The following is a 56654-nucleotide window of genomic DNA, read 5'->3' as shown; positions in this document are numbered from 1 at the left end:
TAAATGTGTTGGTTTGTGGTGAGTGTAGGATGTTGTTAAGGGTAGGGAGTAGAGTGGCGCGCAGTGGGGGAGGGGAGCTTGCGGGTAGCCGTCGCCTGGTGAACCGGCCGTTGTCTGGTCGCCGTGGCACGTGGTCGGGCCTGGCGGGGAGGTGTCGGTGTTTCTCGGCAGCCACACGCCCAGGCTGGATGACAAAGGGCGGCTGACCCTGCCGGCGAAGTTCCGGGAAGAGCTGGAGGGGGGGCTTGTGATCACGAAGGGGCAGGAGCGTTGTCTCTACGTGTTCCCCCTGGTGGAGTTCACACGGATCAGTGAGTCCCTCCGTACCGCTCCGGTCACGGCAAAGGCGCTTCGTGACTACAGCCGCGTCTTCTTCTCCTCGGCGTCGGATGACGTTCCCGACCGGCAGGGGCGGATCACCATACCGCCGCCACTGCGCACCTACGCGGGTCTGGCTCGCGAATGTGTGGTGAACGGAGCCAACACCCGGGTCGAGATCTGGGATTCCGGGCGCTGGGAGACCTATCTGGCGGACCAGGAGGAGACCTTCGCCGAGCTGTCGGAGGAGGTTCTGCCCGGGGTCGTCTGAGTTTTCGCAGGCACCATGTGATCATCTGGTCGTCTGTCGAGGTCTCCCCCCGCTCCCACCGGACGCCACTTCCCCGGCGTCCGGCGGACTGAGCGGGGCGGGACCTGGGCGTACGACCTGACCGGCCGTTCTGCGTCCCGATGGTCGCTCAGCGCGCCATCGGCGGCGCCCCCCGTCACCGCACCGGTAGGCAGGTTCGGGGGAAGTTCCAGATTCGACAAACGGCCGAGGGGTTGGCAGTGGACGTCACGCACACGCCGGTGCTCATCGAGCGGGTCGTCGACCTGCTTGCGCCGGCGCTGCGACGTCCGGGCGCGGTGGTGGTGGACGCGACCCTCGGGCTGGGTGGCCATTCCCTTGCACTGCTGGAGGCTTTTCCGCACGTCCACCTGATCGGTCTCGACCGTGACACCCGAGCCCTGGAACACAGCCGACTGCGCCTGGCCGGGCTCGGCGCGCGGGTCGACCTCGAGCACGCCGTCTACGACCGGCTCCCGGACGTACTGGAGCGGCTCGGGGTGCCCGCGGTCGACGGGATTCTCTTCGACCTGGGTGTCTCCTCCATGCAGCTCGACCTGGACGAGCGCGGCTTCGCCTACTCCCGTGACGCGCCCCTGGACATGCGGATGGACCAGGAGCGCGGTCCCACCGCGGCCGACATCCTCAACGCCTACGACGTCAACGCGCTGACCCGCGTGCTGCGGGACTACGGGGAGGAACGCTTCGCCCGCCGGATCGCGCAGGCGGTGGTGACCCAGCGGCAGGCCGCACCCTTCACCACCTCCGCACGGCTGGTGGACCTGATCCGCGATGCCATCCCCGCGGCTGCCCGCCGGACCGGCGGCAACCCGGCGAAGCGCACCTTCCAGGCGCTGCGGATCGAGGTGAACGCGGAGCTGGAGGTGCTCGGGCGGGCGGTGCCCGCCGCCTTCGACGCGCTCGCCGTGGCGGGCCGGATCGTCGTCCTGTCCTACCACTCGCTGGAGGACCGCCTGGTGAAGCGGGCACTGGCTCCGCGGGCGGCCCCGTCCGTGCCGCCGGACATGCCGATAGTGCCGGAGGACGCCCAGCCGACCCTGCGCTGGTTGACCCGCGGCGCCGAGGCGGCGTCCGAGCAGGAGATCGAACAGAACGCGCGCGCCGGATCCGTCCGGCTGCGCGCCGCGGAACGCACCGCGGCCGAGCCGGGCCGCACCCAGCATCCGACCGGAGGTGTCCGATGACCGCTCCCGCGCAGCCGCTGCCTCGCGGTCACGGCCGCCCGGCTCATCGGGTGGCCGGCTCCGGTGGCCACGGGATGGACCACAGTGTCGCGCCGTTCCATGGCGCCGAGTACGCGCCCGACAGCACCGCGTATGACCATGCGGCGTACGAGGCGGCGTATGACAGCACCGCGTACCCCGACGGTGCATACCCCGAAGCCGGGTATGCCGACGCCGCGTACCCCGGTGCCGGGTACCCCGATGCCCCATACCCCGATGCCCCGTACCCCAATGCCGCCTATGACGGCGCCGGCTACGAGAGCGCTGCTTACGTCGACACCGGGTATGAGGGCGCCGGGTACGAGAGCGCCGGGTACGACGATGCCGCGCAGGGCGGCACGGCCCATCGCGGCGCAGGGTACGAGGGTGCCCTTCATGCCGGTTCCGCATACGAGGGCGCCGGGTATGCCGGCGTCGGGTTTGCCGGCGACCCGGACGGCGCCGCATATGGCGAGGTGGGATACGCCGAGAGCGGCGACGAAATGCCCGGCACCGCCAACACGGCCGGCGAGGCGACGCAATACCCGCCCGCCGGTTCCGAGGTCGCTGTTCACGACATCGACGCAAACGAGGATGCCCATTTCGGATACGCCGGTTCTGAAACGGCGGATTTCGGCGGTGCCGGCTTCGAGGTGACCGGGTATGTCGACGAGGTCACCGCCGGGTATGTCGGCACTGCTACGGCCGTGTATCAGGCCGGTGTTTCCCGTGCCACCGTGTCGGCCCGCGAGGCCAGTTCCGGCCAGGCGCGCGAAGACGCGTTTGGGGGAGCCCGCGAGCGGGTAACCGCGGGCGCCGGCGCGGGTTCTCGGGTGGCCGCCGGGGCGGCGCGTGACTCCTCGTCCGGGCGGTCGGGAACGGCGACCCGGACGGACACCGCGCGGTCGCGCGCGGCCCGTTCCACCACGGGCCGTTCCACCCAGCCCCGCTCCGACGCTGCGCGTTCCGCCGCCCCGCGGACCGGCGCGGGCCGGTCCGCGACCACGGCCCGGCAGACCACGGCCCGGCAGACCACGGCGCGGACGGGCACGGGCCGGTCGGGCACGAGTCGGGCGACGGTGCCGCGTCCGGGCAGCGGGCGGCTCTCCGCGGCGATGGCGGTCGGCACGACCACGATGCCGCTGCTGGACTCGCCGCTGCGCCGCCCCGCCCGGCCGCGCCTCGCGCCGCTGCGGGTGCCGCGGTCGACCGCGCCCCGCGGCCCGTTCGTGGCCCTGCTGCTGGTGCTGATGGGTGCCGGCCTGCTGGCGCTGCTCCTGCTGAACACCGCGCTGATGGAGAACGCCTTCCGTGCGAACCGGCTGGAGCGGGATGCCGTCACGCTCAGCAGCCAGGAGAAGGAACTGTCGCTTCAGCTGGACGAGCAGGCCGACCCCGGGCAGCTCGCGGCCCGTGCCAGCCAGCTCGGGATGGTCTCCGGCGGGATGCCCGAGCACCTGCCGCCGGGTGCGCCGCTGCCGCCGGGGGCGCGTGTTCTCACCCGGGAGGAAGGCGGCGACATGCTGCTGGTCGTCGTCCCCCCGCCGGCGGCGCCCGCCAGCGGAGCGGCGCCCGAGGGCACGTCGCCGGCCGGCGACGGGACGACCACCGAGGACGACCCGGCAGCCGAAGCCCAGACGCAGACGCAGGGCCAGCCTGCGCCGGGTGGGCAGACCGCCGGAGATGATGGCCAGACCGCAGTTGGTCAGACGTCCGACGGTCAGACGTCCGCCGGTGGCGAGGGCGCCACTGGCGGCGGAGCGACGGCGGGCGGTGGAACTCAGGACGGCGTCCGGACTGACGGAGAGGCGGTAGCCGGTCAGTGAGCTCGACGGGTCGGGGGCCGGCTGCCGGCCGTGGACGTTCCCGACTGCGCCTGGTCACCGGCCCGCCCGCGGGGTCTCCGGACCCGCGGTCCGGTGGTGACGACCTGCTTGACCCGTCCGTCCGGAGGTTCTCCGGCCGCGACCCGGAACGTGGGCCCGAGCGCGCGACGCCCGGCCGGCGGCCCGCACCGCGCGGCTCCGGCGCTCCGCCGGCCCGCCGGGAACCGCCGCGCCGCCGGCCGGAGCCCGACGGCCATGATCCGGCCACGGAGTACTGGTACCCCGAGGACCCCGAGGCCTACGAGGCTGTCGTCGAGGAGTACGTCGACGACCCTCAGAGCGACCTCCGCGCACCCGCCAGCCGCCGATCCGGAACCGGACCCACCGCGCGTGAGCGGCGGACCGGCGCGGGCCGGACCGGCGCAGGCGCGGCCAGGTCCGGCCGCACTGGCGCCGGTCAGCCCGGATCCAGCCGGACCAGAGCCGGCCGGACGGCAGAGGGGCGGGACGGCACGGACAGGACCGCGGCGGGCCGTGCGGCGCGTCCCACGGCGTCACGCGGAGGAACGTCACGCGGTGCCACCGCGAACCCCCGTACCGACACCTCCCGCGTGACTCCCCACGGCGCGACGGCGCGGGCTGGCACCACCCGTGCCAGTACTCCCCGCGCTGGCACGACCCGCGCTGGTACCGCACGTGCCGGGACGCAGCGCGGCGCGGCGGTGCCACGGAACCCGACTCGCTCGACCGCGAGCCGGACGGAACCGGTACGGGTTCAGCCGGCCCGCAGGGCCCGGTCGTCGCGCGGGGGGCCGCCGCGGGGGCGGGCCGGCGCGGCGCGGCGCGGTCTGGGCGGGGCGGCGGGGCGCACACCGCGGCCGTTCGTCCTCGCGAGCCCCCGCCGCCGGGTGCGGGTCGCCGTCGTCCTGATGGTGGCCGTGCTGGTCGTGATCGCCGCTCGGCTCGCGCAGCTGCAGGGCTTCGCCTCCTCCACCTACGCCGAGCAGGCCGAGCAGCAGCTGCGGCGCAAGTCCGTGCTGCCGGCGGACCGCGGCATGATCACCGACCGGCACGGCGGCCGACTCGCGCAGGACATCGAGCAGCGGGCGGTCTACGCCGACCCGCTGCTGATGACTCCCAGCCAGATCAGCGATGCCGCGCGCCGGCTGGCCCCGGTGGTCGGGAGGTCCGAGAACGAGCTGCGTTCGCTGATGACGTCGAACGCGAAGGAGCGCTTCGTCTACCTTGGCCGGGGCCTGGACCGGTCGGTGGGCGACGAGGTGACCGAGCTCGATCTGTACGGCATCGGGGTGCTGGAGGAGCGGGGCCGCTGGTACTCCCTGCGGACGCTCGGCGCGAACTTCGTCGGCTTCGCCAACTACGGGGACAACGACACGATCGTGGGCCGCGCCGGGCTGGAGCAGGCCTACGACAGCGTGCTGCGCGGCACGGACGGCCGGCGCCAGATCGAGGCAGACCCGTCCGGCCGGGAGATCCCCTCGGCGCAGAACATGGAGAAGGAGCCGCTTGACGGCTCGACGCTGCGGCTGACCATCGACAACGACATCCAGTGGCAGGCCCAGAGAGAGCTCGCGGAGGCGGTCCGCACCTACGAGGCCGACGGCGGGACCATCGTGGTGATGAAGCCGAGGACCGGCGAGCTGCTGGCGATGGCCGACGCCCCGCAGTTCGACCCGAACAACATCACCGAACGGGACCTGGACGCGATCGGGAACCGCTCCACCGGGCAGGCGTTCGAGCCCGGCAGCGTCAACAAGGTCATCACGATGGCCGCGGCGCTCGACCGGGGCCTGATCGACGCGATGACGCCGATCACGGTGCCGCCGTCCATCGAGCGCGGCCGGTACACCATCACCGACTCGGAGCCGCACGGGACGGAGCACCTCACCGCGGCCGGCGTGCTCGCGCGCTCCAGCAACATCGGCACGGTGCTCATCGCGGAGAAGGTCGGGAACCAGCGCCTGGAGGAGATGATGCGGGCGTTCGGGCTCGGTGCGGTCACCGAGCTCGACTTCCCGGGCGAGACGGCGGGCGCGCTGACCTCGGCCTCGCAGTGGTCCGAGAGCCAGGCGGCGACCATCGCCTACGGCCAGGGGATGTCCGCCACCGCCCTGCAGATGGCCTCGGTGTACGCCACGGTGGCCAATGGCGGCATGCGTGTCGCCCCCCGCCTGGTGGACGCCGTCATCACCCCGGACGGGGAGGTCCAGGAGACGGCACACGAGCCCGAGCGGCGGGTGGTGTCGCCGGAGACGGCGGCCACGCTGACCCGCATGCTCGAGGAGGTCGCGACCGAGGACGGCACCGCCCCGCTCGCCGAGGTCGCCGGGTACCGGGTGGCCGGCAAGACCGGCACCGCCACGCGGTACGACCCGGTCAGCGAGCGCTACGACGGGTACGTGTCGTCCTTCGTCGGGTTCGCGCCGGCGGACGACCCGCAGGTCGTGGTCGAGGTCGTCCTCGACAACCCGCGTACGGGCTACTACGGCGGGCAGGTCGCCGCGCCGGTCTTCGCCGAGGTGATGAAGTTCGCCCTCACCACCCTGGGTGTGCCGCCGCCGGGGACGCGGCCGGATTCACTGGTCCTCGACCTGGACCGCTGAGTGCCCCGCGGGCCGCGAGGCGCACCGCCCGGTTCGGGGCAGGCTGTCCGGAGACGGCCGGATCGTCCCGGGGGGCCGGCGGCGTCGGCGACGCCCGTGCGGATCCCCCGAGCCGCCTCCCACTAAGGTCGTCTCCGTGACCACCCCGGCACTACGTCCGGCAGCCCTCTCGCCGCGGTCGCTCAGCGAGCTGCCTGGTGTCCTGCGCCCCAGCCCAGTCGCTGTCGCGGCCGGCCTGCCCGGCCCGTCCAGCATCCCCAGCCCGTCGGGCCCGGCCGCCCTGGCGAGCCTGTCCGTCCTGTTCAGCGGCGTCACCCACGACTCCCGCGCGGTGCTGCCCGGTGACCTGTACGCGGCCCTGCCCGGCGCGCACGCGCACGGCGCGGACTTCGCCCAGGCCGCCGTCGCGGCCGGCGCCGTCGCCGTGCTGACCGACCCGGCGGGCGCGGCCCGGCTGGCGGGCCGCGGCCTCGGCGTGCCGGTGCTCACCACCGACGACCCGCGCCGTGACCTGGCGCCGGTCGCCGCCTGGATCTACGGCCGGCCCTCGGACACCCTCACGCTCCTCGGGGTCACCGGCACGAACGGCAAGACCACCACCGCCTTCCTGCTGGAGGCGGGCCTGCGCGCCGCCGGCCACACCACCGGCCTGCTCGGCACGGTGCAGACCCGCATCGCCGGGGCGGCGGTTCCGGCGGTGCGCACCACCCCCGAGTCGCCGGACCTGCAGGCCCTGCTCGCGACGATGGTCGAGCGCGGGGTGACCGCGGCGGCGATGGAGGTCTCCAGCCACGCCCTGGCCCAGCACCGGGTCGACGCGCTGCGCTTCGCCGGCGCGGCGTTCACGAACCTCAGCCAGGACCATCTCGACTTCCATCCGACGATGGAGGACTACTTCGCCGCGAAGGCGGCGCTGTTCGACCGGGACCGCAGCGCGGCCGCGGTGATCTGTGTCGACGACGAGTGGGGGCGCCGGCTGGCCGGCCTGCGCCCCGACGCGCAGACCTGTTCGGTCGCCGGCAACCAGGCCGACTGGTGGCCCGAGGACGTCGTCGCCGGGCCGGCCGGCACGGTGTTCCGCGCGCTCGGCCCGGACGGCGCGAAGGCGGACGTCTCGGTGGCCCTGCCCGGCCGGTTCAACGCGGCGAACGCGCTGACCGCGCTGGCGCTGCTGAGCGCCACCGGTGTCCCGCTGGAAGCCGCCGCCGAGGGGATCTCGGCGCTGACCGGTGTCCCCGGCCGGATGGAGCGGGTGGACGGCGGCCAGCCGTTCCTCGCCCTCGTCGACTACGCGCACACCCCCGACGCGGTCGCCACCCTGCTGGCCGCGGTGCGGCCGCTGGTGACCGGGCGGGTCATCGTCGTCCTCGGCTGCGGCGGAGACCGTGACCGCGCCAAGCGGCCGCTGATGGGCGCCGCCGCCGCCCGGCTCGCGGACCTGTCGGTCTTCACCAACGACAACCCGCGGTCCGAGGACCCGGCGCTGATCCTCGACCAGATCGTCACCGGCGCCCGCGGCGTGCCCGCCGGTGCCGGCGGCGGGCCCGGTCGGTTCGTCGTGGAGCCCGACCGGGCGGCGGCGATCGCGCTGGCCGTCGCCGAGGCCGGGCCGGCCGACGCCGTCGTGGTCGCCGGCAAGGGCCACGAGAGCGGGCAGGACGTCGCCGGCGTGGTGACCCCGTTCGACGACCGCGAGGTGCTGGCCGCGGCGCTTCGGTCGGCGGCCGACCGATGATCACACTGAGCCTGGCGGACGTCGCCGCGGCGACCGCCGGCCGGCTCGCCGGCGGCGCGGACCCGGCGGCCCCGGTCACCCGCGTGGTGATCGACTCCCGCCACGTCGTGCCGGGCGCCCTGTTCGTCGCCCTGCCCGGTGAGCGGGTCGACGGGCACGACTTCGCCGCCGCCGCGCGGGAAGCGGGCGCCGCGGCGGTGCTGGCCGGCCGGGAGACGGGCGTGCCCGCGGTCGTCGTCGCCGACCCGGCGGCGGCGCTGGCGGCGCTGGCGTCCCGGGTGCGTGACCTCGCGCCGGCCACCGTCGTCGGCGTGACCGGCTCGGCGGGCAAGACGACCACCAAGGACCTGCTGGCCGACCTGCTGGCCAACCTCGGCCCGACGGTCGCGGCCGAGGGCTCGTTCAACAACGAGATCGGCCTGCCGCTGACCATGCTGCGCACCGAGGCCGACACCCGCTTCGTGGTGCTGGAGATGGGCGCCCGCGGCCTCGGGCACATCGCCGCGCTGTGCGCGCTGGCCCGTCCGCATGTCGGGCTGGTGCTCAATGTCGGGTCGGCGCATGTCGGCGAGTACGCCGACGGCCGGCGCGGCATCGCGGTGGCGAAGGGGGAGCTGGCCGAGGCGGCCGGCACCCTGGTCGTGCTCAACGCGGACGATCCGCTCGTCGCACCGATGGCGGCCCGGGCCCGCGCCGCGGTGGTCACGTTCGGGACCAGTGCCGGGGCGGACGTCCGCGCCGGCCGGACCGAGGTGGACGGAACCGGGCGGGCCGCGTTCGACCTGCTCGCCGGTGGCGAGCGCCACCGCGTGCGGCTGGGCCTGGTCGGTGCGCACCAGGTCTCGAACGCGCTGGCCGCCGCGGCGGTGGCGATCGGCCTCGGCCTCGCGCCGGCGGACGCGGCGGCGGCCCTGGAACGGGCCCGCCCGCGCAGCCGGTGGCGGATGGAGGTGACGACCACGCCGGACGGTGTGGTCGTGCTGAACGACGCCTACAACGCGAACCCGGAGTCGATGCGGGCGGCGCTGACCGCCCTCCTCGACATTCGCGGCGGGGGCCGCGCGTGGGCGGTGCTGGGCCCGATGGGCGAGCTGGGTGCCGCGGCGGACGAGGCGCACCGCGCCCTCGGGAGCCTCGTCGCCGAGCTCGGTGTGCCGCGGCTGGTCGCGGTCGGGCCCGGGGCGCGGGGGGTGCACGATGCCGCTGACGGAACAGCCGGCTGGCAGGGGGAGTCGGCCTGGGTGCCCGGCGTGGAGGAGGCGGTGGCCCATCTGGCCGGGCGGGTCCGCAGCGGTGATGTCGTTCTGGTGAAGGCGAGCCGGTCGTTCGGGCTCGAAAGGGTGGCCGCGGGTCTCGCCGCGGGTGGTGCCGGCCGTGAGGGTCGGCGGGACGGCGTCCCGGGCGCCGCGATCGAGGGGACCTAGTACACGTGGAACACGGTGGGACACTCCGGCGAACCTGGCACGCGCGGGTGACGCTCGGGTGAGAGGCGTTCTCTTCGCCGCACTGGTCGCGCTGGTCATCTCCCTGCTGGGCACTCCGTCGGTGATCCGTTTCTTCCGGCGGCAGGGCTACGGGCAGGAGATCCGCGAGGACGGCCCGTCGAGCCACCTGACCAAGCGCGGGACGCCCACGATGGGCGGCACCGTCATCATCCTCGCCACGCTGGCCGGCTACTTCGTCTCGCACCTGGTGACCGGGATCGGGTTCACCGCCTCCGGGCTGCTGGTGCTGATGGTGATGACCGGCCTGGGCCTGGTGGGCTTCCTGGACGACTACATCAAGATCCGTAAACAGCGCAGCCTCGGGCTGACCGCGCGGACGAAGTTCGCCGGCCAGGCCGCCGTCGCGCTGGCCTTCGGCCTGCTGGCCGTGCGGTTCAAGAACGACGCAGGGCTGCTGCCCGGCTCGACGTTCATCTCGGTGGTGCGCGACACCGGGTTCTCGATCGGGCTGATCGGCTTCCCGCTGCTGGCCTGGATCATCATCGCCGCGACCTCGAACGCGGTGAACCTGACCGACGGTCTGGACGGGCTGGCGGCCGGGACCTCGGCGATGGTGTTCGGTGCCTACGTCGTGATCTCGTTCTGGCAGTTCGGCAACGTCTGCGAGGCCGGGGCCCTGACCGAGGGCTGCTACTACGTCCGCGACCCGCTCGACGTCGCGCTGGTCTCCGCGGCCGCGATGGGGGCCTGTTTCGGCTTCCTGTGGTGGAACGCCAGCCCGGCGAAGATCTTCATGGGTGACACCGGCTCCCTCGCGCTCGGCGGGGCCTTCGCCAGCATCGCCATCGTCAGCCGCACCGAGCTGCTGCTGTTCGTGCTCGGTGGCCTGTTCGTGATCGAGACCCTGTCGGTGATGATCCAGGTGGCGTTCTTCAAGGCGACCAGACGGCGGGTGTTCAACATGGCGCCCATCCACCATCACTTCGAACTCGCCGAATGGCCCGAGACGACGGTGATCATCAGGTTCTGGATCGTCTCCGGCCTGGCCGTCGCGTTCGGGCTGGGCCTGTTCTACGCCGAGTATCTCTCCCATGGGGGCGGTTGACGATGATCACGTCCGAGGCCCGGCACGACCCGGCCGAGCCGTCCGCGCTGTCCGGGACGGACGTCCTGGTGGTCGGGGCCGGGACGTCGGGCGCCGCGGCAGCGGACGCCCTGGCGGCCCGCGGCGCCCGGGTGCTCGTGGTCGACGCGGCCGACGGCCCCGTCCAGCGCGCCGCCGCCGAGTGGCTGCGGCGGAGCGGGATCGAGGTGCGCCTCGGCGGCCTCCCCGCCGAGGCCGGATCAGCCTCGCTGGTCGTGACCTCGCCGGGGGTGCCGCCCACCACGCCGCTGCTGCGGGCAGCCGGGGCCGCCGGCGTGCCGGTGTGGGGGGAGGTGGAACTCGCCTGGCACTGGCGCGGGCTGTCCCGGTGGCTCGCGATCACCGGCACCAACGGCAAGACCACCACCACCGAGATGCTCGGTGCGATGCTCCTGTCCGGTGGCCGGCGTGCCACCACCGCCGGCAACATCGGCACGCCGATCGTGACGGCGGTCGGGGCCCGCCCGCCCTACGACGTGCTCGCCGTCGAGCTGTCCAGCTTCCAGCTCCACTACACGTCGACGGTCGCGCCGCACGCCGCGGCGATCCTCAACGTCGCCCCCGACCATCTCGACTGGCACGGTGGCGCCGAGCCCTACGCGGAGGCCAAGGCCCGGATCTGGGCGGCCCCGCAGACCGTGGCGGTCGGCAACGCCGACGACCCCGCCAGCCTGGCGCTGCTGGCACGGGCACCCGGCCGGCAGGTGACCTTCGGCCTGGATCCCGACGGCGACCCCCGCCCCGACCTGACCGTCGTCGGCGGCTACCTCGTCGACCGGGCCTTCTCCGGCGGACGCCTCATCGCGGTCGCCGATCTCGGCGCGGCCGGCCACTCCCCGGGGCGGAACTCCGGACCGCGGGCCGCGGGAGGCTCGGGAGGCGCAGGCGGCTCACCAGGGCCCGGTCTGGGCGGGCGGGCCGGGACGTCCGGGTTCGCCGCCGGCCCGGCGCCGGCAGTCGGCGCCGACCTGGGGCCGCACAACATCTCCAACGCGCTGGCCGCCGCCGCGCTGGCCCGCGCCGACGGGGTGGATCCCGCGGCCATCGGCGCCGCGCTGGCGATGTTCCGGCCCGGCGCGCACCGCAACGTCACGGTCGGCCGCATCGCCGGCGTCCGCTACGTCGACGACAGCAAAGCCACCAACCCGCACGCGGCCGCGGCGTCGCTGTGCGCGTACCCGTCGGTGGTGTGGGTCGCCGGTGGCCTGAACAAGGGCCTGGAATTCGACGATCTGGTGGTCAGGGCCCGCAGTGGCCTGCGTGCGGTGGTGCTGATGGGCCGGTGCGCTGATGAGATCGCGGCCGCTCTCGCCCGACACGCCCCCGATGTCCCCGTAGAACGCGCCGGCAGCATGGACGATGCGGTGGAGGCCGCCACCAAGCTCGCGGCACCGGGCGACACGGTGCTGCTCGCACCGGCGGCTGCCTCGATGGACATGTTCCGTGACTACGCGGAGCGCGGTGACCTGTTCGCCGCGGCCGTGCGGGTGCGGGGAGGCTGACCGGCAGGCGGGACCGTCCCGGCGACGCGCCGGGGGATGGGGTGGGGATAGGGATGGGGGAGCGTGAGAGAGCGCTTGACGTCCTCCCCCTCGTGAGTGAACGAGGGGGATTCCAACTCCTACGCACCCACCAGGGGAGGTGCGTGGTGTTGAGGTTCGCGGTTCACGGGCAGGGCCAGTGCCGTGCCTCCCCGCGCGTTCACCGCACGTCCTGCGGCGATGTCGCAGGCTGCGTTGATGTCCGCGTTGGCCGTGTGCCCGCAGGCCACGCACCGGAATACCGCTTGGCTCTCACGGTTCCCGGATGCTGTGTGCCCGCAGACCGAGCAACGCTGACTCGTATAGGCGGCCGGGACCTTCTCCACCCGGCCCGGCGCCTTGTGTTCGAGGCGTTGGACGAGCAGACCCCAGCCGGCAGCGAGAATCGACCGGTTCAACCCGGCTTTCTGCGCCACATTGCGGCCCGGCTCGGCGACCGTGCCCCGCGCCGACCGCGTCATGCCCAGAATGTTCAGGTCCTCCGCCCGGATCAGGTCAAACTGGCGAGCGAGGTCAGTACTGGTCTTCTCGACCCAGTCCTTGCGCCGGTCGGCCTGTCGGGCCTTCACCCGGGCGACCTGACCACGCAGCCGAGCGCGCCGGGTGCTGCCCCGGCTGGCCCTGGACAGCCGCCGTGCCAGCCGGCGGAGCCGTTCGGTCTCCTTCGGCCGCAGCCCCGGGCACCTCAGCAACTGGCCGGTCGACAACGCGGCGGAGACCTTCACGCCACGGTCGACCCCGACGACCTCTCCCGTGCCGGGTCCGTCACCGGGTGCGGGGGCGCCGGCGAACGCGACATGCCAGCGACCCGCCCGGTCACGGGCGATCCGGTAGGACCTGAAGCCCGGAACGGTCCGCGACACACGGAACTTCACCCAGCCGACCTTCGGGACCCAGCACCGGGACCACTTCCGGTTCAGCTTCTCGACCCGGGCGTGTCTACCGACGACCTGGAAGCCCTCGGACTGGCCGCGTTTCCGGTAGACCGGGCGTCTGTGCGAACCACGGAAGAAGTTCCGCATGGTCTGGTCGAAATCCCGCAGCGCCTGCTGCTGAACCATCTGCGATCCGGCCCGAAGCCAGTCGAACTCCGCCCGCGCGACCGTCAACTGCCGGCACCGTTTCAGATGGTTCGGCGCCTTTCCCCGGTAAGGCGTCCACCACGACTGCTGTTCAACAGCCAAATTCCACACGAAACGGGCATGCCCGCAGTGCTCGGCGAGCCCGGCAACCTGTCCGGGTGCCGGATCGAGCCGGTAGCGGGACACGTTCTGACTCTACCGAAAGGGAATCCCCGTATGCGTTCCCGCGTGGGGCGCCGTTTCCTCCCCGGCCTGACGGCCGGGGTATCCACGGCGAGATCCCGATGACCGGCGCGCGGACCACCGGACCACACAGGGTCACCAGCGGAACCAAGGGCACGGGCAGCCCGGCCGCCACCGCGGTCACCTCCCTCCCACCGGCCGCGGGCACTACCACTGCCTCGCGCGTCGCCGGAGCGGGCGGCAAGGCGGCAGGTGCGGATGACGCCGCCGGACCTACCGCCGCCGGCGCGGCTGCCGCGGCCCGCCCGGCTGCCGCCACCGGCCCGGCCGGGGCGGCCGGTGCCGACCAGGCCTGGGCCAGCGATCCCCGGACCCCGATCCTCGACCGCCCGATGGCCTCGTACTACCTGCTGCTCTCCTCGGCCGGCCTGCTGCTGCTCCTCGGCCTGGTCATGGTGCTGTCGGCGTCCAGCGTGCGGTCGTTCCAGGACTTCGGCTCGTCCTACACGCTCTTTCTGCGCCAGGCGACCTGGGCGGCGATCGGCATCCCGCTGCTGATGATCGCAAGCCGGCTGCCGGTGCGGGTCTTCCGGGCGGCGGCGTACCCGTTGCTCGGCATCACGCTGGTGCTGCTGCTGGCGGTACTCGTCCCCGGCATCGGGCACGTCGAGAACGGCGCCCGGCAGTGGATCCCGATCGGCCCGTACACGCTGCAGCCGAGCGAGTTCGCCAAGATCTCGCTGCTGCTGTGGTGCTCCGACGTGCTGGTCCGCAAGCGCCGGCTGCTGGTGGACTGGAAGCACCTGGTCGTCCCGGTGGTGCCCGGCTTCCTGTTCGTAGACCTGCTGCTCATGCTCGAGCCCGACCTGGGCGGGGCCATCTGCGTGACGGTGGTGCCGCTGGCGGTGCTGTGGGTGATCGGCACCCCGCTGCGGATCTACGCCAGCCTGCTCGGCGGCATGGTCCTCTGCGCCACCATCCTCGCGGTCAGCGCGCCCTACCGGCTGGAACGGCTGATGTCGTTCCGGGATCCGTTCGCCGACCCGGACAAGAGCGGGTATCAGGCGGTCCAGGGCATCTACGCGCTGTCCTCGGGCGGCTGGTGGGGTGAGGGGCTGGGCGCGTCCAAGGAGAAGTGGCCGGACCTGCTGCCCGCCGTGCACACGGACTTCATCCTCGCGATCATCGGGGAGGAACTGGGCCTGCTGGGCAGCCTGGTGACGGTGGGCCTGTTCGGGGTGATGGGCTACGCCGGCCTGCGCATCGCGCACCGCACGGACGACCTGTTCATCCGGCTCGCCGCAGCGGGGGTGACCGCCTGGCTCATCGCGCAGGCCGTGGTGAACATGGGCGCCGTCGTCGGCCTGCTGCCGATCACCGGGGTCACGCTGCCGCTCGTGTCGTTCGGTGGCTCGGCGCTGCTGCCGACCATGGGCGCGCTCGGCATGCTGCTGGCCTTCGCGCGCTGCGAGCCGGACGCCGCCAGCTATCTGGCCGCCCGCGCCGAGGCCCGTCGCGCCGGCCGGACGGGCCGCTGGCTGCGCCGCCGCCGGGCCGAACCCGCCGCGCGCGGCGCGACCGCCGCGCCGGGCGAGGGGGCCGCGGCGACCGGTGCCGGAGGTGTCGCGCTCGACGCTAACTGACGCCTGCCTCGGCGCGCCGACGCTCTCGGGCGACCATGTTGCGTGTGGGCGGTCCCGATGTGGAATCGTCAGAGCCGATGTTGCGAAGTGTGCTGCTCGCCGGCGGCGGAACTGCCGGCCACGTGGAACCAGCCCTCGCGGTGGCTGACGCGCTGCGTGCGGACGAGCCCCGCATCCGGGTGACCCTGCTCGGCACCGAGACGGGCCTGGAGGCGAAGCTCGTCCCCGCCCGCGGGTACGAGCTGGCGACCGTGCCGAAGGTGCCGATGCCCAGGCGCCCGACCCCGGCCCTGCTGACGGTGCCGAACCGGCTGCTCGCCGCGGTGTCGGCGGCGCGCGCGGCGGCGCGGGACGTCCGCGCCGACGTCGTCGTCGGCTTCGGCGGCTATGTCTCGGTGCCCGCCTACCTGGCGGCCCGCCGGCTGCGGCTGCCGATCGTGGTGCACGAGGCGAACCCGCTGCCGGGGCTCGCGAACCGGCTCGGCGCGCGGCTCACGCCGTTCGTTGCCACCTCCTACCCGGCCACCCCGCTGCGGGGCGGCCGGCTGACCGGCATCCCGCTGCGTGCGGAGATCCTCACCCTGGACCGTTCGGCCCCGGCGGCCCGTGCGGCGCGGGCCCGGTACGGCCTGGACCCGTACCGGGCGACGCTGCTGGTGTTCGGCGGCTCGCAGGGCGCCCGCTCGCTCAACACCGTGCTCACCGGGGCGGCGCGGGAGCTGACCGGGGCCGGGATCCAGGTCCTGCACGCGGCGGGGCCGAAGAACTACGACGAGGTCGTCGCCGCGCTGCCACCGGGCCTGCCGGCGCCGTACCGGGTGGTGCCCTACCTGGACCACATCCCGTCCGCCTACGCCGCCGCCGACATGAGTCTGTGCCGCTCCGGCGCGATGACCTGCGCCGAGCTGGCGGCGGTCGGGCTGCCGGCCGTGTACGTCCCGCTGCCGCACGGCAACGGGGAGCAGCGCCGCAACGCGCTGCCGACGGTCGAGGCGGGCGGCGGCCTGCTGGTCGAGGACGCCGAGCTCAGCCCCGGGTGGCTGACCGCCAACCTGCTCCCGGTGCTCACCGCACCCGAACGGCTGGCGAAGATGTCCGCCGCCTGCGCGGGCACCGGGCACCCGGACGCCGCCCGCGCGATCGTCGCCATGATCAGGCAGGCGGAGGCGGGCCGCCGGCACGCCGGACCGCGGCACGCGGCAGGCTGAGGGCTCGCGGCGTGGTGGCGCGAGATCTCCCCGACGGCTGGCGGCGGGTACATCTCGTCGGCATCGGCGGGGTGGCCATGAGCGGCCTCGCCCGGCTGCTGGTCGCCCGGGGGGCGGTGGTGTCCGGCAGTGACGCGGTCGAGTCCCGCCAGCTGGCGACGTTGCGAGCGCTGGGGATCCCCATCACCGTCGGCCGCGATCCGGCCGCCGTCGACCCGGCCCGGTTCGACGGCGTGGAACTCGTCGTCGTCGCACCCGCGGTGCGCCTCGACGACCCCCAGCTCGCCGAGGCGCGGCGGCGCGACCTTCGGATCCTGACCCGGTCCGCGGCGCTGGCGGGGCTCATGCAGGGGCACCGCGGGGTGGCGGTCGCCGGCTCCCACGGCAAGACGACGGTGGCGATGATGCTGACCGCCGCGCTGCAGGCCGGCGGGGAGGACCTCACCTTCGCGGTCGGCGGGGATCCGGGCGAGGCCGGATCACACACCCACGCGGGCAGCTCCGACCTGATGGTGGTGGAGGCCGAGGAGGAGGGCGCGGCCTTCTGGCAGCTCCAGCCGCACGGCGCGGTGCTGACCGGGGTGGCCCCCGAACACCTCGACTACTACCGGACGGTGCCCGCCCTGCGGGCGTCCTTCGCGACCTTCCTGCACCGGATCGAGCCCGCCGGATTCCTGGTCGCCTGTGTGGACGACGAGGCCGGCTGGGCCCTCGCCACCGCGGCCGCCCGCGACGCCGCCGTGGCCCGCGACGCCGCCGTGGCCCGCGACGCCGCCGCGGTCAGCGCGCCTGGAGGCGGTGCGGCTGGGCCGACGTCCTGGCTGATCGGCTATGGCTTCGGCCCGTCGGCGGACGTCCGGCTCTCCGCCGTGGAGATCTCGCCCGCCCGGACCAGCGCCGAGGTCGTGGCGCACGGCGTCCCGCTCGGCCGGATGGTGCTGAAGGTCCCCGGCCGCCACCATCTCCTCGACGGCGCGGCGGCGCTCGCGGCCGGGCTCGCGCTCGGCGCCCGGCCGGAGGGCCTGCTGACCGGACTGGCCTCGTTCGCCGGGGTCCGGCGCCGGTTCGAGCCACTGGGATCGGCCCGCGGGGTGCGGGTCGTCGACGACTACGCCAACCACCCCGACCGGGTTTCCGCCGCGATCGCCACCGCGCGGGCGCTGGCCGGCGGCGGCCGGGTCGTGGTCGCCTTCCAGCCGCACCTCTACAGCCGCACGGCGCTGCTCGCGGAGGACTTCGGTGCCGCGCTGCGGCCCGCCGACGTGGTGGTGGTGATGGACGTCTACGGCGGTGCCCAGCGGCCCGAACCTGGCGCGGGCGGTGCCCGGGTCGCGGCGGCCGCCCGGGGCGGGACGGCCGAGGTCGTCTACGAACCGTCGTGGTCGACGGTTCCCGGCGTCCTGCTTGACCGGGCCGCCCCGGGCGACCTCGTCCTCACCCTCGGCGCGGGCGACGTGACGCAGATCGGCCCCGAGCTGCTGCGTCTGCTGGCGAGCGGCACCGGCTAGACCGGCCAGCCGGTCCAGCCGGTGCCGTCCGGCGCGTGGCGGTGGCGGATGATCCCGGCGCAGCCGCGGCCAACCCTGCTCAGGGGAGCCGGGTCAGGACGACGACGGGGATCTCCCGGGTCGCCTGGTCCCGGTGGGTGCGCAGCCCCGGCATGCCTTCGACCAGCGCCGCGTAGAGACGGTCGCGTTCCGGCCCGGTGGCGGTGGCGGCCTCGGCGTCGAACCGGTCGGCCTCGAGCTCGACCGTGACCTTCGGCTGCGCCAGCAGGTTGCGGTACCACTGCGGGTGCTCCGCGGCCGCCATGTTCGAGGCGTAGACGACGAGACGACGCCCGGCTACCGGTTCGTCGACCGCTTCTGGTTCGTCCACGGCTTCCGGTTCGTCCACGCTCGCCGGTTCGTTGAGGCTCGCCGGCTCGTCCACGACATAGCCCAGCGGAGTGGTGTGCCCGCGGCCGGTGCGCTCGCCGACAGTGGTCAGCAGGAGGAGCCGCGAACCGGCCAGGGTCTTCTCCAGCTTCCCACCGGTGGCCCGGTACTCGGTGATCACCGCCTGGTTGACCACCCGGAAGTCGAATCCGCGGCTCTGCGCGTCACGCGTCTCGGTCATCGTCGGGTCCTCACCTTCGCCGTCGGGCTGCCGGGAGGACTGGCACACGCCCGCTCACCTGTGAACGTCACGCGGCGCAGTCAACCATTGACGCGGGGAGGTGCTCGGCAGGGTCAGGCCGGCAGGCCGGTCGCGTCCTGGGACTCTGTCCCGCTGCCTACCGAATGGGCGGCTCCGGCGGGCTGCGCGAGCCGGTCGAGCAGGCCGGGACCCACCGTGGTGACCGTGCCCGCCCCGAGGGTGAGGAGCAGGACACCTCCGGGCGCGTCGCCCGCCGCGGCGTCCAGGTCCGCGAGCAGCCGGGCGGGCAGGTCCGGCCACGGCACGTAGCCGGTGTCCGCCGGCTCGCTGATCCTCGCCGTCAGGTCGGCCGCGTGCAGGCCGAGGTCGTCGGTCTCACGCGCCGCGTAGATGTCGGTCACGTAGACGCGGTCGGCGTCGCCGAAGGACGTCGCGAAGTCGTCCAGCAGCGCCGCCAGGCGGCTGAACGTGTGCGGCTGAGCCACCGCCCAGACAGGCCGCCCGGCCGCCCGGTCGCGGGCCGCCCGCAGGGTGGCGCGGATCTCCGTCGGGTGGTGGGCGTAGTCGTCGACGATCTCGACCGGGGTGCCGGCCGGCGTGACCGCCCGCCCGATGGTGTCGAACCGCCGCGCGGCACCCGTGTACGTTGCCAGGGCCTCCAGGGCCCGGCCGGGCGGCACGCCGAGCTCCACGGCGGTGGCGAGGGCGGCGAGGGCGTTGAGGGCGACGTGCGGGCCGGGCAGCGCCAGCGAGAGCTGCCCCACCGGGGCGCCGGCACGCAGCACGGTCGACACCGATCCCCCGCCCGGACGGGGGGTGTAGTCCACCGCCCGCCAGGTCCGCCCGGCCTCGAAGCCGTAGTCCACCACCCGGGCTTGGCCCGCCGCGCCGGCCGGACTGGTCGCGCCGCCCGGACCGGCACGCCGGTCGAGCCGGTCGAGCACGGCGACGACACCCGGGTGGTCGCCGCAGACGACGAGCCGGCCGCCCGGGCGGACCCGCGCCGCGAAGTCGGTGAACACGGCCTGGACGGAGGCCTCGTCAGGGAAGAGGTCGGGATGCTCCCACTCGACGTTGGTGATGATGGCGAGCTCGGGGTCCAGCCCGGCGAACGCGCCGCCGTACTCGTCGGCCTCCAGGACGAACACGTCACTCGTCCCGGTGACGGCGCTGCCGCCCAGTTGGGCCACCTCGGCCCCGATCACGGCGGTCGGGTCCAACCCGCCGGCCCGCAGTACCAGAGTGAGCATGGCGGCCGTCGTGGTCTTGCCGTGCGAGCCGGCGACCGCGACCAGCCGGTAGGCGGCGGTCAGCTCCGGCAGCCAGTCGGCGCGGCGCCGCACGGGGATGCCCAGCTCACGGGCGGCTACGACCTCGGGGTGGTCGTCACGCAGGGCGCTCGAGGCCACGACCACCTCGGCTCCGCTCAGCTCCGCGGCGAGCGCCGCCGGGCCGGCGGCCGGGCCGACGCGGACCGGTACGCCCAGCGCCCGCAGCGCGGCGATCCGTGGCGAGTCCTCCTGGTCGCTGCCGGAGGCCAGACCGCCGCCAGCCAGGTGAATCCGGGCGAGTGGCGACAGGCCCGAGCCGCCGATGCCGAGGAAGTGCACGCGCCTCCCGTGCCTGCCGGCACCGTGGGCGGCGGGGTCCGGGCTCGCACCAGGGGCCCTGCCCGGGCCGGAGCCCTGGCTGGGAACGGGGCCGGCGGACGGCTCCGCGGAGCGGACCACGGGGGGTTCGGTCGAGGGGCCGGCGGGGGCTGGCCGCGGGGTCGTCGCGGCGGGCGGGTCCGCGGAGTTCTGACCGGTCACGCCACGCAGTACACACCACCCGGCCGGGCCTGCGCGAAGGCGCCCGGGCGAGCTGGGACCGGTGTGACGAAGGGGACGTGAATCCCATTGGTGTGACGCGCCGACAGCGTCCTTGACCACTGCCGAAGCCGTGCCTACTGTCCGATCCACAGTCGGAAGTTGACATAACTGTAACCGTCTAGCTGACGGTGAAGGTTGAGGCTGCTCGGCTGCTTCCCCGCTCCATCGGCCTTCAGAGGCCGCGGGCTCGGAGCCGGGGAGCCCCCTGCCTGCCCACCCGACGCCGCTGGAGGACCGACACCGCATGGCAGCCCCCCAGAACTATCTCGCGGTCATCAAGGTCGTCGGGATAGGCGGAGGCGGCGTGAACGCCGTCAACCGGATGATCGAAGTCGGGCTCAAGGGTGTCGAGTTCATCGCCATCAACACTGACGCCCAGGCGCTGTTGATGAGCGATGCCGACGTCAAGCTCGACGTCGGCCGTGAACTCACCCGGGGCCTCGGCGCCGGCGCCGACCCCGAAGTGGGTCGGCAGGCCGCAGAGGACCACCGCGAGGAGATCGAGGAGGTCCTCAAGGGGGCCGACATGGTCTTCGTCACGGCTGGCGAGGGCGGTGGCACCGGTACCGGAGGCGCACCCGTGGTCGCCAACGTGGCGCGGTCGCTCGGCGCGCTGACGATCGGCGTCGTGACCCGTCCGTTCACCTTCGAAGGCCGCCGCCGCGCCACCCAGGCCGATACGGGTATCGACACTCTGCGCAACGAGGTCGACACCCTCATCGTTATCCCGAACGACCGCCTGCTCGCGATGACCGATCGCGACATCAGCGTCCTGGACGCCTTCCGCAGTGCCGACCAGGTGCTGCTCTCCGGTGTCCAGGGCATCACCGACCTGATCACCACTCCCGGTCTGATCAACCTCGACTTCGCCGACGTCAAGACCGTCATGTCCCACGCGGGCAGCGCCCTCATGGGTATCGGGCGGGCCCGCGGCGACGACCGGGCGACCGTCGCCGCCGAGCAGGCCATTGCCTCACCCCTGCTCGAGGCCAGCATGGACGGCGCACAGGGCGTCCTGCTGAACATCTCCGGCGGGTCCGACCTGGGCCTGTTCGAGATCAACGCCGCGGCGGAGCTGGTCGCCGACGCTGCGCATCCCGAGGCGAACATCATCTTCGGTGCGGTGATCGACGACGCGCTGGGTGACGAGGTCCGGGTCACGGTGATCGCCGCCGGCTTCGACACCGTCCAGGACCGGCGTACCCGAACTCTCGCCAACCAGCGGCGCCCACCAGGCCCCGGGGGCACAGCGCCGACGGGGCCGCCGCAGCCGGGTGCTCCGGGTGCTCCGGGGCCGGGTCAGGGGCCGGGTCAGGGTTCGGGCCAGCCTCCGCAGACCTCGGCGCCAGCGCCGAGCACCACTGTGCTGCCGCCCATTCCGGGCATGCCCGTGGCTGCGCGGCCGGCGCCGTCCCACTCGACCTACCAGCCGCCGTCCGGCGGGTCCGCCGGCCACTACGTCCCCGAACCGCTGCCGGACGGTCGCCCCGCGGTTCCGGCCGGGGGCGGCGGTCAGCCGGGTGGTGCTGGCGACCAGCGGTCCGCTGGCGGGCCGCCGCGCCGGGAGTACTCCGGTCCGGGTGCCGACGCGGGGTTCGCCCGGCCGCCGGCCGCGGCCGGCGCTCCCGCGGGCCAGCCGGGCGTCGCCGCGCCGGCCACGGCGTCGGGCATGCCGCCCCGGCCCGGCTTCGCTCACGGTGCTCCGCCGAGCGGTGGCGGTGCGGCGGGTGTGGGCGGTGCCGGCGGGCAGGAGCCCGGGCCGGCTGCTGTCGCCGCGGCCCAGCGGGCCGAGGCGGCCCGGCCGGGCCCGCGCCCGACCTACCCGCCACGCCGTCCGGTGCGTCCCGTGGCCGACGATGACGAGCTGGACGTCCCGGACTTCCTGAAGTAGCCGGCTGTGCCCGTTCTGGTGACCTCGCGTGGTGGTGGAACGAGCGGACCGCCCTACACAGGGCTGAACCTGGGTGACCACGTCGGTGACGAGCCGGCCGCCGTCGCCGAGAACCGGCGGCTGCTCGAGTCCCGCATCGGTCGGCCGGTCCAGTTCATGCGGCAGGTGCACGGCGCGCAGGTCAGCCTCGTCCGCGAGGCTGGCCCGCCGCCGGAGGCCGACGCGATGGTGACGGACGTGGCCGGGGTGGCCCTCGCCGTCCTGGTGGCCGACTGTGTGCCGGTGATGTTCGAGTCACCGACCGCTGTCGGTGTGGCCCACGCCGGGCGCCAGGGGATGGCCTCGGGTGTCCTCGCGGCCACGCTGGCGACCTTCGACGAGCTGGGCGTGGACCGTGGCGCCCTCAGGGTCACCCTCGGGCCCGCGATCTGCGCGCACTGCTACGAGGTGCCCGCGCTGATGCGTTCCGACGTCGAGCGGGTGGTCCCGGGCAGCGCGGCGACGACCCGCGCCGGTACTCCCTCGCTTGACCTGCGGGCTGGTCTGCGTGGCCAGCTTGCGGCGGCCGGCATCGGGGCGGTGACGGTCTCCGACCGGTGCAGCGCGGAGTCGGACGATCTTTTCTCGTACCGCCGGGACGGGCGGACCGGGCGTTTCGCCGGCCTCGCCTGGCTGGCCTGAGTGCCCGGGTTGGCCTGAGTGTCGGGCCTGGATGCGCGCCGGGTGGAGGGGCTGCGTTCCCGCCTGACAGTCGTCCGGGACAGGCTCGTGACTGCCGCGCGGGCCGCCGGACGCGATCCGGACGCGCTGACGCTGATCGCGGTCAGCAAGACCTGGCCGTTCGAGGATGTGGTCGCGCTGTGCTCTCTTGGAGTCCGGCACTTCGCCGAGAACCGGGAGCAGGAAGCCGGCCCCAAGGCCGCGGCGGTCCATGCGGCCCTCGCCGGGGCCGGTGTGCCCGCGCCCGGCGACCAGATCCGCCGTCCGGGCCTCCCCGACGGCACGCCAGGGGCATGGTTTCCGTCACGTGCCGACGGTCCTGCCACCCTCGGATCGCCCGGCGTGCTCGATGTGCCGGTCTGGCATTACGTCGGTCAGCTTCAACGCAACAAGGCCCGAGCCGTGACCGGCTGGGCGCACTATGTGCAGTCCGTGGACAGAGCGCGACTGGTCGAGACCCTTTCCCGGGCAGCCACAGAGCGTGGCTGTATAACTGCTGTTTGTATTCAGGTCAATCTCGACCAGGAGACGTCGCCCGGGGCGCGGCCCGGGCCTGGAGTGCGGAAATCCCTTCCGGGCGGGGAGAACGCGCCTGACGCGGGCGCCGGCGGTGCGGCGCGCGGCGGGGCGCTGCCGCCGGATGTGCCGGCGCTCGCCGAGCTCGTCGCCAGGGCGGAGGGGCTTGTTCTGGCCGGCGTGATGGCCGTGGCGCCGCGCGGGGAGCCGCCCCGGCCCGCCTTCGCGCGGCTGCGTGAAGTATCCGAGCGGTTGCGTTCCGACTTTCCAGCGGCGACGATGGTGAGTGCTGGAATGTCCGGTGATCTTGAAGATGCGGTCGCGGAAGGCGCGACACACCTTCGGATCGGCACCGCTTTGTTCGGTGAACGGCACGGTGTCCCTTAGAGTCGCGCCCATGGGGCTCGGTCGCAGGGCGATGGTCTACCTCGGGCTCGCCGAGGAGGACGAGGACTACCTCGATGACGACTATGACGATGACGGGCACGACGCCGCCCGAGGTGCCGTCAGGGACGATCGACGGACCACGCTGGACCCGGTCCCGATAGACCGGTCGGTCCGCCGGCTCGACGTACGTGAGGAGCCAGTCGCCATGCCGCGACGTCCGCCGGTGGAGCATCTGCGACCGTCCGCACCCACGCCGATGCGCCGGGTCGCGCCCGTCGAGGAGCCCCGGCCGTACCGGATCACGACGCTCCAGCCGCGCAGCTACAATGAGGCGCGTCAGATCGGTGAGGAGTTCCGTGACGGCACCCCCGTTATCATGAACCTCACCGAGATGGACGACGTCGACGCCAAGCGGCTGGTCGACTTCGCCGCAGGGCTGATCTTCGGCCTTCGGGGCGACATCGAGAAGGTGACCAACAAGGTCTTCCTGCTCTCGCCGCACAACGTCGAGGTCACCGAGACGGACAAGCGACGCATCCGTGAGGGTGGGTTCTACAACCAGTCATAGTCAGGGCGTGACCGTCCGGTAGGGTCGCCCAGAGGCTTCCCCTCGCTACCCCGGGAGAGAGCACCATCAGCGCACTAGGAACACTGATTTTTTGGGTGCTGACGGCCTACCTGTTGCTCCTGATCGCCCGGGCGGTCATCGATCTGGTCCGAACCCTCAACGGGTCCTTCCGGCCGAGCGGCCCCCTGGTTCTGTTCTTCGAGATCGTGTACACGGCGACTGACCCTCCGCTGCGCTTCATCCGGCGTTTCCTTCCGCCGTTGCGGGTAGGTAGCGTTGCTCTTGACCTCGGTTTCATGCTGCTCGTCGTAGTGATCTTCATACTGCAGGGCTATGCGCAGAGGCTGTGACGAGGTCATGTGCACAACACCGCGAGAGCGGGCACGGCAGACTGCCCGCAGACCGCCCTCTCTTCGGGGAGCGGCGATGCCGCACGAGGAGGCGACGTGGCGCTGACACCGCAGGACGTTCAGAACAAGGTCTTCAGCCCGACACGGTTCCGTACGGGCTACAACGAGGACGAGGTGGACACCTTCCTCGATGAGGTCGAAGCCGAGCTGACGCGTCTGCTGGATGAGAGCAGCGACCTGCGCAGGCAGCTCGACGAAGCCCGTCGCTCGGGTGGCGGTGGTCCCGGCGTCCCGGCGCATCTTCTCGAGGAGAACCAGCAGCTCCGGCGCCAGCTGGAGGAGTCCCGGCGGCACCTGTCCCAGGCGCAGGCCCAGGCGGCCCAGGCAGCACAGGCCGTCCGTGAGCGCCCGCAGCCCGTGGGCCCCCCCGGCCCGCAGGGGCCGCCCCCCGGCGCGCCAGGCGGCCCGGTCGGTGCTCCGCCCGTCCCGGGTGGCCCCACCACCGTCATGCCGGCCCTCGTCGGCGGTGGCGGGCAGGGCCCGGCCCGGACGGGCCCCGGCGCCCCCGGCCAGACCGAGGCCGACATCGAGCAGCGGGTCGCCCGCACGCTCGTCCTCGCGCAGCGCACCGCCGACGAGGCCCTGCGGGAGGCGCGGGCGGAGTCCGAGCGTGCCCGCCGCGAGGCGCGGGCGGACGCCGACCGCATTATTGGCGAGGCACGCGCCCACGTGGCCGAGCAGCTCGGTGGGCTTGAGGACGACAAGCGCCGGCTGGAGAGCCAGGTGGAGCAGCTGCGCGCCTTCGAGCGCGAGTACCGCACCCGGCTGCGCGCCTACCTGGAGATGCAGCTCCGCGACCTCGACGGCATGCCGACCCAGCCGGCCGTCGGCCCCGGCGGTCCGTCCCGGCCCGGCCTCAACCCGGGTGCGTCGAACCCGACGCCGGTTCCGGCGAACGTCGGAGGTCCGCAGAACGCCGGCCCCGGCCAGCCACCCCAGCACGTCGGGGCACAGGCCTTCCAGACCGCTCCGCCGATGGGTGCACCTGCCCTCGCCCGCGAGAGCAACGGCCACAACGGGCGTCCGGACCTCGACCCGGGCCGGCGGGACGCAGCCGGTATGCAGGAATTCTGATCGTTGCTCCGCGTGCCTCCGACGTCCTGCCCCCGTACGCACGGGCCGGGCGTCGGAGGCGTTCTGTGGTCTTTTCGGTGGCTGAGCTGAGAGTCGGTGCGGCATGGTCATGGTCAGCGGTGCTCTGATAGCGGTCGCCGCGGTACTCGCGGTCGTAGGCCTGTTCGTCGCGACCACCTGGACCTACGCCTCGCTGGTGCTTCTCTGTCTCGCCGCAGCGCTGCTGCCGGTCGCCGCAGCCCGTCGGGCCGGCGCCGCAGGGTCGGGCGCGGGCGCCGGCGCCGGTTAGTCGGCGCCGACGCCGGTTGGTCGGGCGGTCAGTCGGGATCGGGAGCCAGGCCTCCGCCCGCCGAACCCCGCGAGGCGCGCGCAGCTCCGCGCCTGCTGTCGACCCCTCCCTGCCGGCCCCGGCCCGGTGGTGAAGCCGGGCCGGGGCCGGGTGGCGAGAGTCGCCGAGGGTGGGGGCTGCCTCGGGTCAGCCCACGGCGGCGGGGGTCGTCCGGGTGAGCGTGAACGTCAGACCGAGCTCCGCGGAGGCGCCCTCGTAGCGCCCGGTACCGCCGGCGGTACCCGCCGTCTCGGCGGACGCCGTGGCGGAGATCGCGGCAGGGGTCTCCGCGGGTGTGGCGGCCGCGGTCGCGGGTGCCTCCTCGAAGGTGGTGGCGAGGATCTCGTCGGCCACGGCGCCACCGTGCTCCCGCAGGGCGGCGGCGGTCTCCTCCCGGCTGGCCGACCAGCGCAGTGTGACCCGGTCGGTGATCTCCAGTCCGGCCGCGCGGCGGGCGTCCTGAAGCACCCGCACCACGTCGCGGGCCAGTCCGGCGCGGGCGAGCTCGGGAGTGACCGTCAGGTCCAGGGCGACCGAGAGCCCTGACTCGCTGGTCACCGACCAGCCCTCCCGCGGCGTCTCGGTGATGATGAGCTCGTCGCCGCCGAGGTCGATGGCCTCGCCGTCCACCGTGACCGTCAGCCGGCCGTCCACCGGCGTGCCGGCGGTGGTGACGGCGGCGGCGACCGCCTTGGTGCGGTTGCCGAACCGCCGGCCGAGTGCGCGGAAGTTCGGCTTGACGCTGATGTCGACCAGGTCGGAGGTCGCCGCCTCGACGGCGACGACGTTCAGCTCCTCGGCGATCTGGGCGCGCAGCTCGTCCGGGAGGTCGCCGAACGCGGACGAGCCGACCACTGCTCGCGGCAGGGGCTGGCGGGTCCGCACCCCGCTGGCGGCCCGGGCCGAGCGGCCCAGCTCGACGACCCGGCGTACCAGGTCCATCCGGTCGGCAAGGCCCGGCTCGACCAGTTCCGGCGGCAGCACAGGCCACGGCGCGAGGTGGACGGAGTCCGGCGCGCCGGGCAGCACGCCGGCGAACAGGCGGGACCACAGCCAGTCGGTCAGGAACGGGGTGAACGGCGACATCAGCCGGGTCAGCCCGTCAAGGCAGGTGTAGAGGGTGGCCAGCGCGTTCGGGTCGCCCGCCCAGAAACGGCGCCGGGACCGGCGGACGTACCAGTTGGACAGGTCGTCGACGAAGCGAGCGATGCGCCGGCCGGCCCGCAGCGAGTCGAAGCTCTCCAGAGCCAGGTCCACCTCGGCGACGGTGTCGGCCAGCTCGGACAGCGCCCACCGGTCCAGCACGGGCCGACGCGCCGGCTCGTCGGGGGCGGACCCGGCCACCGGCGCCGCCGCCGTGCCCGGCTCCAGCCCGTCCGTGGCGGCTACGGCCGTCTCGGCCGCCCCTGGCACTGGCGCCGTGGCCCCGAAGCCGGTGCCGGTCCCGTCCGCGGCCGTGGGGCGCCAGTTCGCCGCGCCGGCGTAGAGGCTGAAGAACGACGCGGTGTTCCAGTAGGTGAGGAGGATCTTGCGGACGATGTCCTCGATCGCCTCGTGCCCGACCCGCCGGTCCGACCAGGGCGAGCCCCCGGCCAGCATGAGCCACCGGACGGCGTCCGCGCCGTGCCGTTCGAACAGCTCGAACGGGTCGAGGACGTTGCCCACGTGCTTGCTCATCTTGCGGCCTTCGGCGTCCAGCAGCAGGCCCAGGCACAGCACCGTGTCGTAGGACGACCGGTCGAACACGAGGGTGCCGATCGCCATCAGCGTGTAGAACCAGCCGCGGGTCTGGTCGATCGCCTCGCAGATGTAGCGCGCCGGGTACTGGCGGGCGAACTCCTCGGCGTTGCGGTGCGGCGCGCCCCACTGCGCGAACGGCATGGCGCCGCTGTCGTACCAGACGTCGATCACCTCGGGGACCCGCCGGGCGAGGCCGCCGCAGGTCGGGCAGGGCAGCGTGACGTCGTCGACGAACGGGCGGTGCGGGTCGAGGCCGGAGTGGTCCGCCCCGGCGAGCTCGGAGAGTTCGGCGAGCGAACCCACACAGGTCACATGGGACGGGTCGGCCTCACAGCGCCAGACCGGCAGCGGCGTGCCCCAGTACCGGCTGCGCGACAGGGCCCAGTCGACGTTGTTGCGCAGCCACTCCCCGTAGCGGCCGTCACGGATCCGCTCCGGGTGCCAGTCCGTCCGCGCGTTCTCGGCGATCAGCCGGTCCCGGATGGCTGTGGTGCGGATGTACCAGGAGGGCAGCGGATAGTAGATCAGCGGGGTGTGGCAGCGCCAGCAGTGCGGGTAGCTGTGCGTGAACGTCGACGCCCGCCACATCAGGCCGCGGGTGGTGAGGTCGGCGGACAGCGGCGCGTCGGCGTCCTTGAAGAACAGCCCGCCGACCAGCGGCACGTCTGGCAGGAAGCGGCCATCCCGGCCGACCGGGTTGACCACTCCCAGGCCGTTGGCGCGGCAGACCGTGAGGTCCTCGGCGCCGAAGGCGGGCGACTGGTGGACGAGCCCGGTGCCGTCCGTCGTCGTCACGTACTCGGCGAGCACGACCGAGTGCAGGCGGGCCGGACCCGCGGGACCCGCCGCCGACGGGCCGGCCCCCGCCGCCCCGGTGCCGGCACCCAGGCCGGCGACGACCTTTGCCGCGGACTCCTCGAACCGTGCCAGGGGGATCAGCTCGAACGGCCGGGCGTAGCGGGTGCCCGCGAGCTCGGTGCCGGTGAAGCGGTCGAGGATCTCGGCGTCCTCGCCGACCGCGGCGGCCACCAGCGGCTCGGCGACCACCAGGAGCTCGCCGCCGGCGGCCCGGGTGAGCACGTAGATGACCTCGGGGTGCACGGCCACGGCGGTGTTCGAGACCAGCGTCCACGGGGTCGTCGTCCACACCAGCAGGTGCGCGCCGCGTGCGGCGAGGTCCCGGGGCCCGTCCAGGACGGGGAAGCGCACGTAGACCGACGGGTCGTCAGTGTCGCTGTAGCCCTGGGAGACCTCGTGGTCGGACAGCGGCGTCTCGTCGCGCGGGCAGTAGGGAGTGACCCGGAAGTCCTCCACCAGCAGGCCCTTGTCGAAGATCTGCTTCAGCGACCACCAGACGCTCTCGATGTACTCGGTGTCCATCGTGCGGTAGGCGGTGTCGAGGTCGACCCAGTAGCCCATGCGCTCGGTCATGGCGGAGAAGTCCGCGACGTGGCGCAGCACGGACTCGCGGCACTTCGCGTTGAACGCGGCGATGCCGTAGTCCTCGATGTCACTCTTGCTGGTGAAGCCGAGTTCCTTCTCGACCGCGAGCTCGACCGGCAGGCCATGGCAGTCCCAGCCGGCGCGGCGGGGGACGTGGTAGCCCTTCATCGTCCGGTAGCGCGGGAACAGGTCCTTGAAGACCCGCGCCTCGACATGGTGGGCGCCCGGCCGGCCGTTCGCGGTCGGCGGGCCCTCGTAGAACATCCACAGCGGGCGGTCGGCGCTGGCCTGCAGCGACCGGTGGAAGACCTTGGAGTCCTTCCAGCGCTCCAGCGTCTCGCGCTCGAAGGCCGGCAGGTCGACCCGCGCAGGCAGCGGCCGGAACGCGGGTGGGGGTACGTCGGGGGTGGCGGTCATCGTGGCGGTCTCCGTCGGCGGGTGCGGCTCTCCGGCGGAGGGACGACGCCCCGCACCACCGCTGCGGCTCCGGCCGGCGGCGGTACTGGGTACCGCGGTACCACCCTCCTTGCGCGCCCCGGCCCAGGCCGCCCTCGCGGGCGGCCGGCGGAGCGGCCACTCTTGTCCTGCCGCGGCGGCCGGATCTACTGGGGGCCCGTGGGGCCCTGTTCTCCCGGCGGCTCAGGGGTGATCTTCACGCCGCGCTGGCCGCCGGGCTCGCACCGCCCCCGGCTCGCTGTGGCTGCGCCCGCCGCTACTCGTCCCGTCAACGCCTTTCCGCGCCCCCAGCGTAGCCGACGGCGTTCCGGCGGCGTCCACACGCGGAGGGCCGCCGCCGGGTGCGGGATGGACGCGGGCCGGGCGCGGGATGGCAGCGGGTCCCGCGATGGTCGGTCGGTGATATGACACCCGTAGAGTGGTGGTTGTGGTCGCCGAGCCAGGAACAGAGCGGGGCGCCCGGCGCGGGCGTGACGTGCCGGGCCGCGTGCCGACCCGCGACGACGCCGGCCCGGGCGCGGGCCGGCCGGCCGTCCCCGGTGCCGCGTCCGCGGCGTCGCCTGCGCCCGCCCGGCGGGCGTCCGTCCCGCGGGTCGCCTCGCGCCGCGCGGTGCTCATCGTCGCGCTGACCGCGGCCTGTCTCATCGTGCTGGACGTGCTGACCAAGGTGCTCGCGGTCGCCGAGCTCTCCGGTCGCACGCCGGTGGAGATCATTCCCGGCATCCTCGACCTGCGGCTCACCCGGAACTCGGGGGCCGCGTTCAGCCTCGCCGGCGGGGCCACGGTGATCCTGAGCCTGGTCGCGCTGGTGGTCGTCGGGGTCGTCGTCGTCACGGCGCGCCGGCTGGCCTCGGTCGGATGGGCGTTCGTCTTCGGCGCGATGGTCGGCGGCGCGGTCGGGAACCTGATCGACCGGGTCTTCCGGTCGCCGGGGCCCCTGCGCGGCCATGTGGTCGACTTCGTCCACATCCATCACTGGCCGATCTTCAACCTGGCGGACTCGGCCATCGTCTGCGGCGGTGTGCTCGCTGTGATCCTCTCGCTGCGCGGCATCGGTCTGGACGGGACGAGGCTGACCGCTGCTCCCGCGGAGCCGCCCGCGACGAACCCCACCGCCACGAACCCCACCGCCACGAACCCCACCAGCGCCGGAAGCGCTGCCGGTGCCGCTGGTGGTGGGGCCGACAGCGATCCCGGCCCCGGCCCGAGCGCCGGTTCTGCGCCGGGGGAGCGTCCCCCCGCGTCGGGCGGGCGCCACGAGGGGCCGGGTGCCCGATGACAACGGCCTACACGGACCGCCGCTCCCTGCCTGTCCCCGACGGTCTTGACGGCATCCGCCTGGACGCCGCCCTCGCCCGCATGTTCGGGCTCTCCCGGACGGCGGCCGCAGCGCTGGTCGACGACGGTCAGGTGAGCGTCGACGGGCAGGTCCGGGGGCGCTCCGACCGGGTTGCCGGCGGTGCCTGGCTGGAGGTCGATCTGCCGGCCCCGCCGCGGCCGGTGTCAGTGGAGGCCACCCCGGTCGAGGGCCTGGGCATTCTGCACGACGACGACGACATCGTGGTGGTCGACAAGCCGGTGGGAGTCGCCGCCCATCCGGCACCGGGGTTCACCGGGCCGACAGTCATCGGCGCGCTCGCCGCGGCCGGCTTCCGGGTCTCCACGTCGGGCGCGGCCGAGCGTCAGGGCGTGGTGCACCGGCTCGACGTCGGCACCACCGGCGCGATGGTCGTCGCGAAGAGCGAGCGGGCCTACACACTGCTCAAGCGAGCCTTCCGGGAGCGCGAGGTCGAGAAGGTGTACCGCGCGGTCGTCCAGGGGCACCCGGATCCGCTGCGCGGCACCGTCGACGCCCCCATCGACCGGCACCCGCGGCGCCCCGGTCTGTTCGCGGTCGTCGCGGACGGCAAGCCCAGCGTGACCCACTACGACACGGAGGAGGCGTTCCGCGCCGCCTCGCTGCTGTCCGTGCGCCTCGAGACCGGGCGCACCCACCAGATCCGGGTCCACATGTCCGCGCTGCGCCATCCCTGCGTCGGGGACCTCGCCTACGGCGCCGACCCCACCCTGGCGGAGCGACTGGGTCTGACCCGCCAGTGGCTGCATGCCGCCCGGCTCGCCTTCGAGCATCCGGCGGACGGGTCCTGGGTCGAGTTCGTCAGCCCCGACCCCGACGACCTGGCCGAGGCGCTGAAGCGGCTGAACGACCAGACATGACGGCGCCGCAGGCCGCCGACCCGCCCCGTCCGCCTCGGCAGTACGGGGCGCCCCGGTCGCGCCGCCCGCTGCGTCTGCTCGACCGGGTGGACGACGCCGCGCTGCCGGTGGCCGGCCGCGTGCTGGCCCGGGGTGCGGATCTCGCGAGCGCCGGCCGGCGCCTGCCCGGGGTACGGGTGCGCCGGGCGGGGGAACCGCCCACCGACCGGGTGGTTGTCGATGCCGCCCTGCCACTGGCCGACGGCACGGCAGCCCCGCCAACCGGCGTCGTCGCTGCCCCGGCCGTCGACGCCACGGCCGCCACGGCCGCCACGGCCGCCACGGACGCCGGAGGTGCGGCCGCCACGGTGGCAGACGGCGAGGCTGACCCGCCGGACTCCCGCGCCTCCCGCCTCTCCTCCCGCACCGCCAGTGTCGTGGGGGGCACCTTCCGGCTGCTCGTCCTCGGCCTGGTTGTCCTGATCATCGTCGGTGCTGTCAGCACGATGCTGCGCGGCCCTGATCCCGGCAACAGCAGCAGCGGGATTCCGGGCCCCGGGCCCGGCGGCCCACCTGCCGGCCCCGCCACACCGATCACCACGGTGGGCCCGGTCGCGGGGGACGAGGCCGCGGAGTACGCCGCCGCGGCCCGGGCGGAGCTGGAGTCGCTGGCCGGCGCGGCCCCGCAGGCCGACCTCTACGCGGTGGTCAGCCTGGCCGGCTACCGGACACCGGAGGAGCTGCACCGGTTGTTCGCGACCTTCCGGATCAGCGAGGTGTTCTTCCGCGTCCCGCCGGACGGTGGCGTGCTCTCCGCACCCGTCCGTGATCCCGTCGCGGATGTGGAGGCGGCCTTCGCCAGCGCGGGCGATGCCGCCGAGACCCGCGCCCGCGACGCCGGCGAGGGCCTCGGCGCCGACACGGGCACCGGCACCGACACGGGCACCGCTCGGGCCGGGCCGGAGGATCAGCCGGGCGCGAGTCAGCAGGCGGCGAACGAGCAGGCGGCCGCGCTGCGGGCGCGGTGCGCGTGCCTGTTCGGAGTGGTCCTGCGGGCACCGGGGGCACGCCTGCTCGAGCTCGCCCGGGACGGCCAGGTGAGGGTCGTGGATCCGGCTCCACCGGGCCTCGTTCCGCCGGCGGTGCGTTTCGTGCCGCTGGAACCCGAGCGGCCCTGACCAACCCCGAAGAACCCGCACGAGCCATGGCCAGGCGGAGCCGGACCGGCTCCGAGGTGCCTGTCCGAGCGTGCCGGGGGAGGCACGCCTGGGCCGGCCCGGCTGGGTCGCGGCCGGCCCGGCTGGGTCGCGCGACGGTGGGCACGGCGCCGGCCACGGGTGTTTCCGGTGTGTCCCCTGTGGCACAGGCCGGGCCGTCCACCGGGGGCGTCTTCCGCCCACCACGGGGGACAGGGCAGGATTGCCCCAGGGCGCCTCGGTCGGGTGCCCGGCGCGGTGTGGCTGACGAAGGAGGACTTTCGGGTGAGGTTGGCAAAGGGCACCCGGGAGGTCTTCGACGCGGAGAGCCTGCTGGAGGAGTACCTGGGGCCGCGCCGGCGCGGCCTGCGCTACGCCTACCCGTACTACGACGGGCTGGTCACCAATGGTGACCCGGATCTGCTGTGCACCAGCGATCTCCTTTCGCCCTGTCTGCTCGGCGTCAATGTGGACCTCGACCGGATGCACACCCTGACCGCGCTGCTGCCGCTGCTGCAGCGCGCGCTCGACCGGCTTCCCCCGGGCATCGAGCTGATCGAGGCGGACGAGGTCACCCTCGACCTGGTCGCGGCCCTCTACGACCCGCTCGACGATCCGGACGTCGCGGACCGTGACGTCAAGGGCTCGCTGATCGCGAAGGTGCTGCACCGCAAGCGGCCGGCACTCGTCCCGCTGTTCGACTCGAAGGTGCGGATCTTCTACCAGCACGAGGACTGTGTCCCGCCGTCGCCGCGGGACGGGCGGTCCTGGCGCCAGTACATGGAGATGCTCGTCCGGGCCATGCAGCACGACCTGCGTGAGAACGCCGACGAGTTCCGTCGCCTCGCCGGGCTCGTCCCGCCCGGCGGCCCGCCGGTCACCCCGCTGCGGATTCTCGACATCGTGGTCTGGATGAGCAGCGCGGTCTGACACCTACCGGCCCGTGCGCGGCGTCCGAACGTCTCTGGAGCACCCGGTGATGCGCTGGCGGGTGTGCCCTGGTGTGGCTTCCGTTGTGGGTGTGACGTCGACGGCATCGGCCCACGGCCTCGGCTCGGCGTGGCGGCTGCGAGAATGACAGCCGTGCTGAGCTACGCCGTGCGTGGCCTCACCCGGCGGCACGGTGCCGGGGAGTGCGCCGTCCTCGCCAACGACCGGATCGATCTCGATGTCCGTCCGGCCGAGGTCTTTGGCGTGCTCGGCCCCAACGGGGCCGGCAAGACCACCCTGGTCCGCCAGCTCATGGGCCTGATCCGGCCGGACGCCGGCTCCATCACGATGTTCGGGCACGACGTTGTCAGCCGTCCGGGTGTCGCTGCCCGGATGGCCGCCTACCTGGGCCAGGATGATCTCGCGCTGGCCGAGCTGCCGGTCGGCCTCGCGGTCGAGACCACCGCGCGGATGCGCGGCCTGTCCCGGGCCGGCGCGCGGCGCGAGCGCGCCGCGGTCATCGAGGAGTTCTCCCTGGGCGAGGTCGTGAACCGCCCGCTCGGGCGCCTCTCCGGCGGGCAGCGCAGGCTTGCCTGCGTGGCCACCACACTGGTCGGCGAACGCCCGGTGCTGGTGCTCGACGAGCCGACGACCGGCCTGGACCCGGTGGCCCGCCGCGCGGTGTGGGCGGCGCTGGAACGCCGCCGTGCCTCGCACGGCACCACCGTCGTCCTGATCACTCACAACGTGCTGGAGGCGGAGACGGTGCTCGACCGCGTCGCCGTCCTGGAGGCGGGCCGGGTGATCGCCTGCGACTCGCCTGGCAGGCTCAAGGCGTCCGTCTCCGCCGATGTCCGGCTCGACCTCGTCTGGCGCCACGACCCGCCGGTGGACGACCCGACGGTGGCGCGGCTGGCCGCGACGGCGCGGGTCACCGGCCGCCGGTGGACGACCCGGCTGGCACAGGCCGAGGCCCGTGACGCGCTGGGCCGCCTCACCTCCGGGCCGGCGTTCGCCGCCCTGGACGATTTCAGCCTCGCGACTCCGTCGCTGGAGGACGTGTATCTCACTCTCGGCGGAACCTGCCGTGACCTGGAGCGGACATGACCTTGGCGACGCCTCACCCCGCCACCGGAGCGGGCGCGGCCGCGCTGTCGCCCGCGCTCGCTCCCGGAGCGCCCGTCGTGCCGACTGACTCCCGCAAGGCCGATCAGGAGGGCGCCGTACCGTCGGCCCTCACCGTCGCCCCGCTGCCCCACGGCACGGCCTTCCTGGCCGCGCTGGCGGCCGTGTACCGGGGCCAGCTGGCCCGCGCCCGGGTGGCCCGGGTGCCGTTGCTGTTCGTCGCCGCCTTCCAGTCCCTCGGGATCATGATCCTGCTGCGGGGCATCGTGGACGTCGGCGACGACTCGGCGGCGGCCTCGGTCGTCGCCGGCTCCACGGTGCTCGTGGTGGCCTTCGTGGCGCTCAACCTGCTGGCGCAGCGGTTCGGCGCGCTGCGGGCCGCCGGCGCGCTCGACTACTACCTGACCCTGCCGATCCCCGGCGCGGCGGTGGTGCTCGGGACGGCGGCGTCGTACGCGACGTTCGCCGTACCCGGCACCATCGTGACCGTTCTGGTCGGCTCGGTACTGTATGGCCTGCCGATGTCCGGCCTGTGGATGCTGGTTCCGGTCACCGCGCTGGCCGGCGCGAGCCTGGCCGGTATCGGGGCCGCGATCGGGCTGCTCGCACCCAAGCCCGAGCTCGCCACGGTCGCCGGTCAGCTGGGTATGAGCGTGGTGCTGTTCCTGGGGGTCATCCCGGCGAACCGGCTGCCCGGCATCGGGCGGCTGGCGCGCGACCTGCTGCCCAGCAGCTACGCGGTGGATGCGCTCGCGGAGGCGTTCGCCCCGTCGATCGACTGGGCCGGCGTGCTGGCCGACCTGGCCGTCTGCGCCGTGGTGGCGGCCGTCGCGCTGGTGGTGGCCGCGCAGGCCCTGCGGCGCGTAGCCCGGTCCTGACCGGCGGCCGCCGGTGTACCGGTGCCCGGGCGAAACGCGGTGACAGGTCGGCGCGGACAGGTCGGCGATGCCGCGGCAGGCGAGGGCACTGCGCCTGCGGGTACGGTCGACCCCTGGGTCTGATGTCAACGGGGGGTCGGGTCGCCCTGGAGATCCGGGCCGGTTAACCGGTGTGGCTGGCGAGGAGACGGACGGGTCGTGGCAGAGAGGCCGGGCGGCACCCGGGACGCCGGAGAGTGTTCCGGGCCGCAGGCGGACGGGCGGTCCGACCGCGGTCCGGTCCCGGGCACGCCGGTGCCCGCGGCCGAGAGCCCCGCGCCTGCCCCAGAGCGCACACCGTCGGTGTTCTCCCGTCCGACGACCGAGCAGTTGGCCTCGACAGTCGAGCCGTTCGCCCCAGAGCCGCCGGGGCCGCCGCTACCTCAGGGTGAGCGTGGCCTGCCTGTCGGCGAGCCGCTGGCTGGCCCGGCCGCCGCGGTCGAAACGCCTGCGCCACCCGAGCGGGGGCGCGCCCGGGCCGAGCCGGAGGGCACCCGGGCTCGGCTGCTCGCCGGGCTGGTCTGCGCCCTCGCGATGGTCGTGTCCGGCCCGCTGCTGGGCCTGCTGTGGGCCGCCACCGCGCCCCGCCTCGACGTCGACGCGGCGCTCGCCGGCGCCATGTCGGTGTTCGGCGCGCAGAGCACGACCGACCTTTACTTCGCGCTGATCTGCGCGGTCGCCGGTGTGGTGGGCGGCCTTCTCGCCGGCTGGCGGGCAGCCGGCGCGGGCTGGCCGGTGCCGGTCGGTCTCGCCGCCGGCGGGGTGGTGGGAGCGCTGCTGGCCGGGTGGACCGGCGAGCAGCGCCGCTCCGGCGAGGTGCTCGCCTCGCTGCCGCCCAACGCCACGGCGCTGCTGCGCGACCTGGCCGAGTTCCACGTGCGGGCCACCGGGCTGTACCTCGTCCTGCCCGGGATGGCGGTGCTCGTGCTGGCGCTGTTCCTGTGGGCCGGCGGGACCACGCTCCGCTGGCCCTGGCGCCGCCGCTGACCGGCGCCGCTCCCGCTGCCCACCGCGCCCCGCCCGGAGATCGGCCCGCTGCCGTCCCGCCTACGGTGCCGGCCGGCGGTAGGTGAGGAAGAGCGCGCCGCTCCTGAGCGCGGTGTGGTCGGTCAGCTCCCAGGTTCTCGGGTCGAAGACGGCGGTGGGGGAGAACAGCGGGATGCCGGTGCCGAGCGTCAGCGGCCCCAGCTTGATGACGAGTTCGTCGATCTCCCGGTAGAGCGTGCCGGCGAGCTCGCCGCCGCCGACAAGCCAGATGTCCCCGCCGTCCTGCCGCTTCAGTTCCCGGACCGTCGCGGCCGGGTCGGTGGCGATGAGTTCCACGCCGCGATCCGGGCTGGTGGTCAGGGTTCGTGAGAAGACCAGGTGCCGCAGGTGGGGGAAGGCGTTCGTGAGGCCGGCCCGCAGCCCGATCTCGTAGCTGCGGCGGCCTTCCAGGACGGTGTCGAAACGGGTTCCCGGGGCGGTGACGCCGAGGGCGGCCCGAGCCGGGCCGGGCAGCGTCTCCGGGTACTCGGCGGTGAGGTGCTCGAGGTAGTCCTGCGGTACCGGCCAGAACCCGCCGGGGCCGGTCGGGTCGGCGCCATCCGGACCCGCGACGAACCCGTCGACCGTGGATGCCACGAAGTAGACCAGACTGCGCACGCGCCACTCCTCGATGCCCGGCAGCCGGCCGGCCGCCACTCGAGGGCCCGGACGCCTGCAGGGCCAGTTCGGCGGGAGTCGCTGCGCAGCGGAAACGATCTGCACACTACCGCCGGCCGGCCGGTCAGCCGGAGACCTGTGCCCCCGAGGCGACTGCACAGCCCCCCAGGGCGACTGCACAGGCCTCCGCGTTGACTGCACAGGCCTCCGGACGCGACTACCCGGTCTGCCCGGCCGCCTCGACCAGGAGCGCGGTGAGCTCGTCGGGGTGCGTGAGCATCGGCTCGTGGCAGGCGTCGACAAGCCGACGATGGAAGTGCGGGTCGGACTCGGCACGCGCGCGTTGACGTGCCACCTCCACCGCGGGAAGCCGGCTCGGCGTGCACTCGATCATCGTGCCCGGGTGCGACCAGGCCCGGTCGGTGGGCCCGATCGGGTCGAGGTAGGTCCGCATCGGCTGCGGAGTCGTCTTGGAGTTGACCCAGGCGATCTGGTCGGGATCGCTCAGCCCCCACCAGCTGGCGTCGGAGGTCGGCACATACCAGCCCTCCCCGTCCTGCGCGGCCATCTTCTTCATCTGGGTGGCGCGCTCCTCGCCGATCAACTCGAAGATCGACTCTCCCTCGCGCGGGAGGTGCGCGTCGACCCAGACAACGGCGCGCACGCGGTCGAAGACCTTCTGCATCGCACCCGCCACCGGCATGCCGCCGTAGCTGTGGGCAACCAGGACGACGTCGCTCAGGTCCTCGTACGCGAAGACGCCGACCAGGTCGTTGATGTGGGTCTCGAGCCCGATCTCCGGGCGCAGAAGGTGTGCCCGCTCACCGAGGCCGGTCAGGGTCGGCGTGTACGTCGGGTGGCCGAGGGCGCGCAGTCGAGAGGCGACGTCGCGCCACGCCCAGCCGCCGTGTCGGCCGCCGTGGATGAGGACGAATCCAACGTGCTGTGTGCTGGCCATGGTTCTTCCTTCGCGTCAGGCGGCGTGCCGGGGCGGGTCGAAGATCTGGAGGAGTTCCTCGACGTCGTCCAGCTCGTCAACGGCCTGCGAGATCCGAACCAGGCGGTCGATGTCGACGGTGGGCAGGGCATCCGCCCACTTCTCACGCAGATCGTCCCAACCGATGGGATCTCCCGTGCTGTGGCCTTTGGGCTGGTTGACCCGCGCCGAGAGCCTCGAGCCATCCCGCATCACGAAGGTCACCCGGGCCCCGCGGCCGTTCGGCTGCTCGGCGTCCAGCTCGGGGTCGGGCCGAAGATCGATGCGTCCCCTCATCGCCTGGAAGGCGGGGTCCGACAGAAGGTGCGGAAAGGGGCTTTCCCGCAACCGGTGCCCACCCTGTACGATCGCCGCGCCAAGCATGTCCTGAAGGCAGATGTTGTGCATGGCGCGGTTGTCGACCACCCGGAGCGCATGGGTGGGCATTCCGACCTCGACCGCGTCGATCTCGGCCACCTGGATTCGGTGGTCGTGCAGCACCGTCATCGCTGCCTCGACCGCCGCGTGGATCGGGTAGCCCGCGTTGATGAACTTGAAGTTCGCGCCCATCACGGCGTAGTCGTGGCCGAGCCCGTCGATCAGTGAACTCGCGGCGTCGTCGAGGCCCCATGCCGCGAGCAGGCCGTTCTCCGCGCCGAGCACGTCCTCGCATCCTTCCAGCCCGGCATTCGCCATCAGCGCGGCCGAAACGCCGGCGAAGGCGTACTGGCCGTTGCAGAACGACTTGCTGATGTGCCGCCGCTCCTGGAAGAGCGCGACGAGACCGTTGGCCTGGAAGGTCGCGAGCGCCATCGCGTCGGCGTAGGCTTTCGGGCCGAGGTCGAGCACGCGGCACGCGGCGACCGTGGCGCCGATCGTGTGCAGGAAGTCCGCGTGCAGGTGAAGGCGCGACTTGACCCCGAAGACCCCGCCGCACGCGCGGATGAGCCGGTTGCCGATCTCGTAGCCGAGAACGACGGCATTGAGCAGCGCGTCGCCCGTTGCCCGTCGGTGCTCGGCAACCGCCGCCACGGCGTGGACGATGGTCGCCCCGGGATGCCCACCGACGACGTGGGCGCCGTCGACCTCGTCGGCGTGTCCGGCCGTGCCGTTCGCGAGGGCCGCGTAGGGCGCGGTGGTGCGGTGCTCGGTTCCGAGAACGCGACACGTCCCGGCTCCGCCCATCGGGACCGCGTAGCCGGTGGCGAGCTTCCCCGGTGTCCGGGTCTGTCCGAAGGCGGCGCAGGCAAGCTCATCCATGATGATGAGACGCCCACGCTCCCGAACGTCGGCGGGTAATGCGTCGACCGACGTCGAGGCGGCGTAGTCCGCGATGATTCCTGTGATGTTCACCGGGCCGGTGCCCCTGGTCCCGTTCGTCTCGAACCGGTCGGTCGCGCCCGCGCTCGCGGTGGCGCGGGTTCTGTCAGTGAGCATGTAACTCCTTCGTTCTCGCTCGTGACTCGACTCTCGCGGTCCAGGCCAGAAGGCCTGAGCTCGTCAGGGGAGTACGAGTGCACTCGTCGATGTCAGGACGGCACCCTCGAACGCTGCGGAATAACCGGTGGCGATAGCGGGACCGCGCGTCCCGGCCGGGAGGAGGGGGCCGTCGAGGACGGGTGAACGGGCCTTCTGCGTCGCGATGTCAACCGTGTCGGCGGACCAGTCGCGCGAAAGCAACCGGGGCCAGGCTGCGACCGGCCGGCCTGCTTCGAGACGGGGAATGCGCTGCGCCACCGTTGTCGGCTGTTGTTGGCCCTGGAAATCTCACCGATGTTGTCCGATGACCTGGGCTCTGGGCGGGAGAAACGGCCTGAGGCTGCGTGGCGAGCCGCTCCGGCTGCTGGGCCCTGGTGACGACGGTGCGGGTTTCCCTCCCTCCCGGCGTTCGCATATGCGATATGTAGTTCGTAATCGGGACGCGGAGCGAGACGTTACCAAGGTCGTGGTGGGCGGTCAAGGGTTCCTGTGATCACCGGGCGCCCCGTCGTTGGCCTTTGTCTGCCCGTACTGGCAGGCGCTACCTGGAGTGCCTGCGGAGGGCATCGACCTTCGCGCCCCGGCTGCTCGACGGAGGCTGGCGCGGAATCCGCTGCCAGTGGCTCGTATCGCGAAGGCGCATAAAACGGGGCATGTCGAGTGGGTGAGCCGGAGCGTCCTGGGCGATCAGGGACGGTCGGCGAGGAGAGCCCGAAAAACGGTTGGTCGGGCCGGGGTAGTAGATCGGAGTATGGCGGGGTGAGCGAGCTGCGGACAGGCCGGCTGGTGCTGCGGCCGGTGGCGAGAACGGACGAAGTGGCGTTGCGGGCGCTCTGGAACCAGCCGGACGTGTGTCGGTTCCTGTTCGACGGCAGGCAGGTGACCGCAGAGGAGATCGCCGGGCTCGTGCGGGACAGCGCCGCGGCGATGGCTGCGCACGACTGGGGGTTGTGGGTACTGCTCGAGCCACGATGCGAGGGCGAGGACTCCGCACGGCTGGTCGGAGCGGCCGGGTTGGTGGCCTGGTCCGGCGGTGCCGGGGTCGAGCTGTGGTGCAGCCTCGATCCGGTGTGCTGGGGGCAGGGGTTTGCCCGGGAGGCGGCCGCCGCGATCCTCGACCACGCGTTCGGCCCGGCCGGGCTGGGCGAGGTGCTGGTGGAGGTCGACGAGGACAACGCCGCGTCGCTGCGGCTGGTGCACTGGCTCGGGGCGGCCGAGATCGGTGTCCGCCCGGGCGACCTCGGCCCGCTGCGGGTGTTCCGGCTGAGTCCTGGGCACGGACGCCCGCGCCCCGGCGCCGGCCGGGTCTGACCGCTCCGGTCAGGTGACGGCTCGGGTCAGGTGACGGCTCTGGCCAGATGGCCCGCTCGGCTCAGTTCAGTTGGAGCTGGGGGTGATGCGGTTCAGTTCGCTGGAGCCCACGGTGGTGATCCGCTCGAGCAGGCCCAGCTCGCGGCGGAGAAGGGCGCGTTCGGCGCGCAGCCTGGTCGCCGCGTCCGGGGCGGCGAGCAGTTCCTGGCGCTCGGCGAGGTCGTTCGCCACCGCTGCCGCGATGAGGTAGGAGAGCGCGATCGGGTCGGTCGGCATGTCGGGAAGCCTGATCTCGACGGTGCCGCTGGCGGTGAGGCGCTCGGTGTACTCACGCATCAACCGGGTGACGACCGCCGCGTGGATCGTGGCGGCGGCCTCGTCACCGGGGACGTCCTCCAGGAACTCGACGTCTCCGACGAGGTAGGGCTTGCTGCCGCTGTCGACGGAGCCGATCCGGAACCGGGGCCCGCCGACGGTGACGATGGAGAACTTCCCGTCCGGCTGGGCCTCGATGCGGCGTACCAGCGCGGTGCAGCCGATGTCGTAGGTCTGGGGGACCGCCGGGCCGACCTCCCGCCCGCGCCGGATCGCGACCACCCCGAACCGGCGGGTCTCCGTCTCGGGGATTTCGAGCAGTTCGCGGACCAGGACCCGGTAGCGTTCCTCGAAGATCTGCAGTGGCATCAGCAGACCGGGCAGCAGGACAGTACCGAGCGGAAACAGGGGCAGGCGCTCACCCATGATCTCCCTCACCCCCATATGCCGCAGCATCACCGGCCCGTGGACGGGCCCGCATGGTCCCAGCCTGTCCTGTACCGGCCGCCGCGTCCATCCACACTCGGACGCGGCGGGTGCCGTGCCTGCTGCGGGCCGAGAACAGGAGGACATCCGGTGACTGATCGGCGTCAGCAGGACGGCGGGTGGGGCCCGCCCCACGAGCTGCTGGTCGTCCTGGACGGGGACACCGCTGTGGCTTCGGCGGCACTGGAGCGGGTGGCCGGGTGGGGGCAGGTGACCTCGCGGCTGGAGCCGCGGCTCGCCCTGGTTCTGCTGCCCACCGAGCGGGTCGGGGACGCCTGTGGTGTCCCCGGCGTCGCCGGTGTCTTCGAGGAGGAGGTGCCGGAGGTGCTGCTCGGCACGCTCCGCCCCGAGGAACAGCTGTTCGTGGGTGGCTGGCAGGCCCGCGGACGCCCGAAGCCGTCCCGCCGCCGCGACGGCGAGCCCTGGGACGCCCCGACCTGAGAGGCTGGACGTCCCCCGACCCCGAAATCCGTCAGAACACCCGCTGCGGTGCCGACCAGACCGCTGCCGCACCCGACCGGGTGAGCAGGTGGAGACGGTTGCCGACCCGGGCCAGCACCTCCAGGTTGCCGCTGTAGTTGCTCTGGATCAGTGAGACGGCGTCCACGTGGCCGAGCTGGGCGGCGAACGGGCGCGGGCCGCTCCAGACCGGCTGGGCCGGGTTGTTGTCCCGGAAGTAGTGGACCAGCCCGGTGCCGGTGGACGGCACGACCACCTCGAAGTTGCTTGCCCCGCAGTACTGGGCCTGGATCAGCGCCGGGTTACCGGAGACGCCCTCGGCGAAGGTCTGGCCCGTGCGCCAGACGGCGTCCTGGCCGCGGGTGAGGTGGACCAGCCGGGTGCCGACCAGCGCGACGGCCTCGAGCAGGCCCTCGCCGCCGCCGAGCGTGCCGTGGATCAGGCTCACCGCGTCGACCCGCCCGAGGTTCGCCCCGAACAGCCGGGGCGTGCTCCACGGGTAGCCCGCCGCGTCGTGGTTGCGCCACAGGTGGAAGATGCCGACGTCCGACGCGGGTGCCAGCAGCTCGAAGTTGCCTCTGGCTCCGAGCCGGCTCTGGACCAGTGACGGCACGCCGCCGACGCCCTGGGCGAGCTGGACGGGCGGGCGCCACTGGTAGGCGCCGGTGCTGTCCCGCCAGAGGAAGAACAGCCGCGGGCCGACCCGGACGACCGTCTCCAGCGGTCCCGGGTTCGCCAGGGTGCTCTGGACCATGGTGACCGCGTCGACCCGGCCGAGGGCCTGCGCGGTCTGCCACGGGTCGCGCCAGGGCGCGCCGGTGGCGTCGTTGTCCCGCCAGACGTGGGTGAGCCCGGAGAAGGCCGACGGTACGACGGTGTCGAAGTTGCCCCGCACGCCGAGCCCGCGGGACTGGATGAGCACCGGGTTGCCACCGACCCCGTGGCCCCAGCCGAGGTGGGACGGTGTGTAGCGGCACAGCGCGAAGGTGTTGGCCCGCATCAGGCACTCGACCGGCGCCGGCGCGCAGCCGTCGCAGTTGCCGTTGGGGGCGCCGTAGCGGCCCCAGCTGCCGCCGCAGTCGCAGCCGGCGCCCGCGTACTCGTCCGGGGCGCCGAAGATGTGCCCGGTCTCGTGGGCGAAGACCCGGTCGATGTTGTCCGGCCCCCACCCGTCGGCGTCGGCGGCGAGCACCATGCGCGGGCCGCCGACCGACGCGTAGGCGAAGTGGCCGAGCGGGTACTTGGTGACGAACGCGCAGTACGCCCACCGGGTGCCCAGCCGAGCGCGCAGCGCCTCGACGTAGTCGTAGACGCCGTCGAAGTTCGGCGCGTAGCCCAGCCGGCTCATCGCCGGGTTGCGCCACACCGACTCGAGGTCGGTGGCGCCCGGGTTGGCGGGGGTGGGGAGCTGGACGATCTGGATGTCGTAGTTGAACGTCAGCTCGGCGGCGGGGTTCTGGGTCGCGTACCAGGACAGCCCGTTCTGCACCTCGGCAACGATCTTGGTGCGTTCCGCGGCGGTCATCCGCAGGGCCGGTGTCGGGCCCTCGACGAGGATCAGGCCGACCGCGACCGAGCCCTCCAGGTAGCCGCTGAGGGAACTGATCGGCAGGGTCGGCAGCGGCGCCGGGGCGGCGCCGGACCCGTTGCCGTCGCTGTCCGCCAGCAGGCCGTTGGCCAGGGCGCGGACCGGCGCCGGTGTCGGGGTCGCGGTCTCGCCCGCGCCTCGCGGCGGTGCGATGTCGGTGCAGGGGTGGGCCATGTCCCAGGGCGCCGCGTCCCGCGGGCGGGACCGCTTGCGGCGGCGGTAGCCCTCGCTCGCGCGCAGGCGGAACGCCTCCACCCCCAGGGACTCGGTGCGGTTCAGGCCGCCGGGCAGGCTGTGCGTGGAGACGATCGTCCCGTCGCCGGGGGCGAGGTCGGCGGAGATCCCGCGCAGTGCCTGCGTCACCGCGGAGTCCACCGGGCGGCCCAGGACACGGACCCGGCCGTAGCGGTGGACGGTCCGCTCGCCGTGCTGAGCACGGGTCGGTGCCGGGGTCGCAGTGCTGCGGCGGACTCCCCAGACCGGCAGGTCGTCCGGCGCCAGGTCGATGACCTGCGGCTCGGGCTCGCTGCTCGGGCCGGGCCGGGCAGCGGCGTCCGGAGTGCCGTCGCCGGGCTGGGCCTGCGCCGCCGGGAGCTCGGAGGCGCCGGGCGGACCGGGCCGGGGGTCCGTCTCGGGACCGAGATCATCGAGCGTGATGAGGATCCGTTCGTCGGCCGGTACGTCCCCCGCCATGGGAAATCAGGTGTCCTTTCGTAGGGGATGCTTTGCGAGGTTGTATCGCGTTGCGCCGACGTTGTTGTCGGATTTCGCCTTTTGGCAGCATTGACCGCCGGCCGGGCGACGGCCGGGCCCGCGGTGTCCGCTCTGTCGGCGATGTCTGTTGTGTCGGTGACTGTGTCGTGCGACGTTCGCCCGGGGCGCTACCGCGGCAGCTGCTGGCCCGGGTTGAAGGTCGGCGGCGCGGGCGGGGCGGGCGTCCCCTGCTGCCACGAGGTGCCGACGGCGAGCCGCTCCGGTGCCGCCATGGCATCGGCGACCTTGCCCATCAGCGCCTCGACAAGCCGGACGGCCTGCGGCGTCGCCAGGTTCAGGACGATCTCCGAATCCCCGGCGATCTGAAACCGCACCGATACGTCAGCCATGCTCCGAACCCCTTCTCGTCGGGGTACCAACCCCGTGCGGACGTCCTACGCCAGGGGTGACGTTACGGGTCAGGTCAGGACGAAGTGACGGCGCCTCGTCCGAGGGCAGCCGTGTGGTCACCGGTCGACACCGCCGACCGGCCGCCCGGGTAAGGTCGCGGGGATGACCTCCCTTGTGGCGACGGTCCGTGACTGCGTCTCCGTGCTCGAAGCCTGCTACCCGCCTGCGTGGGCCGAGTCGTGGGACGCGGTGGGCCTGTCGGTCGGCGACCCGGACACCCCCGTGCGCGACGTGCTGTTCGCGGTCGACCCGACCCCCGACGTCGCCGCCGAGGCCGCGGCCGGGGCCCAGCTGCTGGTGACCCACCACCCGCTCTTCCTGCGCGGAGCCCACTCCGTCGCCGAGACGGCGGCCGGCGGGCGGGTCGTGGGCACGCTGGTCCGCGCCGGGGTGGCGCTGTTCACCGCGCACACGAACGCCGACGTGGCCGACCCGGGGGTCAGCGACGCCCTGGCGGCGGCGATCGGCCTGCGGGAGGTGCGGCCGCTGCCGCAGAACGTCGGGCGGGCCGAGGCCCGGGCCCGGGGCCGCACCGACGCCGGCACCGAATGCCGTGGGCTCGGGCGGACAGGTGTCCTGCCGGCGCCCGAACCACTGTCGGTGTTCTGCGAGCGGGTGGCGCGGGCGCTGCCGGCGACCGCGGGCGGGGTACGCGCCACCGGCAGCCCCGACACCCCGGTGCGCCGGGTCGCCGTCTGCGGCGGGTCGGGTGGTGAGCTCGCCGGCGCAGCCGCGGCGGCCGGGGCCGACGCCCTGCTCACCGCGGACGGCCGGCATCACCACACCCTGGACGCCGTCGCCGACCATCGGCTGGTCATCGTCGACGTCGCCCACTGGGCCAGCGAGTGGCCCTGGCTCGCCGGCGCCGCCGACCGGCTGCGCGCGGGCCTCGCCGCCCGGGGACGTACCGTGAACACCCTGGTGTCGACCCGTGTCACCGACCCCTGGCGCCTGCACGTGAGCGCCACCACGACCAGCCCGGGTGCCGACGCGGAGTACGCCGACGCGGAGTACGCCGCGCGCCCGTCCGATCCGCCCCACGCGCCCGGCGCGCGTCCCGAAGAAAGGCTCTAGGCACGGAGTCCATGAAGGCTGACCCGGCAACACAGCTTCGCCTCCTTGACCTCCAGGCGCTGGACACGGCGCTTGACCGGCTCGCCGCGCGGCGGCGCTCCCTCCCGGAGCTCGCCACGATCGCCGAGCGGTCGGCGGCCCTGGAGAGCCTCGACACGGACATCGTCCGGGTACGGACGGAGATCGCCGACATCGCCCGTGCCCAGCAGAAGCTGGAGAACGAGATCGAGTTGGTCCGCTCCCGCGCCGACCGCGACCGCGCCCGGCTCGAGTCCGGTCAGGTCGGCAACCCGCGCGAGCTGGAGAACCTGCAGGCCGAGCTGGCGTCGCTGGCCCGCCGCCAGGGTGTGCTCGAGGACGACGCCCTGGAGCGCATGGAGGCCGTGGACGCGCTGGAGACCCGCCTGGCCGGCCTCGTCGGCGATCAGGAGAAGATCACCGGCGAGCGGCAGGCAGCCGAGGAGCGCCGGGACGAGCAGTTCGGCGAGATCGACGCCGAGGCGGCGAAGCGGCGCACCGAGCGGGAGTCACTGGCACCGGCGCTGCCCGAGCCGCTGGTCGTCCTGTACGAGCGGATCCGCGGCTCCTCCGGCGGGGTGGGCGCCGCGGCGCTGGTCCGGCGCCGCTGCCAGGGGTGCCATCTGGAGCTCTCCGGCGGCGACCTGCGCGCGGTCGCGGCCGCGCCCGCCGACGAGGTGGTGCGCTGCGAGGAGTGCCGCCGCATCCTGGTCCGGACGGCCGAGTCCGGTCTGTGACCGGGGGCCACACCCGCCCGCTGTCCACGCCGCCGAACGGCCGGTAAAGTCACGCATCCCCCCCGCGGAGGCGGGTACCTCTGCGGGCCGGACGAGCGAGGGGAGTGGCGGCATGAGCGCTGGGCGCAGACTGGTCGTCGAGGCTGACGGAGGCTCCCGGGGTAATCCCGGGCCTGCCGGGTACGGCGCGCTCGTCCGGGACGCCGGCTCCGGCGAGGTGCTCGCGGAGCGCGCCGGCTCGATCGGCACGGCCACCAACAACGTCGCCGAGTACGAGGGCCTGCTCGCCGGCCTGCGCGCCGCAGCCGACGTCGACCCCGGCGCCGAGGTCGAGGTCCGGATGGACTCGAAGCTCGTCGTCGAGCAGATGAGCGGGCGCTGGAAGGTGAAGCACCCGTCGATGCGGCCGCTGGCCGCGGAGGCGTCCGGGCTCGCGTCGCGGTTCGGCCGGGTCCGGTTCGTCTGGGTGCCGCGGGCCCGCAACGGCCACGCCGACCGGCTGGCGAACGAGGCCATGGACGCCGCCGCCGCCGGCCGCACCTGGGAGCCCAGCATCCCGCAGTCGCCGGATCCGGTGCCCCACCAGGCACCGACCACCAACCGGCTGTCCGGCTGGATGGCCCCGCCCGCGCCGCCGACCACGACCGTCCTGCTCCGCCACGGCCAGACCCCGATGTCGGTGGAGAAGCGGTTCAGCGGCAACGTCGAGGCGGCCCTCACCGACACCGGGCTGAACCAGGCGGCGGCCGCCGCCGACCGGCTGCGCGACGAGCCGTTCGACGCGGTCATCAGCTCGCCGCTCAAGCGCGCCCGGCAGACCGCCGACGCACTCGGCCGCGACTATCTCATCGACGAGGACCTGCGGGAGACCGACTTCGGTGCCTGGGAGGGGCTTACCTTCGGCGAGGTCCGGGAGCGCTTCCCGGACGAGCTCAACGCCTGGCTGGCCGACCCGGCGGTTCCCCCGCCGGGGGGTGAGAGCCTGCTGGGCACCGTCGCCCGGGTCACCGCTGCCCGGGACCGCATCATGGCCCGGTATCCCGCCGGGCGGGTTCTGGTCGTCTCGCACGTCACGCCGATCAAGGCCCTCACCCAGCTGGCGCTCGCCGCGGAGCCGGCCGTCCTCTACCGCCTGCACCTCGACCTCGTGTCGATCACCACCGTCGACTGGTACTCCGACGGCCCCGCGGTGCTGCGCGGCTTCAACGACACCCACCACGTGGCGCACCTCGTCAACGCGGGCGAGTAGCCCGCCAGCTCCTCCCATCCGCAACGGTGTAGCCCACATGGTGCGCGCCTGTTGGGTTTGCGTGGTGGAAAACGGGCCGCGGGCGGGGCAAAAGGACACCCCTGCCCGCGGAAACCGTCGCCGGCTCGTGTCCGGCAGTGGCACGGAGGGTGACGGGGCTGTCCCGGTGGCTCCAGGATTCCGGGACATGCGCGGAGTACGGGGCCGGTCGACGGCGCCACCTCGAAGGCAGCTGCCACCCTCCGCTGTGCCACGCGGAGGACACCAGGCATGGATGCCAGTTCCCGGCGCCGGCTGCTGGTCGCCGGTGCCCTGCTCCCCCTCGACCTCCTCGGCGCGGGTGAGTCGCCGGGCCCGGCGGGCAGCGGCGCGGTGAGCCCGTCACCGGACCTTCTCGGCCACCTCGACGAACGGGTGGCGCGGATCACCGCCGACTACGAGCGCACCCCGATCGCCCTCACCGCCACCCGGCTGCGGCGCCACCTGCCCGTGGTGCGCTCCCTGCTGGCCCGGGACTCCCTGCCGTCCGCCACCCGGCTGCGGCTGCACCAGGTGGTCGGCCGGCTCACGGCCCTGTGGGCCACGACCCGCCACGACACCGGGGACACCACGGGTGCCGCGGCCGCGTTCGATGACGCCTACCAGCACGCCGCCGAGGCCGGCGACGCGACGCTGATGTGCTGGATCCGGCTGTGGCAGTCGTCCCTGGCCCGCAAGGCCGGACGTCCGGCGGACGCGGTCGAGCTCGCCGCCGCCGGGCGTGCACTCGTCGGCCCCGGGACCCCCGCGGCGGCGCGGGCGGCCGCCATCGAGGCACGCGCCCACGGTGCACTCGGCGCCCCCTGGGGAGTCCACGAATCTGTCGGCCGGGCCTGGAACATCGTCGGTTCGCTGACCGCGGACCAGCACGGCGAGCCTGGCTTCTCGATCGACACACTGCACGTGCTGACCCTCTCCGAGCTGTCAGCAGCCGCCTACGTCGAGCTCGGGATGCCGGGGGCGGCGAGTGTGTACACCGACGCGGCCATTCACCACCTCGACCTGGCGGGGGCCACCGGCCTGCGGTCCATGGCCCGGATCGCCGCGGCCACCGCCGCCGCCAAGCGGCGCGATCTGGACAACGCGGTCCACCTCGTCGACGAGGCCCTCATCATCTCCCGCGACCGGCCGAGCTCCGTCATCGCCGGACGGTCCCGGCGCTTCGTCGGCGAGGCCCGCGGCTACGTCGGCTGGCACGCCGCCCTGGACGACCTCGACGACCGCCTCCGTACCTGGCACGCCCCGCGCCTCACCCCGTGACCCGCCCAGGCCGCCGCCGCTGAGCTGACCGGCCAGGCCGGCCAGGCCGGCCAGGCCGACCTGGTGGTCCTGGTGGTCCTGGCCGACACGCTCCACAGCCACCATCGCGACATCGTCGTCGAGCGAACCCTCCGTCCAGTCCGCGAGCGCGTCGACCAGGGCCGCCAGCGACTCGGGCAGCTCCCTGCCCGCGGCGAACGCCTCCTGCACCGCGGGGCGGAGCGGGAAGAACTGCCGGGTCGCCGGGTGGCGCGCCTCGGCGAGGCCGTCGGTGTAGAACAGCACCCGGTCGGACTGGTCGAGCCGCACCCGGACCGGGTCCGGGCAGCAACCCAGGCCCAGAGGGAGGTCCCGGACTGGCGGGCACAGGGCCTCCACCCGGCCCCGGCGCACCCGCAGTGGATCGGGATGGCCGGAGTTGAACAGCTGCATGCACCCGGCATCGTCGACCTGGGCGACGACCGCCGTGACGAAGTCCGCCACACCGCGGTCCGGCTCCTCGCCCTCGAATCCCGCGACCTCGCAGTCCAGGGCCACGACCAGGGCGCCGGGGTCGCCCAGCCGCCCGGCCAGCGCGCGGAAGGTACCCAGCACACGACTGGTGAGCCGGACCGCCCCCAGCCCCTTGCCCCGTACGTCCCCCACGATCAGCCGCACCCCCCACGGGCCGTCCATCACTTCGTACAGATCTCCGCCGACCCGCGCCTCCACCGCCGCGCTCCGGTAGGCGGCCGCGAAACGCAGGCCGTGCACGGTCTCGGGGACGGTGCCGAGAATCGCGCGCTGGGCGACCTCCGAGACCCGCACGATCTCGGTCATCCGGCGGTTGCGGGCCTGCCGGGCCCGGCAGACCGCGACAGCGACAGCCCCCGCGAGCGCGATTCCGCCGAGGCGGATGAGCCTGGCGCCCGGCCCGCCGCCCGCCCCCGGATCCGTCAACCCGTCGGCGACCGCCAGCGCACCGGCTCCAGCCAGGGCGGCGACGGCGTAGATGCCGGTCAGCCGCGGACCGGCGAAACCGGCGGCCAGCAGCGGAGCTCCCATGACCAGGGAGACGATGACGAACTCGGGCCCGCCCAAGGCATCGACCACGCACACCACGATGATGATCACGAGTGGTGCGATCGCCGCGGCCGAGCGGGCGCACCGCCCCGGGAGCGCGGGGGCACGGCGCGGACGGCGGCACTGCGACGAGCCCCTGCGGTGCTCCCCGAGCGCGCGCCGCCCTCGCCACTGTCGATCCGGTACCAGGCGTTGACCCACAAGTCCCCCATACCCAGCGCCACGGGGGCGAGGCACCGCGTCACAGGACGGAGCTCGTCCGGAGGAGCGGGCGGGGGACGGGGGACGGGCGAGGCGGCGGACTGTCGGTGGTGGCGGGCATCATGCCGACCCATGGAACGGGACGGGATGGCCGGCGGGGCGGTCGATGGCTGGCTGGTGGCGGCGGTGCGGGAGGCGCTCGCCGACGCCGCCGACCCGGCCAGGGCGCCGGCCATGCAGGCGTACATGAAGTCCGACATGCCGTACCGCGGCGTGCCGAAGCCCGTGCGGGACCGGGTGCTGCGTCCCGTCCTCGCCGCGCGGACCCTGCCCGACCAGGCCAGCTGGGCCGCGACCGTGCTGGAGCTGTGGCGAGGTGCGGCATACCGCGAGGAGCGGTACGCGGCGGTCGACCTGACCGGCGACCGCGCCTACCGGGCCTACCAGCGGGCGGAGACGCTGGAGCTCTACGAGGAGATGATCACAACCGGTGCCTGGTGGGACCATGTCGACGCGGTCGCCGCCCACCGGGTCGGGCCGCTGCTCGCCGCCGACCCCGCGGCGATCCGTCCCGTGATGCTGCGCTGGAGCCGCGACAGCGACCGGTGGCGGCGGCGGACCTCGATCATCTGCCAGCTGTCCTTCAGAGCGGCGACCGACCTCGAGCTGCTGTACGCCTGCATCGACGCCAACCTCGACGACCGGGACTTCTTCCTCCGCAAGGCCATCGGCTGGGCGCTGCGCCAGTACGCCCGGACGGACCCGGCGGAGGTCCGCCGCTTCGTTGCCGCTCGCGGAGCCGCCCTGTCGCCGCTGTCCCGCCGCGAGGCGCTGAAGCACCTCGCCTGACGTTCCTCACCTGCGGAAAGTGAGCAGTACGTCCGGTATGTTCTTGCCAGCCAGTTTCCGGCCGGAAAGGACACAGGTGGCCGATCTCCGCTGTGCGCCGGTCCGGCCGGTCGATCCGGTCCCGCCGGTCCCGCCGGTCCACCGCGGCGCGGTCCTGGTCCGGTGACCATGCTCGAGCTGGCGGTCGTGTCCCGCGACGTCCGCGCCGCCGCCCTCGGACTGCTCCTCGGAGCTTCGAGCCCGGCCTCGCTGGCCAGCGTCGAGCTGCACGCGCCGCACGGCACGCTGACCCTCGCCGTCCTGGGGGCCTCACATGCGGTGAGCGCCTCGGCGGGTACCCGCCGGCTGACCGAGGAGGTGTCCTGCGACGCCGTCGCGGCCGGCGGCTGCCCGCTGCCGTCGCGCGCGGAGGAGGACGGGTACACCCTGCGAGCGCAGGTGCGCACCGTCGACCGCTGCGAACTCGACTCGCTCGCGGAGAGTCTGCGAGCCCGGGCGGCCGGAAGATCCGACTGGCTGTGCGCCGCCTTCCCCGGCGACGAGCGGGCGGTGACCGCCCTGACCGGCGCGCCGACGCCGCACGGCTGGCAGTGGCGCACCTGGCATCTCTACCCGGGCTCCCGCACGCACGAGATCGTGACCACGCACAGCCGCTGGGAGCCACGATGACCGCCATCCGTGCCGCCCGTGCCGCCCGTCCTGCTCGTCCTGCTCGTGCCGCCGGGACCACCCGCGCCGCGTTCGGCCTCCCGGTCGTGCTCCCGATCGCGCTCGTCGTCGCCGTGCTCCCCGCCTGCGGGAGCGACAACGACGCCCGGGGCTGGGTCGCCGACCGCTACCACCGCACCGGCGCGCAGGGCGACACCGAGCGCTTCACCTCCGCCGACCCGGTCGGCCGGACCGCCGCGGCCATCGCCGCCGGGGCGACTCCGGCCGCCCGGGCCACCGACCGGGGCAACGAGTACCTCCGCTACGCCGACGACATCGTGATCGTCAGCGCGGCGGCCGCCGGCGCCGGCAGCATCGTGCGGGTGGAGGACCTCGACGACCAGTTCAACCGGGGCCAGTACGCGTTCCTCGGCAGCGGGTTCGGCCCCGGCTCGCCGGCCGACGGCGATGGCGGCCCCGGCGATGGGAAGTGACCCCGGGCGGGATCACCGTCTCCCGGCCGGTCAGCAGCGTCCCCCCGTCCCCCCGCACCTCACCGGGAGAGCCTCGTGAACTTCGGCAGCCTGGACGCCGGTGACCTCGGCGAAGGCATCGTCGCCACCCTGCTCTACTTCGTGGTCGGCGCCGGCGTCCTCGCGCTGGGCTTTCTGGTCCTCGACATGCTCACCCCCGGCAGCCTGCGCCGGCAGGTCTATGTCGACCACCGCCCGAACGCCACCGTCCTGCTGGTGGGGAACCATCTCTCGCTGACGCTCATCGTGGCCACGGCCATCGTGACCAGCTCGGACTCGCTGGCCCAGGGCCTCGTCGACTCGGCGGTCTACGGCCTCGTCGGTGTCGCGCTGCACGCGCTCGCCCTCCGGGTGCTCGACGCTGTCGTGCCCGGTCACCTGCGTGCGATCGTCAACGAGCCCACCCTGAGCCCGGCGGCGTGGGCGGTCGCCGCCAGCCTGCTCGCGATCGGCGTGGTCAACGCCGCCGCGCTCTCCTGACACCGCGGCCGCCGGTGGCACCCGGCCCGCTGCCCGCCCGGGCCCGGCCTCTCCTGCTGGCCGCCGTCGCGGTCTGCGCCGCCTGCGGCCTGGTGTACGAGCTGGTCCTGCTCACCCTGTCGGCCAGCCTCGCCGGCGGCGGTATCACCCAGACGTCGCTGATCGTCGCCGGTTTCGTCGCCGCCCTCGGCGCCGGTGCGCTGCTGGTCAAGCCCTTCCTCGGCAACGCGGCCGCCGCCTTCGTCGCCGTCGAGACCCTCCTCGGCGTCCTCGGCGGGCTCAGCGCTGTCACTCTCTACGTGGCCTTCAGCTTCTACGCGACCAGCGGGCCGGTGCTCGTCCTCGGCACAGCGCTGCTCGGCATGCTCGTCGGCGCCGAACTGCCGTTGCTCGTCACCCTCCTGCAGACCGGCCGGACGGACATGGACGCCCAGGGCAGTGGCCGGCTGCTCGCCGACCTCAATGCGGCCGACTACGCCGGGGCCCTCGTCGGCGGGCTGGTCTGGCCGTTCGTCCTGCTCCCCGCCGCCGGCCTGATCCGCGGGGCCGCGCTGACCGGGCTGGTCAACCTGGTCGCCGCGAGCGTGGTCGCCGCGCTGCTGCTGCGGCGGTGGCTGACCCGGCGCGCCCTCGTCACCGCGCTCGTCGCGCTCCTGTCCGCCGCCACGCTGCTCGGCACGCTGCTGGTGCGCGCCCGGGACATCGAGACCGACGCCCGCCAGCGGCTCTACGCGGACCCGATCGTGGTCGCCACCCGCTCCGCCTACCAGGAGATCGTCGTGACCCGCCGCGGCAGCGACCTGCGCCTCTACCTCGACGGTGACCTGCAGTTCTCCAGCGCCGACGAACACCGCTACACCGAGTCGCTCGTCGCCCCCGCGCTCGCCCGTGATCCGAGGCGTGTCCTCGTCCTCGGCGGCGGCGACGGGCTCGCCGCCCGCGAACTGCTGCGCCACCCCACCGTCCGCCAGGTCGTGCAGGTCGAGCTGGACCCACAGGTGATCACAGTCGCCCGGACGACCTTCGCCCGGCTCAACCGCGGCGCGCTCGACGACCCCCGCGTCCAGGTGGTGGTGGCCGACGCCTTCCGCTGGCTGCGCGACCCGCCGCCGCAGCCGTTCGACGCCGTGGTCGTCGACATGCCCGACCCGGACACCCCGGCGCTCGGCCGGCTCTACTCCCAGGAGTTCTACGGCCTGGTGCGGGCGGTCCTCGCGCCCGGCGGCCTGCTCACCGTCCAGGCCGGCAGCCCGTACGCGACCCCGAACGGCTACTGGCGCACGGTGAGCACCCTCGGCGCCGCCGGTCTGGCCACCACGCCGTACCACGTGGACGTCCCCAGCTTCGGGGACTGGGGCTTCGTGCTGGCAACCACCGGCGCCACGCCGCCACCACTCGTGCTCTCCGCACGGGCCGCCCCGGCCCGCTTCCTCAGCCCGGCCGTGCTCACCGTCGCCGGTGTCTTCCCGCCCGACCGCGCGCCCCGCGTGCTCGCCCCCTCCACCCTCGACCGCCCACGCATCGTCGACGACCTGCGCAGCGGCTACCAGCGGTAGGAAGCGTGGGACCCGGCCGAGCGTGGCGAGGGGCCTGGAGATCCGGGCCCATGGGGCAGCGGCACCCGCTGCCCAGGCCCGCTGGTGACACCGGCCCACGGGACCCGGGCCGCGGGCCGGGCCGCGTTCCGAGTCGCGGCCCGGAACGCCGCCCGGCCGGTGCCCGGGGCCGGTGGGTCCCCGCGGGCCTCGTGCTCGCCCAGGTCCTGAGCCTGCAGTGCGGCGCCGCGGCAGCCAAGAACCTCTTCCTCACCGCGGGCACCGCGATGACCGTCCTGATGCGCCTGTGGTTCGCCGCGTTGATCCTGCTCGCGCTGGCCCGGCCCCACCTTCGGGTCGTCTGCGCCAGGGGCATTCGCCCGGTGGTCGCGCTGGGATGCGTTCTCGCGGCCCTGAACATGGCGTACTTCCAGGCGGTGGCGCACCTTCCCCTCGGCGTCGCGGCCGTCCTGGAGCTGCTCGGCCCACTCGCCGTGGCGACCGTGATGTCGCGCAGCCGGACAGACGTTCTCGTGGCGGTGCTTGCCTTCGGCGGAATCACGCTGATCGCCTTTCCCGGCGGAGCCGGGGTCACCGCGGCCGGCCTGGCGCCAGGTCTGCTCGCGGCCGTGCTGCGCGCCTTGTACGTCCTGCTGAGCAGACACGTCGGACGCGCGACCGCGGACCTGTCAGGTCTCGCTGTCGCCCTTCTCATCGGTGCGTCGGTGTTCACGCCCTTCGCGCTGGTCTTCGGGAAGGTGGACCGCCTCGGCGACCCGCGGAACCTGGCGCTGGGCCTGCTGGTGGCGCTCCTCTCCTCGGCGCTGCCCTACACACTCGACCTGCACGCGCTGCGGAGAACCAGCGCCAGAGTGTTCGGCGTGCTGATCTGTCTCGGCCCGGCAGTCGCTGCAATCGTCGGCTATACCGTGCTGGGGGAACAGCTCAGTCCACGGCAGGTGGTCGCGGTACTGCTCATCACCGTCGCCGCCGTCCTGGTCTCCCGGCAGAGGGACACCGTCCCGCAGGACGCACCCACGGCATGATCGGCGTGCGGCCGGTCCCGCGTCCGGTGGTCGATCGTGATGCTGGTGGACGGCCCCCGCGGCGGGGCGCCGCTGCCGGCGGTGACCGGCGGCGATGTCTCGCCCTCACGCGAGACCGCGGCCGGGTCCGCGGCCGGGTCCGCGGCCGGTGAGCTGTCGTAGATCGCGAGGCGGAGCGGCGCGTAGAGCATGGCGGCGGGATCGTGCCAGTACATCCGTTCCGCGATCACGTGGTTGCCCATCAGGTACTCGACGCACTGGCGGGTGCCGCCGGCGAGTCGGAACAGCGCCGTGACGTCCATCCGCCAGTAGATCATGAAGAAGTGCGGGGCG

Annotated in this window: 47 protein-coding genes and 1 pseudogene; 37 read left to right on the top strand and 11 right to left on the bottom strand. The window is 73.8% G+C overall.

Features of this window, described 5'->3' with window-relative positions; all coding sequences use genetic code 11:
- Positions 1-157: 157 nt before the first annotated feature.
- The 8 genes from mraZ (at position 158) to AB1460_RS06325 (ending at position 12106) form a co-directional block, all read left to right on the top strand.
- A complete protein-coding gene (gene mraZ, locus AB1460_RS06360; RefSeq protein WP_368959671.1) occupies positions 158-589 on the top strand; it encodes a division/cell wall cluster transcriptional repressor MraZ in 432 nt (143 codons plus the stop codon).
- A 239-nt stretch (positions 590-828) separates the two neighbouring features.
- Positions 829-1812 (top strand): 16S rRNA (cytosine(1402)-N(4))-methyltransferase RsmH, encoded by a 984-nt coding sequence (rsmH, locus tag AB1460_RS06355; protein WP_368959670.1) that lies wholly within the window; start codon positions 829-831, stop codon positions 1810-1812.
- A complete protein-coding gene (locus tag AB1460_RS06350) occupies positions 1809-3656 on the top strand; it encodes a hypothetical protein (RefSeq protein WP_368959669.1) in 1848 nt (615 codons plus the stop codon). The genes rsmH and AB1460_RS06350 overlap by 4 nt, the downstream gene beginning before the upstream one ends.
- Entirely contained in the window at positions 3653-6280 is a 2628-nt protein-coding gene (locus AB1460_RS06345; RefSeq protein ID WP_368959668.1) for a peptidoglycan D,D-transpeptidase FtsI family protein, read from the top strand. Before AB1460_RS06350 ends, AB1460_RS06345 begins: the two co-directional genes overlap by 4 nt.
- Before the next feature lie 136 nt (positions 6281-6416).
- The gene (locus tag AB1460_RS06340) at positions 6417-8015 is read left to right on the top strand and encodes a UDP-N-acetylmuramoyl-L-alanyl-D-glutamate--2,6-diaminopimelate ligase (protein ID WP_368959667.1); all 1599 of its coding nucleotides are present in this window, start codon (positions 6417-6419) and stop codon (positions 8013-8015) included.
- On the top strand, positions 8012-9439 hold the full coding sequence (locus AB1460_RS06335; RefSeq protein WP_368959666.1) for a UDP-N-acetylmuramoyl-tripeptide--D-alanyl-D-alanine ligase: 1428 nt from the start codon (positions 8012-8014) through the stop codon (positions 9437-9439). The genes AB1460_RS06340 and AB1460_RS06335 overlap by 4 nt, the downstream gene beginning before the upstream one ends.
- A gap of 58 nt (positions 9440-9497) precedes the next feature.
- Positions 9498-10565, top strand: coding sequence for a phospho-N-acetylmuramoyl-pentapeptide-transferase (gene mraY, locus AB1460_RS06330; protein WP_071082764.1), 1068 nt, complete (start codon positions 9498-9500; stop codon positions 10563-10565).
- 2 nt (positions 10566-10567) lie between these two features.
- Positions 10568-12106, top strand: coding sequence for a Mur ligase family protein (locus tag AB1460_RS06325; RefSeq protein WP_368959665.1), 1539 nt, complete (start codon positions 10568-10570; stop codon positions 12104-12106).
- A gap of 119 nt (positions 12107-12225) precedes the next feature.
- Here the strand turns inward: AB1460_RS06325 and AB1460_RS06320 are convergent, their stop codons facing one another.
- On the bottom strand, positions 12226-13413 hold the full coding sequence (locus AB1460_RS06320; RefSeq protein WP_368959664.1) for an RNA-guided endonuclease InsQ/TnpB family protein: 1188 nt from the start codon (positions 13411-13413) through the stop codon (positions 12226-12228).
- Positions 13414-13511: 98 nt separating this feature from the next.
- Here AB1460_RS06320 and ftsW point away from each other — a divergent pair, with 98 nt between their 5' ends.
- The 3 genes from ftsW (at position 13512) to murC (AB1460_RS06305) (ending at position 17769) form a co-directional block, all read left to right on the top strand.
- Entirely contained in the window at positions 13512-15053 is a 1542-nt protein-coding gene (gene ftsW / locus AB1460_RS06315) for a putative lipid II flippase FtsW (protein WP_368959663.1), read from the top strand.
- Positions 15054-15130: 77 nt separating this feature from the next.
- A complete protein-coding gene (gene murG, locus AB1460_RS06310; RefSeq protein ID WP_368959662.1) occupies positions 15131-16261 on the top strand; it encodes an undecaprenyldiphospho-muramoylpentapeptide beta-N-acetylglucosaminyltransferase in 1131 nt (376 codons plus the stop codon).
- Positions 16262-16272: 11 nt separating this feature from the next.
- On the top strand, positions 16273-17769 hold the full coding sequence (murC, locus tag AB1460_RS06305) for a UDP-N-acetylmuramate--L-alanine ligase (RefSeq protein WP_368959661.1): 1497 nt from the start codon (positions 16273-16275) through the stop codon (positions 17767-17769).
- Between the two features lie 79 nt (positions 17770-17848).
- Here the strand turns inward: murC (AB1460_RS06305) and AB1460_RS06300 are convergent, their stop codons facing one another.
- Both AB1460_RS06300 and murC (AB1460_RS06295) read right to left on the bottom strand, forming a co-directional pair.
- A complete protein-coding gene (locus AB1460_RS06300; protein ID WP_368959660.1) occupies positions 17849-18379 on the bottom strand; it encodes a nitroreductase/quinone reductase family protein in 531 nt (176 codons plus the stop codon).
- Between the two features lie 113 nt (positions 18380-18492).
- Positions 18493-20010, bottom strand: a complete 1518-nt coding sequence (gene murC, locus AB1460_RS06295) for a UDP-N-acetylmuramate--L-alanine ligase (protein WP_368959675.1) — start codon at positions 20008-20010, stop codon at positions 18493-18495.
- A 505-nt stretch (positions 20011-20515) separates the two neighbouring features.
- Between murC (AB1460_RS06295) and ftsZ the strand changes: the two genes are divergently transcribed.
- From ftsZ to AB1460_RS06260, 7 genes are all read left to right on the top strand, one after another.
- The gene (gene ftsZ / locus AB1460_RS06290; protein WP_368959659.1) at positions 20516-22162 is read left to right on the top strand and encodes a cell division protein FtsZ; all 1647 of its coding nucleotides are present in this window, start codon (positions 20516-20518) and stop codon (positions 22160-22162) included.
- Positions 22163-22168: 6 nt separating this feature from the next.
- The gene (gene pgeF, locus AB1460_RS06285; RefSeq protein ID WP_368959658.1) at positions 22169-22843 is read left to right on the top strand and encodes a peptidoglycan editing factor PgeF; all 675 of its coding nucleotides are present in this window, start codon (positions 22169-22171) and stop codon (positions 22841-22843) included.
- 18 nt (positions 22844-22861) lie between these two features.
- Entirely contained in the window at positions 22862-23785 is a 924-nt protein-coding gene (locus AB1460_RS06280) for a YggS family pyridoxal phosphate enzyme (protein WP_368959657.1), read from the top strand.
- A gap of 10 nt (positions 23786-23795) precedes the next feature.
- A complete protein-coding gene (locus tag AB1460_RS06275) occupies positions 23796-24353 on the top strand; it encodes a cell division protein SepF (RefSeq protein WP_368959656.1) in 558 nt (185 codons plus the stop codon).
- 95 nt (positions 24354-24448) lie between these two features.
- Complete coding sequence (locus AB1460_RS06270) at positions 24449-24703, top strand: YggT family protein (RefSeq protein WP_071082755.1); 255 nt, start codon at positions 24449-24451, stop codon at positions 24701-24703.
- Positions 24704-24799: 96 nt separating this feature from the next.
- Entirely contained in the window at positions 24800-25837 is a 1038-nt protein-coding gene (locus tag AB1460_RS06265) for a DivIVA domain-containing protein (RefSeq protein WP_368959655.1), read from the top strand.
- 103 nt (positions 25838-25940) lie between these two features.
- Complete coding sequence (locus AB1460_RS06260; protein WP_368959654.1) at positions 25941-26126, top strand: hypothetical protein; 186 nt, start codon at positions 25941-25943, stop codon at positions 26124-26126.
- Between the two features lie 186 nt (positions 26127-26312).
- Here the strand turns inward: AB1460_RS06260 and ileS are convergent, their stop codons facing one another.
- Positions 26313-29765: an isoleucine--tRNA ligase gene (gene ileS, locus AB1460_RS06255; protein WP_368959653.1), complete on the bottom strand. Its 3453-nt coding sequence runs from the start codon at positions 29763-29765 to the stop codon at positions 26313-26315.
- Between the two features lie 526 nt (positions 29766-30291).
- Here ileS and lspA point away from each other — a divergent pair.
- From lspA to AB1460_RS06220, 7 genes are all read left to right on the top strand, one after another.
- Positions 30292-31083: a signal peptidase II gene (gene lspA / locus AB1460_RS06250; RefSeq protein ID WP_368959652.1), complete on the top strand. Its 792-nt coding sequence runs from the start codon at positions 30292-30294 to the stop codon at positions 31081-31083.
- Positions 31080-32021: an RluA family pseudouridine synthase gene (locus AB1460_RS06245; protein WP_018635025.1), complete on the top strand. Its 942-nt coding sequence runs from the start codon at positions 31080-31082 to the stop codon at positions 32019-32021. Before lspA ends, AB1460_RS06245 begins: the two co-directional genes overlap by 4 nt.
- The gene (locus AB1460_RS06240; protein WP_368959651.1) at positions 32018-33178 is read left to right on the top strand and encodes a hypothetical protein; all 1161 of its coding nucleotides are present in this window, start codon (positions 32018-32020) and stop codon (positions 33176-33178) included. The genes AB1460_RS06245 and AB1460_RS06240 overlap by 4 nt, the downstream gene beginning before the upstream one ends.
- 303 nt (positions 33179-33481) lie before the next feature.
- Positions 33482-34126 (top strand): DUF6308 family protein, encoded by a 645-nt coding sequence (locus AB1460_RS06235; protein WP_368959650.1) that lies wholly within the window; start codon positions 33482-33484, stop codon positions 34124-34126.
- Between the two features lie 144 nt (positions 34127-34270).
- Entirely contained in the window at positions 34271-35233 is a 963-nt protein-coding gene (locus AB1460_RS06230) for an ABC transporter ATP-binding protein (RefSeq protein ID WP_368959649.1), read from the top strand.
- Entirely contained in the window at positions 35230-36129 is a 900-nt protein-coding gene (locus AB1460_RS06225; RefSeq protein WP_368959648.1) for an ABC transporter permease, read from the top strand. The genes AB1460_RS06230 and AB1460_RS06225 overlap by 4 nt, the downstream gene beginning before the upstream one ends.
- 198 nt (positions 36130-36327) lie before the next feature.
- Positions 36328-37155, top strand: a complete 828-nt coding sequence (locus tag AB1460_RS06220) for a hypothetical protein (RefSeq protein ID WP_368959647.1) — start codon at positions 36328-36330, stop codon at positions 37153-37155.
- A 60-nt stretch (positions 37156-37215) separates the two neighbouring features.
- Here the strand turns inward: AB1460_RS06220 and AB1460_RS06215 are convergent, their stop codons facing one another.
- The 3 genes from AB1460_RS06215 to AB1460_RS06205 form a co-directional block, all read right to left on the bottom strand.
- Entirely contained in the window at positions 37216-37812 is a 597-nt protein-coding gene (locus tag AB1460_RS06215; protein ID WP_368959646.1) for a dihydrofolate reductase family protein, read from the bottom strand.
- Positions 37813-38029: 217 nt separating this feature from the next.
- The gene (locus AB1460_RS06210; RefSeq protein ID WP_368959645.1) at positions 38030-38770 is read right to left on the bottom strand and encodes an alpha/beta fold hydrolase; all 741 of its coding nucleotides are present in this window, start codon (positions 38768-38770) and stop codon (positions 38030-38032) included.
- 15 nt (positions 38771-38785) lie between these two features.
- Positions 38786-40225 (bottom strand): MmgE/PrpD family protein, encoded by a 1440-nt coding sequence (locus AB1460_RS06205; protein ID WP_368959644.1) that lies wholly within the window; start codon positions 40223-40225, stop codon positions 38786-38788.
- Positions 40226-41026: 801 nt separating this feature from the next.
- Here AB1460_RS06205 and AB1460_RS06200 point away from each other — a divergent pair.
- On the top strand, positions 41027-41578 hold the full coding sequence (locus AB1460_RS06200; protein WP_368959643.1) for a GNAT family N-acetyltransferase: 552 nt from the start codon (positions 41027-41029) through the stop codon (positions 41576-41578).
- Between the two features lie 66 nt (positions 41579-41644).
- On the opposite strand, the gene AB1460_RS06195 is transcribed toward AB1460_RS06200, so the two are convergent.
- Positions 41645-42319 carry an LON peptidase substrate-binding domain-containing protein gene (locus AB1460_RS06195; protein WP_368959642.1) on the bottom strand — a complete coding sequence of 225 codons (675 nt, stop codon included), beginning with the start codon at positions 42317-42319 and terminating at the stop codon, positions 41645-41647.
- A gap of 150 nt (positions 42320-42469) precedes the next feature.
- Here AB1460_RS06195 and AB1460_RS06190 point away from each other — a divergent pair, with 150 nt between their 5' ends.
- The gene (locus tag AB1460_RS06190) at positions 42470-42820 is read left to right on the top strand and encodes a hypothetical protein (RefSeq protein ID WP_368959641.1); all 351 of its coding nucleotides are present in this window, start codon (positions 42470-42472) and stop codon (positions 42818-42820) included.
- A gap of 31 nt (positions 42821-42851) precedes the next feature.
- On the opposite strand, the gene AB1460_RS06185 is transcribed toward AB1460_RS06190, so the two are convergent.
- The gene (locus AB1460_RS06185) at positions 42852-45119 is read right to left on the bottom strand and encodes a hypothetical protein (protein ID WP_368959640.1); all 2268 of its coding nucleotides are present in this window, start codon (positions 45117-45119) and stop codon (positions 42852-42854) included.
- Between the two features lie 188 nt (positions 45120-45307).
- Positions 45308-45529: a hypothetical protein gene (locus AB1460_RS06180; protein ID WP_018635054.1), complete on the bottom strand. Its 222-nt coding sequence runs from the start codon at positions 45527-45529 to the stop codon at positions 45308-45310.
- A 163-nt stretch (positions 45530-45692) separates the two neighbouring features.
- Between AB1460_RS06180 and AB1460_RS06175 the strand changes: the two genes are divergently transcribed.
- The 4 genes from AB1460_RS06175 (at position 45693) to AB1460_RS06160 (ending at position 49967) form a co-directional block, all read left to right on the top strand.
- Positions 45693-46664 carry a Nif3-like dinuclear metal center hexameric protein gene (locus tag AB1460_RS06175; RefSeq protein ID WP_368959639.1) on the top strand — a complete coding sequence of 324 codons (972 nt, stop codon included), beginning with the start codon at positions 45693-45695 and terminating at the stop codon, positions 46662-46664.
- Between the two features lie 11 nt (positions 46665-46675).
- On the top strand, positions 46676-47419 hold the full coding sequence (locus AB1460_RS06170; RefSeq protein ID WP_368959638.1) for a zinc ribbon domain-containing protein: 744 nt from the start codon (positions 46676-46678) through the stop codon (positions 47417-47419).
- Between the two features lie 112 nt (positions 47420-47531).
- Positions 47532-48668 (top strand): bifunctional RNase H/acid phosphatase, encoded by a 1137-nt coding sequence (locus AB1460_RS06165; protein WP_368959637.1) that lies wholly within the window; start codon positions 47532-47534, stop codon positions 48666-48668.
- A gap of 270 nt (positions 48669-48938) precedes the next feature.
- Positions 48939-49967: a hypothetical protein gene (locus AB1460_RS06160; protein WP_368959636.1), complete on the top strand. Its 1029-nt coding sequence runs from the start codon at positions 48939-48941 to the stop codon at positions 49965-49967.
- 99 nt (positions 49968-50066) lie between these two features.
- Here the strand turns inward: AB1460_RS06160 and AB1460_RS06155 are convergent.
- Positions 50067-50642, bottom strand: a pseudogene (locus AB1460_RS06155) (PP2C family protein-serine/threonine phosphatase); the annotation flags it as partial.
- Between the two features lie 720 nt (positions 50643-51362).
- On the opposite strand from AB1460_RS06155, the gene AB1460_RS06150 reads away from it, so the two are divergent.
- The 6 genes from AB1460_RS06150 to AB1460_RS06125 all read left to right on the top strand — a co-directional run bounded on the left by AB1460_RS06150 (position 51363) and on the right by AB1460_RS06125 (position 56321).
- Entirely contained in the window at positions 51363-52079 is a 717-nt protein-coding gene (locus tag AB1460_RS06150; protein WP_368959635.1) for a DNA alkylation repair protein, read from the top strand.
- 162 nt (positions 52080-52241) lie between these two features.
- Complete coding sequence (locus AB1460_RS06145; protein ID WP_368959634.1) at positions 52242-52748, top strand: DUF2617 family protein; 507 nt, start codon at positions 52242-52244, stop codon at positions 52746-52748.
- On the top strand, positions 52745-53221 hold the full coding sequence (locus tag AB1460_RS06140) for a DUF4247 domain-containing protein (RefSeq protein ID WP_368959633.1): 477 nt from the start codon (positions 52745-52747) through the stop codon (positions 53219-53221). The genes AB1460_RS06145 and AB1460_RS06140 overlap by 4 nt, the downstream gene beginning before the upstream one ends.
- Before the next feature lie 75 nt (positions 53222-53296).
- Positions 53297-53740: a DUF350 domain-containing protein gene (locus tag AB1460_RS06135; RefSeq protein WP_368959632.1), complete on the top strand. Its 444-nt coding sequence runs from the start codon at positions 53297-53299 to the stop codon at positions 53738-53740.
- A 14-nt stretch (positions 53741-53754) separates the two neighbouring features.
- On the top strand, positions 53755-55296 hold the full coding sequence (locus AB1460_RS06130; protein ID WP_368959631.1) for a polyamine aminopropyltransferase: 1542 nt from the start codon (positions 53755-53757) through the stop codon (positions 55294-55296).
- Positions 55297-55346: 50 nt separating this feature from the next.
- Entirely contained in the window at positions 55347-56321 is a 975-nt protein-coding gene (locus AB1460_RS06125) for an EamA family transporter (RefSeq protein ID WP_420497205.1), read from the top strand.
- Positions 56322-56654 lie beyond the last annotated feature (333 nt).

Source organism: Parafrankia sp. FMc2, assembly GCF_041008525.1.
Taxonomy (GTDB): Bacteria; Actinomycetota; Actinomycetes; order Frankiales; family Frankiaceae; genus Parafrankia.
Note: the sequence above shows the minus strand (reverse complement) of the source record. Positions and strands in the feature narration are given on the sequence as shown.

Excerpts from the sequence above, each read along its gene's own strand:
- AB1460_RS06350 (WP_368959669.1), top strand. The coding sequence starts at position 1,809 with ATGACCGCTCCCGCGCAGCCGCTGCCTCGCGGTCACGGCCGCCCGGCT.
- AB1460_RS06335 (WP_368959666.1), top strand. The coding sequence starts at position 8,012 with ATGATCACACTGAGCCTGGCGGACGTCGCCGCGGCGACCGCCGGCCGG.
- AB1460_RS06325 (WP_368959665.1), top strand. The coding sequence starts at position 10,568 with ATGATCACGTCCGAGGCCCGGCACGACCCGGCCGAGCCGTCCGCGCTG.
- ftsW (WP_368959663.1), top strand. The coding sequence starts at position 13,512 with ATGACCGGCGCGCGGACCACCGGACCACACAGGGTCACCAGCGGAACC.
- murG (WP_368959662.1), top strand. The coding sequence starts at position 15,131 with ATGTTGCGAAGTGTGCTGCTCGCCGGCGGCGGAACTGCCGGCCACGTG.
- AB1460_RS06300 (WP_368959660.1), bottom strand. The coding sequence starts at position 18,379 with ATGACCGAGACGCGTGACGCGCAGAGCCGCGGATTCGACTTCCGGGTG.
- ftsZ (WP_368959659.1), top strand. The coding sequence starts at position 20,516 with ATGGCAGCCCCCCAGAACTATCTCGCGGTCATCAAGGTCGTCGGGATA.
- AB1460_RS06275 (WP_368959656.1), top strand. The coding sequence starts at position 23,796 with ATGGGGCTCGGTCGCAGGGCGATGGTCTACCTCGGGCTCGCCGAGGAG.
- AB1460_RS06260 (WP_368959654.1), top strand. The coding sequence starts at position 25,941 with ATGGTCATGGTCAGCGGTGCTCTGATAGCGGTCGCCGCGGTACTCGCG.
- ileS (WP_368959653.1), bottom strand. The coding sequence starts at position 29,765 with ATGACCGCCACCCCCGACGTACCCCCACCCGCGTTCCGGCCGCTGCCT.
- AB1460_RS06245 (WP_018635025.1), top strand. The coding sequence starts at position 31,080 with ATGACAACGGCCTACACGGACCGCCGCTCCCTGCCTGTCCCCGACGGT.
- AB1460_RS06240 (WP_368959651.1), top strand. The coding sequence starts at position 32,018 with ATGACGGCGCCGCAGGCCGCCGACCCGCCCCGTCCGCCTCGGCAGTAC.
- AB1460_RS06230 (WP_368959649.1), top strand. The coding sequence starts at position 34,271 with ATGACAGCCGTGCTGAGCTACGCCGTGCGTGGCCTCACCCGGCGGCAC.
- AB1460_RS06225 (WP_368959648.1), top strand. The coding sequence starts at position 35,230 with ATGACCTTGGCGACGCCTCACCCCGCCACCGGAGCGGGCGCGGCCGCG.
- AB1460_RS06210 (WP_368959645.1), bottom strand. The coding sequence starts at position 38,770 with ATGGCCAGCACACAGCACGTTGGATTCGTCCTCATCCACGGCGGCCGA.
- AB1460_RS06205 (WP_368959644.1), bottom strand. The coding sequence starts at position 40,225 with ATGCTCACTGACAGAACCCGCGCCACCGCGAGCGCGGGCGCGACCGAC.
- AB1460_RS06195 (WP_368959642.1), bottom strand. The coding sequence starts at position 42,319 with ATGGGTGAGCGCCTGCCCCTGTTTCCGCTCGGTACTGTCCTGCTGCCC.
- AB1460_RS06185 (WP_368959640.1), bottom strand. The coding sequence starts at position 45,119 with ATGGCGGGGGACGTACCGGCCGACGAACGGATCCTCATCACGCTCGAT.
- AB1460_RS06180 (WP_018635054.1), bottom strand. The coding sequence starts at position 45,529 with ATGGCTGACGTATCGGTGCGGTTTCAGATCGCCGGGGATTCGGAGATC.
- AB1460_RS06175 (WP_368959639.1), top strand. The coding sequence starts at position 45,693 with ATGACCTCCCTTGTGGCGACGGTCCGTGACTGCGTCTCCGTGCTCGAA.
- AB1460_RS06170 (WP_368959638.1), top strand. The coding sequence starts at position 46,676 with ATGAAGGCTGACCCGGCAACACAGCTTCGCCTCCTTGACCTCCAGGCG.
- AB1460_RS06165 (WP_368959637.1), top strand. The coding sequence starts at position 47,532 with ATGAGCGCTGGGCGCAGACTGGTCGTCGAGGCTGACGGAGGCTCCCGG.
- AB1460_RS06160 (WP_368959636.1), top strand. The coding sequence starts at position 48,939 with ATGGATGCCAGTTCCCGGCGCCGGCTGCTGGTCGCCGGTGCCCTGCTC.
- AB1460_RS06150 (WP_368959635.1), top strand. The coding sequence starts at position 51,363 with ATGGAACGGGACGGGATGGCCGGCGGGGCGGTCGATGGCTGGCTGGTG.
- AB1460_RS06140 (WP_368959633.1), top strand. The coding sequence starts at position 52,745 with ATGACCGCCATCCGTGCCGCCCGTGCCGCCCGTCCTGCTCGTCCTGCT.
- AB1460_RS06125 (WP_420497205.1), top strand. The coding sequence starts at position 55,347 with ATGGGGCAGCGGCACCCGCTGCCCAGGCCCGCTGGTGACACCGGCCCA.